4 protein-coding genes are annotated in these 41,114 nt (G+C 45.8%); 2 read left to right on the top strand and 2 right to left on the bottom strand.

The genetic code is table 11. The annotated features are described in order from the left end of the window. Positions 1 to 38,267 (bottom strand): LEPR-XLL domain-containing protein (locus LG368_RS13140; RefSeq protein WP_226755187.1); only part of this gene is annotated, 38,267 nt, incomplete at its 3' end. Between the two features lie 412 nt (positions 38,268 to 38,679). Between LG368_RS13140 and LG368_RS13135 the strand changes: the two genes are divergently transcribed. Next, entirely contained in the window at positions 38,680 to 39,432 is a 753-nt protein-coding gene (locus tag LG368_RS13135) for a SapC family protein (protein ID WP_226755186.1), read from the top strand. 120 nt (positions 39,433 to 39,552) lie between these two features. Here the strand turns inward: LG368_RS13135 and LG368_RS13130 are convergent, their stop codons facing one another. Beyond that, positions 39,553 to 40,731 carry a transposase gene (locus tag LG368_RS13130; protein ID WP_226755185.1) on the bottom strand — a complete coding sequence of 393 codons (1,179 nt, stop codon included), beginning with the start codon at positions 40,729 to 40,731 and terminating at the stop codon, positions 39,553 to 39,555. A gap of 65 nt (positions 40,732 to 40,796) precedes the next feature. On the opposite strand from LG368_RS13130, the gene tnpA reads away from it, so the two are divergent. Then, a partial coding sequence (gene tnpA / locus LG368_RS13125; protein ID WP_226755184.1) for an IS200/IS605 family transposase occupies positions 40,797 to 41,114 on the top strand: 318 nt, incomplete at its 3' end.

Genomic DNA, 41,114 nt, shown 5'->3' with positions numbered 1-41,114 from the left:
CTGCTGGTCACGTCCGCATTCAGAACCAGATCGGCCGCCTTAGTATCTAACAAGACATTGCCAGACGCCGTGATGCCGTTACCTGCATCCGTATCCACATGAACCGTTAAATCACCCGCCGTTACTGTGATCACCAAGCCACCATTATCGGTGGTAGTAAGATCTTCTTGAGTGTCGCTGGTTGCTGTATTGCTGTCCGTCGCATCGCTTGCAACACGGCTCACGGTAGTCGTTACATCACCAATGATCAGACCGTTGGTTTCAGTGACGAAGATACCGTCGGCGGCTGCGCTGGCCGCTAAGGTACCGACCGCGGTATTTAACACGTTAGTGCTGATACCAATGCCGCTGCCTGCGGTCATCATCAAGCCATCAGCGGTCATTAAGCTGCTGTTGTCGATGTCCAGGATGTCAGTGCCAGCAATGAGATTCAAACTGCCTGTACCCACGTTAACGATCTTGGTCGTGATGTTGCCTGACTTGGCTTCAAGACGCGCATCGCTGTTGTTCGTGGCGATGCTAGCGCCGTTAGACATGGTCACATTATTGGTCGCCAACACATCGACAGTTTTCGCTGTGCCTGTGGTGCTCAGCGTTGCATTGAGCAACACGTTTTGCGCCGCATTCAGACTGATGTGCCCTGCGCTGCTGGTCACGTCCGCATTCAGAACCAGATCGGCCGCCTTAGTATCTAACAAGACATTGCCAGACGCCGTGATGCCGTTACCTGCATCCGTATCCACATGAACCGTTAAATCACCCGCCGTTACTGTGATCACCAAGCCACCATTATCGGTGGTAGTAAGATCTTCTTGAGTGTCGCTGGTTGCTGTATTGCTGTCCGTCGCATCGCTTGCAACACGGCTCACGGTAGTCGTTACATCACCAATGATCAGACCGTTGGTTTCAGTGACGAAGATACCGTCGGCGGCTGCGCTGGCCGCTAAGGTACCGACCGCGGTATTTAACACGTTAGTGCTGATACCAATGCCGCTGCCTGCGGTCATCATCAAGCCATCAGCGGTCATTAAGCTGCTGTTGTCGATGTCCAGGATGTCAGTGCCAGCAATGAGATTCAAACTGCCTGTACCCACGTTAACGATCTTGGTCGTGATGTTGCCTGACTTGGCTTCAAGACGCGCATCGCTGTTGTTCGTGGTGATGGTCGCGCCGTCTGTCATCGTAATATCACGAGCCGCCAACACATCGACAGTTTTCGCTGTGCCTGTGGTGCTCAGCGTTGCATTGAGCAACACGTTTTGCGCCGCATTCAGACTGATGTGCCCTGCACTGCTGGTCACGTTGGCGTTCAACGTCAAATCAGAAGTTGCGCCGCCTGCACTTAGTAACAAGTTACCGGCAGCAGTCGTCACGCCTGTTGTTGCTGTAGTCGTGATTGAGCCCGCTGTGGTGACTAATACAAGGTTACCGGCGCTGTTTAGGTTGCTTTGTGCAACATCAGTTGTCGCAATACCGTCGGTGCCATCAGTGTCAACTTGCTGAACATTAATCGCGTTTAAAGTACCGATTTGCAAGGCGTTCGCCTCAGTGATGTACAAGCCACCTGTGCCTGTGCCTTTAACGTCTGCTGCCAGTTTCGCTACGTTCAGTTCTAGGTGATTCGTACTGGTGCCTGCGCCATTACCTGCATCAGTTCCAGTGGTCACGATGCGTAATTCATCGGCCATTAGGTTATTAGTACTTACGTCATCATTGGCTTTCGCATCGGTAATGCTGCTGGCGCTTAGGCTGATATCGCCTGCTGTGGTCAATTGACCTAAAGCTAGCGTTTTATTTGCCACATAACGAATGTTGCCACCGCTGGTTTGAGCCAGTGCGCCATTCGCCATAGTGATAGCACCTGTTAATGCCTGAACGTTAATTGTGCCATCTGTAGTGATCAGGTCTCCATCAGCATTTTGGGACACATCAACGTTTGCATAGACAGCAATATTGCCTGACGCTGTATTAACCTTGCCGTTGATAACAACATTTTGGCCAGAAGACGCCGTAGTTGATAAACGGATATCACCTGTGGTTGTTTCAAGTGCCACACCGTTTTCATCGCTATCGGTGATGGTTAAGGTGTTTGCGGTGTTTAGAACAACATCGCCAGTGGTTGTTGAGACATCATGCTGTGTCGTTTCAACACTTGTCGCGACTGCTTTAGATGAAACGGTATTGACATTGACCACTACCCTGCCTGTTTTGACATCCGTTGTATCGCTGACAAATACGCTGCCATTATCAGAGGCAAGCGATAACGTTGCTACCGTTGTTTCAAGATGGTTTGTCCCCGTCGCAATACCCGTTAATGCATTCACTGCTAAGCTATTAGCAATAATATTTGACGCATTGACACTGTCTTGAATGTCCAGTACTCGACCTGCGGTGCTGTTCAGCGCCACGTCACCTGCGCCGGCGTTGATCAAGCTTAGTTTGATGTCATTCACGGCGTCTAGGCGTACATCGCCACCAAGGGTGGAGATATTTGAGCCAGAGGTCATGGTGATTGCGTTTCCAGCTTGAGCGTAAACCGTTGTACCTGTGGTGGTAATTACATCCGCAAGACCTGACAACAAAATGTTACCTGAGTCAGCATCGCCCTCGTTTACGGTTGCGATTAGATGGATATTACCTGTTCCACCGACCACTTGACCTTGTATATCGAGGTTGCCTTCACCAGCATTCAGCAAAATAGAACCTGATCCAACTGCGTAAACCGCTCGATCATTAGATGAAGAGGCTCCTTTTTTGACTATTAAGCCATTGGATTCAATCACCACCGAACCACCAATGGTCTCCACATCTTCTTGTGCAAGATCTGTTCTCACTGAATTTGCCACGGTGCCATCGGTTTTTACTAGGTTAACGCTGATGGCTGCGACGGTATCAATGGTTAAAGCATCCGTTTCATTGATAAATACACCGTTGCCTTGTGAACTCGCGGTGAGTGTGCTTACGGTGGTGTCGATGGCATTCACAGTAGAGCCATCGTTACCGATACCCACTTTCGCTTTTAGACGTAATGTGTCGGCAATGATATTAACCGCGTCATCATTACCATCTAGAATGCTGCCAGCTACCAAACTGACATGACCAGCACCGGCATTTAAGCTAGATAGGGTGATGGTGTCACTTGCTTCATAACGAATATTGTCATTGTCTGTTGTTGTTTGAGTGCCATCTGTCATGGTGATGTTGCGATCAGCCAAGACATCAATAGTTTTGTCTTCTGCACCTGTACCAATAGTGACATTGGCGTTTTGTAACACGTCTTGACCCGCGTTCAGGCTGATGTGGCCTGCACTGCTGGTCACGTCCGCGTTCAAGGTCAAATCAGATGAGCCGCCCGCACTTAGTAATAAGTTACCGTCAACGCTGACGCCGCTGTTGTTTGCGTCGCCTTCGTTTATGGTTAAGTTACCTGCGGTGGTTTGAACTACCGCTGCCCCCTTACTGATTAGATCACTTTGCATGGCATCAGTAGAAACCGACGCTGTTACCGTACCATCGGCTTGCACGCGATTGGTGACGATGGCCGCCAATTCCGTGATGGTAATGTTGTTGGCTTCAGTGATGAACAAACCACCTGTGCCTGTGCCTTTCACGTCTGCCGCTAATTTCGCCACGTTCAGTTCTAAGTGATTAGTGCTAGTACCGGCGCCATTTCCATCAGCGGTTCCTGTGGTCACGATGCGTAATTCATCGGCCGTTAGGTTATTTGTTCCTGTAGTAACAGTGTCGTTAGCATCAGTAATACTGCTGGCACTTAGGCTGATGTCGCCCGCTGTGGTCAATTGACCCAGAGCAAGCGTCGTAATTGCCACATAACGGATGTTATTCTCACCCCTGGTCACCGCGCCATCTTTCATGTCAATGGCATTGGCTCGAACATCGATCGTGCCCGCATCCGTTTCAATAACTGTTGTCGTCATGTTAGCGTTTTGAGTGAAAGTATCACTGCTCACCACGCTGATATGACCTGAACCTGCGTTTAATCCCGCATCCAGTGTGATCTGACCGGTGACATTCAGAAGCACATTACCGCTGCCTGTCGCTGTTATGCCTACTGACTCGTTAGTGCCGTCATTGACCGTTAAACCACCACCCTTAACTGTTAGAACAATGGCGCCATCGGCTGTTAGATCTTCTTGGGCACTGTTTTGATCCGTCACAGGCGCTTTTGCGTTCACACGACTGACGTTGAAGTCAACCGTATCAACAATTAGCGTGTCGCTTTCTGTGGCAAACACACCAGCACCCGCGTTAGCGGTTAAGGTCGCGACTGCGGTATCGATGTGATTTGCACCAGAACCAATCGCAGCGCCTGCCGTCATGATCAGACCACTTGCGGTGATGTTGGCATCCGTTGTATTGGCCGCATCAACAATAGAACCTAATGCTCCAGCGATCAGCGCAACATTGCCCTCACCGGCGGTAATAGTGCGCAGCGCGATACCGTTAGTTGTCGTATCGTCAGTCGTATTGGCATTATTGGCTTCTAAACGAATATTACCGTCGTTGCTGGTGATGCTCGTTGCAGCCGCCATGGTAATGTCGTCACCGGCTTTCAGGTCAATTGTTTTGCCTTCGACCGTTGTTGCACTAATGTTCGCATTGACCAAGATATCTCGGCCTGCTTCCAAGCTAGTATGGCCAGCCGTATTGGTAACCGTACCACCCAAGGTCAAATCAGAAGTCGTACCATTGGCTTGCAATAATAGGTTACCGGTTGCAGTAACCGCGCCACCCGCTGCAAGCGTTTCTACACTACCCGCAGCGACAATAACAAGGTTACCGTCGCTGTTAAGGTTGCTTTGTGCTGCGTCAGATGTCGCAGTATCGTCGGTACCATCGGTGCTAACTTGCTGAACGTTAATATCGCTCAAGGTACCGATTTGTAGAGCATCTACTTCAGTGATGTACAAACCACCTGTGCCTGTGCCTTTCACGTCTGCTGCCAGTTTCGCCACGTTCAGTTCTAGGTGATTCGCACTGGTACCTGCGCCATTGCCTGCATCAGTGCCTGTGGTCACGATGCGTAATTCATCGGCCGTTAGGTTATTAGTGTCACCGTTAGCATCGGTGATGCTGCTGGCGCTTAGGCTGATGTCACCCGCTGTGGTCAATTGACCCAGATCAAGCGTTGTACCTGCCACATAACGGATGTTGCTTGAACCACTTATAATGCGGGTTACCGCCCCATCTTTCATGTCAATGGCATTGGCTCGCACATCGATCGTGCCGGTCGTGCTGATATCTCCAGTGTCAGCTTGAGTTAATGTGCCACTCGCTACAGCACTAATATGACCCGTTGCCGTGCTAATAGCTTGATCGATATCCAGTGCGCCAGCTTGCGCTTGCAGTAAGATGTTGCCGTTGCCTTCTACGCTCAGTGCTTGCGACAAGGTTAAGGTACCTGTTTTCGCAATCAGAACCACATCGTCGTTGGTCGCGTCGGTCGCGTCTGTTGTTACCATTGCGCCCACTAAATCGTCGCCCGCTGTGGTGCTAGCGGCGCTGCCATTAGTGGCAACACGATTAACGGTCACATCAGCCACACTGGATAGCTCTAACGCTGTACTGTCGGTGACGTAAATACCGCCGTCAGTGACAGTCAAGGCTATGGTTTGCACTTCAGTTTCAAGATGATTTTCGCCTGCACCGATGGATTCACCGGCACTCATACGCACGCTGTTCGCGAAGATATCAACGGCTGTGTCGTTATCAGCAGCCGCGTCTGTAATGGTGCCGCTTGTCGCATTGACCGCTAAAGAACCCCAAGAAGCCTGACTCGTCAAGGTGGCAGGGTTCGCATTACGATCCGCGTCGGCTCTAAGGTCTACCTTACCCAAAGCCACGCTGGTCGCGGCATCAAAGCGCGCGTTGCCGGCGTTGCTTCTTACGGTGGCGTTGTTGGCCATGGTGATCGCACCAGAGGTCGCCAGGATATCAATGGTTTGACCTGACGCTAAGGTGCTGATCAAGGAAGCATTACCCATGGCAACGGAATTTTCTGCCAGTAAGCTAATTGAGCCATTTGTTGACTGAATATTTTTGTTTAACGTGAGGTTTTTACCCGTGCCATTGGCATCAAGACGCACGTTACCAGTCGTACCAGTGGTGGTTATATCACCGGCCATTGTCAACCCACCGTCAGTCATGGTTAAGACCACATCGCCGCCGGTGCCGCTCATGGCAATGCCGCCGCTTAACACACTTAAATCGGTGCTTTCTTCGATGAACAGGCCACCATCATTGGTGTTGATTGCAGTTAAGCCACCGATTTGTGTTTTCAGTGCGGTACCAGATTCACCTATACCATTATCGGCTTTTAAGGTCACTGTGGTGGTTTCACCAGATAGGTTAAACGCACCAGAGAAGCCAGACACCGCTTGGATAGAGCCGACTTGACCATTTTCTGTGTCTTCGGTGTTGCCTGCCGTTAAGGTGATCGCGTCTTGGGCATTAACTGTACTTAGGACAATGTTTTGGCCGGCGGTGTACACCACAGAGCCGGCATTGGCGTTGGTGTTTGTACCATTCGCCATCACTATATTCGTGTCTGCCACGAAGGTAATCTCACCGCCATTACTCAACACGTTACCGTTTTGATTAATCTCGGCCGACTGCGACGTCAACGTGATGTTACCTACGCCGCTGGCGCTGATGATTCCCGCATCGCTGTTGTTAATCGCTCCATCGGCTAATAAGGTAATCGCACCAGTCGTTGTGGTAATCACCTGATTGATCGTGATGGTCTTGCCGTCGTCCACACGCTTATAAGTAGCCGATGCAGGATCTTCACCTAATTCATTTGCTGTAGAGCCAGTAACTAAAGTGACCAAGCCAGATCCAGAGCTGATTATGCCAGATCCAGCACTGGTCGAATCTAATACGGTAATATTGCCATTGTCCGTACTGATCACCATATCGCCTGAAACAGACGCACTTGTTTGATGGAGACGTTTAATGGACAAGTCACTGGTCACATCTTTTGTATCAATGTAGGTATCAAACGCTTGCGTATGCACGCGGATATCACCGTCGCCGGTGTTAACTGCATCCAAGGTGTTGATCGCGGTCCACCAAAGTGATGCACCATCTTCGGCTGTCACCGTTAAGTTATCAGCAATAATGAGTTCTTGTGATTCTGTATCAGAAGCAAGACTTGCTTGTGTGACCAAGCCAGATTCAGAGTACAGAGTAATATTGGATAACGCCGTATTGTTTGCGTTAGACGCTTCCATGGTATTGGTAATGGTGATGTTGTTCACCGCATCGAGGGTAATGTCACCCAATATCTGTAAGACATATTCCTTATTGGAGTAGTCTTCCACTGTAATATTGCTGCCGTACACTTCCAGCGTGTCTCGCAACGTGGGTTGCTGAGAGGCGTTAATGGCACCAATACGTATGTTGCCTGTGTTCTCTTTCGCATGGCCGTCAACATCCTGATGGCCAATGATGATCTTCGTGAAGCCATCGGCAAACGCTTGAATCTCAGTGTTATCAATATTGAGGGTATTTGATGTGACGCTAGAAGGTGGGGTGCCCAGCTCAATGCCATAACCAATGTTTGCTGTACGCAAGGTCACCGTGCCCGTGCCAACGATGGACTCTTGGCCGCCTTTAAGGCTAATTTCATTGCCTTCCACCAGCATATTGCCACCACCAACTAGATTGACGCCTTTCTCAAAAACGACGTTTTCAGCGCCATAGATGAGTAAACTACCACCGTTGTTCAATGTGATCGCTTGATTAAAGGTCACTGTGCCTTTGGCGTAAATCACCAAATCACCATCTACTATGACTTCTTGATCAAAAGCAACCGAGTTAGCGAACGCGCCTTCACCAAGACCTTGAATGGTCAACTTTTCTAGGGCATCGGTGTTACCGACTTTCGTAGAAACAGTAATATTCCCTGGCGCCTGAAGAATCAGTTCATCGTTGATACTATCCCCATTCCCATTTAGATCATGGGTTGAAGAAGAGCCAATTTGCATAGCTCCTGATCCGTCAGAGCCTGCCGTCATCACACGCTCAGCATCTGTAGATGAACCCACAACCTGAACTGAGTCGAAAATATCAACGTTATCTGTCGCTGTTGTATCTGCTGCTAATACGTAAGTATGCCCCGACCCATCGACCAGAAGAGATGAATCACCTTCTAATATTAGATTGGAGTTAATATATATTTTGCCACCAGAACCTGGATTACGCAGTGTCAAGCTATCTTGCACTACAACATCCGCACCGGTGCCGGTTTCATCGCCAATGTAGATAATACTACTGGAGTTATAGTCGCCTACAACAATGTCAGAGAAGCCATCTTGTAAGCGACCAATCTCTGTGTTATCGAGGTGTAACAATTCGTTCTCTGTAAAGGAACTCGTTGCAGTCAAGTCACCCAATAAAATAGCACGCTCCGTATCGACTGTTTTAACCGATAAAACAGCACCCGAGGAACGAATATCTTCGGTAATTTCTAAGGTATTCGACACAAGAGAGATATTGTCACCACCCGCATCGACTGATGCAGAGATAGTTTGACTGCCACTTAAGGAGCGAATATCGGTTGAGCCGCCTTTTGAACCTGTGGCCTTAGCATCCTTGACGACTGACACTTCACCTGTAGCAAGGATAGACACATTCTGGCGCTCGGAGCTGGACGCTGTCACTTGCGCCGCATCGATAACGATCGCCATTGGGCTATAAGTAAAACCGGACACTTTTTGGCCGATTTGATTTTGAGCGGTCATCACTAGCTGACCACCAGTCTGTAGATAAGCCCCACCAGCATTACGCAACACTTGGTTGTTCGCTAAGTGGTTAGCCACCTGATAGGCTTCAATTTTGGCTGTAGTAATAGCGCCCGTTGCCGTATCAACAACAAACTTACCATTTGACAGCGCCCACTCAATTTCAGGGTCAAAATTCGCCCCAACCATGCGCCAGTCAGTGTTCACGAGATAGCTCTGGTCATTCAAAATCGAGCCAGCAGGGGTAGACAAGCGAATGTCACCCAGACCGTCCACTCGTATGCCCGCACCCAAGGTGATGTTGCCGCCTTCTGCGGTAATCGCAATGGTGTTGTTGTCTGCAGTGGTAGTGCTGATGTCAGCTTGTAAATTCACTGTGGAGGCTTCACCCGCTGCGTATAAGGTGATTGACCCTGTGGTAGCGGTGATGCCATTTTCAAGAATTTGCATCGAGCCATTGAGCGTACTGATCTCAAGTAAACCCGCTGAACTTTGTGCCACTTGGCTGATGTCTAACGCTGAGGTATTTTCTAATTGAATGTTCCCAGCTAAGCCTGAGTTAGTAAGATCCAAGCTGGCAACGTTCATTTCAATCGTATCGCCAGAACCCACACCATCAGCCGCTGTAACGACTAAATTAGCATTGGCTGCATTGATGTCTAATTGACCATCACCACTGTCGATCACGGCACCGCCCGCATCGATGGTGAAATCGCCTGCATAAGTCGTGCTGATTTTACCCAATTTAATGTTGCTATCAGCCGTTAAGCTGACTTGACCAGTACCGGCTTCGACAATGGTTTGATCGTCCATGGTCAATTCACCCGTACCGGCATCCATGGTTAAGGCACCCGATACCGAGGTAATGTCTGCATCCGCTGACAACATCAAATCACTCGCCGCCGTCAGGCTAATCGCCCCGGCATCAGAGCTGATGGTGTTATTTAGATTGATTGCACCCGAGGTAGTGCTAAGCGTTAAGCTCGCCTCAGCTGATAAATCTAACGCGCCATTAAAGGTAATGGCACCGGTGGAATTAAGCGTGACGGCTTGACCACCGTTGGACAAGGTGTCGACGATGACTTCGCCGGTGTTGTTAAGGCTCACAACACCGGATGTGGTAGTAACACTTAAACGATCAGTATTGATAGTACCTATTACAGCACCACCCGCTTCAATGGTCATGCTTTCCATGGCCGCTGCAGTTGGGTTTGCAAATGTGACGGTACCAGTGGCTTTAATGGTGAGTTGACCTCCAGAGCCGGTAAAGCTGTTGATAGTGATATCGCCATCAACGTCAAGTAATACATCGCCACCTGCCAAGTTAAGTTTAGAGATCACTAAATCACTTGATTGAGTAACGGTGACATTACCCGAACCGGACATATCGATGGCTAGGTTTTTCACATCTGTCGTGATGGTCAAATCGTTTTTGGCTTCGATGTCTAGGCTGTTGGCCGTGACTAAACCACCAAGCGCTATCCCACCCGTGGCCTTTAGGTTCACCGCGCCATCGCCGACATTGATGGCTTCTACAACCACTAAGTCCTTATCCGCAGAAGTTGTGCCTTTATAATGACCAGCGCTTAAGTTGATTGTCTCGTTTGAAGCTGGGGTTGTCGGTAATCTCACAACAGACAGAGAACCTTTTGCTTCCAACGCAAAGTCGCCAGCAGAGCGCTCTGGTAAAATCAATATGTAATCGTTATTGATCGACGATGTCGCTAGGTTTTCCACCGTCACACTAGACGTTAAGGTGAATGGCGTATTATCGGCATTGGCGGTTAACGTTAAGGAATGGGCACTGGTGTCCATTGCCGTCACGGTAGCCACATTACTAGCATTAATTTGATTTTTAAGGCTGGTTAATATGCTGTCCCATGTTGAGCCGCTAGCGTCATAGGTAGTTGTGCCCAGCGTTACCGAATAAGTGATGTCTGTTGAAGCATTGCCACTAAAAGTGACGCTAGACACTTGTTTTTGTAGGCTGCCTGCCGTTTGTTGGGTAGAAGCTGCTACGGCGTAGGATTCGGTATTCACCACGGTACGCTCTACAGCCACATCAACGATGTTGAATGCCGTGTTAATCTGATCTGCAACCACGGTTAACACCCCCTCAACGTTAGACGCTGTTACGCTAGTATTGGCGCTAGAGGCGTTTATCGCAGTGACGAGTTTGTCAATCATTGTCGATTGGGTATCGCCCGACTCAGCCGTTACGGATATGGTGTCTAAGATCGTGTTGTCTGCATTTTGAAGCTCGAAGCTCAGTACATCGCCCGCAATAATTGGTTCGCTAGCGTTAAAGGAGAGTTCTTGTTTTTCCGTGGCACTCAAACCCGCTGCTTGTGGCGCAGAAGCTACCGCCAAACTAGGGTCAAATAATCCCGCTACCTCAATCACGAAATCTTGATTATTGCCTTTACTGATCATCAAAGTGCCAGCATCGCTGTCTGACGTCACAATAAAGTCATCTGACTCCATGGCTGTTTCTAACTGAGTAAGAATATTCGCTAATGTTGCGCTATCAGATCCAGGCGCGCTGTAAACCGTGCCGTCTATGATAACCTGATAAGTTTTTGTCGAATCAATGGTGGTATCAAAGGCCACTAAAGATACTTGAGGCTGGGATTCCGTAGCGGTTTGTAAGCTAATGCTTTGGCCATCAAAAGTGGTTTCGACTCCGCTTTGTGCACTCAAAATACCATTGAGCACAGATAAGCTGTCTCCAGCTGATAATTGCGCGTGCTTAACTGCCACATTCGACGCCGAAATAAAACTCGATTCGCCAACTTTTGTGGCAATCGTTAGGGTGCGTGCCGCCGCATCAAAACTGATGCTGTCTGTATCAAATTTATCGTTCGTGGCAATGAGAGACTTAAATTGACCTAAAACGGAACCCCAATCTGCCGTCACAGCTGGATCCCCTTCTCCTACCACAACAGAATAAGACTTACCCGCTACGTCAATTTGATACTGATAGCCAATTTTGGGTGAGACATCAGTGAAGCTAATGACATCTGTTTGAGAACTACCCGTAGATGAAGTCGCTACCGGCGTATCACCCACCGCTCCCGTAACATCGCTCGGTGTTACTCCGTTGCCATATACGATGTAAGTTGAACTATTCAACTTAACGCTATAAACAGCATCGTCGCTCACCTGACTTGGTTGTTTCACTGTGCTGGTCAAGGTAAATTCTTGGTTTTCAGTATTCGCCGTTAGCGTCAGTGTGCGAGTATCAGTATCAAACGCAACATTCGTTTCACCAAACAACGAATGCGAACTAACTAATAGTGCCTCCAAGCCATCCATAACATCAGTGAGGACATCACCACTTTGTGCTACATAGGTAACTGTTTGTGCCTGATGAAGCACTGTCTCTGTATTGTTTGTTGCCGTGACATCACTAAAGCTGAGGGAGTATTCGGTTCCTGCTGTAACGGTATGATCCGAAAAAATCACTTCAGATTGCTGCGCTTGCAGAGTGCCTGCTTCCGTTACCACTACTGGACCACTCGTCATATACTCGGCTAGATCTTGATTTTCCGTTTCAATCACACTCGGTGAAGTCAATGTGAAACTTTGGTTCAATTGACCAATAACATTGATTTCGTACGTAGTTGAGTCAACCGTCGCCGTTAGAACAGAAGTTTGAGCTTCTAGTTGATAAGCCAACGCATCCATTAAACTGGTCAACTTAGCCTCAACAACTTTGCCATTAACCGTATCACCCACGGCAACACTGATTTCTTCAACGCCAAGCATGACTGAGAATTGCGTGCCCTCCACCGGCGTATAAGCTGAGCTAAAGCGCAACGTACTCTCTTGGGAACGATCGCTTCCCGCTTCCTGAATAAGCTCTGTTGTCGTTGAACCACCTGCGCCGCCCGCATTGGCCAAGCCAGTAGTAGTTTGCGTTGTTTTCGAACTGGTAATGCTGTTACCTGAAGAGGTCGTACGCACTTCAATGAAGGTATCTGTATCCGTGCCCTTATCTGAAGCAGACACCAGTTCTGTGTAACTCTCGGACACCGTACCTTGGCGTAGTACTACCTTATAAGCAAAGGCATCCGCATCGACGTTGTCGTAGGCGAATTTATTGGCTGTGACTGTCGGTAACCCTGAATCCTGATTAACAAACGTTTCCCAATCATCCCCTGATGCTTGGTCGACACCCTCAATGGCAACAATAGCAGGCAATTCATAAATTTTAACTTTAGCATCTAGGGTAATAGTGCCTGACGATTTATCAGCACCTTCAATTGTCGCGGTTTCAACACTGTCAATATAAAGGTTTTTACCGGCTTTTAGCGTAATATCATTACCAGATGCGGTATTTTGTACATCCCGCACCCACATGTGACCACCCGAAGCAACACTAATAGCACCATCGTTAGCTTTGACCGATTGAACAAATAGAGCATCTGCTTCACTGATCGCAATATCACCCTGATTCGTGGACGCGACATCAATACTGTTAACCAGCGTGTTAGCTTGAATCGCATTACTAGCGGTAATCGATAAGTGATCCGCAGCAAATACTGAAGCACCATCTGCACTAATCGATGCCGCATTGATTCGCATGCTGCTTTGTGCACCAACAATGCCTCCGGTTACACTCAAAGTGCCACCAATGTTTAAGGTAACGTTTTGGGCTGGGTCGTAGTTATTTAAGCCGCCAATAAACCCACTCAACGCCCAGCCATCTGTCAAGCCCACGTAAATATCACGTAGTGCTCTCAATTCAAAGTTTGTCGCATTAAACGAGGTGGTATTAATGTTGATATAACCGGTATCTTGACTGGTAACAGTAAGATTTTCGTTTTCGATACCAACGCCATTCACATCCGTTACAGAAGTTAAATTCTCGCTGCCTTTAGCCCGAATAATCACGGTACCTATTTCGTCGCTGCCTGCTTTGGCAACAATATCACCACGAATAAGGACGTCTTTTTCAGAAATTAGCTCTAAATGATCTTTGACTGTGATAGTGCCATCAATCGATAACACTTCACCGGTTTGAATGATAATGGAGTCTGACGTTAAATCACCTGGCAATTGGCCTTGTTTGTTACCGTCGGTTAATTTATCACCGTTTTCAGCAAAAGTGGCTGCGGTCGTACCAAATAAGAAACGCTCGCCAGCACGATATTCCATTGATTCCGGTGCGTTGAAGAACTGATACAAATCCACCGTACCCGAAACGGCACTAAAGCCAATCCCTTTGGTATAATCAATCCCTTTATCCGCTTCTGGGTTTTCAACTTGAATGTTGCCAGCTTGACTTTCCAGACGTACATACTCACCACGAGTTAGCGCAGCGCTATCAACAATTAAGTTATTCTCAGCAATGATCTCCACACGACTGCTGTTATTAAGGCTGGTATAAGCATTCAGAACAATCAAACCCGCTGTTCTTTCAAGATTGCCATCCATTTCGGATAATAAAATATGCCCATTAGTCGTGTTTGCATCCAACTCATTGAGCGCTACTTCTAACCCTTCAATGCCCGTTGCCGCAGAAATATTGAGGCGTTTTGCAACAATATCGACCCCTTCATCGCTGGAGCCTTCGGTGATTGATCCTGTGGTAGAGGTTAAGTTAACGATACCGGCAGAAGCCGTGCTGGTTAGGTTTACTTCATCCCCATCTGAATTTTCAATCGTGCGCGTTTCGCCCGCTCCAAGGTAAATACCTGCCACCAAAGCATTCACGGCAATATTGCCATTGGCTTGGATAGTGACATCGCGACCAGATTTATTTGACTGAAGCGTCAGGCTGTCTACGGTTACCGCTCCTGTGGTGACCAGTTGGTAAGAACCGTCCATCACTTGAGTATCAAACACAGTGAGTGCTCTATTGCCTTGAGACATTTGGCCTTGGAACAAAGAAACATCGCCCGTGCGTGTCGTTTTAATACTGACTTGGTTTACATTGGTGTTCAGCACAATCGGTGCCATGGCTTCAATAATCAATTGATCAGCGAAAATATCAGCCGAATCCTCAGCGGCACGATTAACTGTACCTTGCGCATTAATGATCACGTCGCCACGACTTGCTGTGGTGATGGTATTAATAGTCACATCGGCATTAAAGGCTGCATCTGGGTTAGTATCGTAGGTGGTTAGCGTAATGTCGTTACGGTCAGATGTACCAAGAGCGATAACCGACGTTGTAATTAGCGCCCCCCTGTTCGTTACCTCGATTGCCCCATCGGCGGCTTGAATTTCGCTAAGCTCAAGCGCACCGTTGTTTTGCATGGTAATGTCGCCAGAACCCGTCAACTCTAAATTCGCTATAGACACCTTGGTGTTCAACAGCATCGCATTATCCGCTACCGCATTTAGGGTATGGGCTGTGATCAAACCCTGTTCTTCTGCCGTTATCGTTTGCTCAAAGCGCCCTTCTACCGCAGAAATAGCCACCTCTGATAAGGCACCACCCGCTGTCAGTGCAGACTGGTCAAGCGTAATATGCCCACCGTAAACGCCGGCCGTTAATTGAATGTTACTGTTATCTGCTGTAGTGGTTAATTGCGCATTAACATTTGCGGTGATACCGCCATCTTTAGACGTGCCTTGACCTGCTTTTAGCTCAATTGCATTGTCAGCCAATATATTGGCTTGCAAGGCCATATTCGCCCCTGCCGAAGCACTAACTGTCAGTGTATTTTGGGTACCCTCTTCGGCATTGGCCTCCGTGCCGATCTGTCCTCGTAGAGTCATGTCTTTTGCAGCATTTAAGTCTATATTAACGGCGGTTAAATAGGCCGCATCAGAAAACACTAAATTGTTATTCAGTGAAGTGAACGTTAAATCATTACCTGCGGTTAGGGTAACTTCTGACTCAAAATCCGCCCCAGTAGGCTTAATACCTTTTACTTGCAATTGACCTTGACTGGAAACCGTCAAATCATTATCGGCTGACATCAAACCAGTAAGGGTCGCTTTCCCGCCTGTTTGAATGGTGATATTGGCCGCTTCGATAGAGTTACCGGTAAAGCTTGCACCAACGCCAGTCACATCTTGTTCACCGACAATAGAGCTCGTTATGGTTTGATCTGCCGTAATGTCTTGCGTTTCCCACACGGTTTGATCTTCAAACGTGGTAACCATTAGATCTTGAGTTATTTCGGCATAAACCGGCATTTTTTCATAGAGTGTTGTGGCGTTATAGACCACTTGATAGCTTGTTTGAAGGCGTTGATCATAAATATCATGCCACTCAGACGTCCAATCGTAGTTATAATCTGTAAAATCTTGTTTTACGTTTGCGCTTAATTCTTTACGCATCCGTAATTCTGCGCGAATACGGTCACCCGATCCTGAGTTATCATAATCCACTTTAACTTGAATTTGGTCGTATCCAGAGTTGATATAACTATTGATATTACTCTGAGTTATCGTTGGCCCATAGTTGCCAGATTTACTCTTCGATTCGCGGTCGTGTCCATTCCCAACCATAATGGCTGTCTCAAGACGATTATCGTTTTTCCAACTGCCTTGGTCATAGACGGTTGTCCACCCGAATTCAGGTACATCTTTCTCATCACCGTATCCAGACCAGTTAGAGCCATCGTCATTATCAACACGTACCTTGCTTTTATAATTCCAGTCTGACCAGTATTTAAATTCGAAGGCAACCTCTTCATGAGTTTGCGCGTCACCATCTTGGATTAACGATGAGGTGTCGGTGTCCAACGCAGTGAGGTAATTTTCAACTGCGTACAAGTCATCAGTATAGCGTCCATTTTGATACGGATTACTCTGGTCTATATCATAAGAACTATCCTGGAAAAACCAATTAGGATCGCGATTCATAATGTTAGTGTCTGCAGCAGTACGTGCTTCTATCTCGAATTCACGTTGACCACTATTCCCAAGGTAGTGTACCTCCCACAACGCTTCGCCTTGATCTATATCGTCATGCGGTTCATTGTAGCCATCAGGATAACCATCATTTTCAAAGAGGTAGTCTGATTGTATTTGTTCGTAGAAGACATCAGCCAAGTCTTGATAGCGCCCAACATACTCACCCACTGAACCACCAACAGGGATGTCATCTATGTTCGTTGGTGCAGACCAATTACCATTGGATTCACCGTCACGTGTCGTATCGCCTGTTAAATAGAGAGGATTTCCTTGGCTAACAACTCTGGAAATATCGTCGTAAGCGCCCGTTTGCATGTACACGTACTTATCTTGCCAGCCGTCTACTTTAACGTGGAAGTAGCCAAAATCATCATCTCGCCAATCAGGTCCATACCATTCTTCACCTGTTTTGTAGTGTAATCCATCCTCTTCTTTATCTACACCATCTACTAGATCATCTACATTTTTCACCTCGAAAGCGGTTCCCTTGTAACTGCCGGATAACATGGCATTGGAGTAACTCATCTCATAAACAGGCATGTAGCCTAAATGATTTAACACCGCTTGACGCTGCGCGTCGTTAAGCTGTGAGAAAGTGCGATAAGCATCTGATGTGTAATCAGGAGTCACTTTGGTTGCTGTTCTATTGACAATGTCAGGGTTAGAACTACTAGCAATGCCTGCATTCTTCCAAACCACCTGATCATTATGGTAGTCGATGCCCTCTATAAAGAATTCACGAAATTTTTCTCCCTCTGGTGCCGATGCATTGTAATAACCTGTCTGTGTTAAGGTCACATCCATGCTCAGGTATTCGCTGCCCACCTCGACATCTTCTTCATCAATTTGCTCTATAGTGGACGTGGTATGCCAACTGACTACAGGAACTTGAATAGTTCCAACCTCTACTTCCCGAGTTCCGGTAACAACCTGAATGGTTTCACTTATCACTTGGACAATAGGACGTTTAAGCGTTGTTGCTTCAGCGTTTGCTTCAGCACCCGCTTGAAGTTTGAATTCTCCGCCTGTTTTAATGGTGATGTCGCCTTCGGCATTAACATTACCAGCACCGGTAATTTGTACTAATCCACTGCTAAGAGATGCGACGTCCATAGCACTCTCAAGTGTAAGGCGTGTCGCTTGAGTATCCACCCCCGCTTGCAAACGAATATCACCGGCAGAGATAATATTGCCCGATACACTTAATTGCGTACCGGCATTAATCAACAATAGGCCGTTGGCGTCGGTCACTTCAACCACACCAGCAATGGACATCAGAGGTGCAACCAAATGCACTAAAGCATCACCTTTTACAATAGCAGGAATATTCTGAGGCGAGGTTGTCGATGTCGCCGCGGACAAGGTCATAGACTCACTTGCCTGCATAAATACCGAAGATTGATCGGCAGTGGCGTAAGTATATCCACCTGACATTACATTGATTTGTTTACCCGTAATTTGGATATCGTTCAATACATCAACAGAACCCAATATAGTGACATTACCGGATGAAGACTTGATCAATGCAGTGCCCACGATAGACGCTTGTGCATCATCTAGCTGACCAACTTGGCCCTGAATATACACGCCATCGTTGGCTGAAATCTGGATATCACCACCAACAGCCGTATCCAACACACCGCCAGAAACAAACTCAACACCCTCTAACACCACAGGTTTTAACCAAACACCAAGTTTTGAGGTATGAGAGCCCCCTGTGATACTCAACTGATCGTTGGCATGGATTAGGTTATCGATTGATACCAGAGAGTTAGATGATAGGGTTACATCTGCACCCACATCTTCCGCTCTAACAACACCACTTAGTTGTAATTGACCCGTTGCATTCACCGTAATACTTGAGTTTGTATCACCTTGAACGTCACCAAAATCGGCATCTGATGTAATTGCGCTGGCTTTGGTCATGGACACGCCCATGCCACTGGCATCTTGCCCTGCTCGCACTTTAACTTGACCGGTAGCTTGTAAATTAGCCCCAACATCAGTCAAAGTGTAGCCATTCTCTACATCTAACCCTTTACCGCCAATGTAAATCGCTTTGTCGGCTCTTAAGTCAACAAGACCATCTGTGCCTGCCCAAGCAGAGGTATTGGCTTCAAAGTCAAAGTCGCTGCCCGCTTTTAGGGTGCCCACTAGCGAGAGCGTACTGGCTTTTAGTTTAATTTGGCTATCATTAGCCGCAGAGTACAATTGAGCATCTGCAGCGACCACGATTTGACCCGTCGCGGTCATTTCTAGTAAACGATCCGCCTCTAGAATTGCACCGTAAGATTGGCTGTCACCTGCAGTTGGATTGGTGTTCCCCAGTAAAATGTCGCGACCAGATTGCATGGTTAATCGTTGATTGGCCGCTGACACACCAATACTGACATTGAATACACTCAGATCACGGCCCGCTTTTATTAATAAAGAGCCGCCTAGGTCAAAATCACCACTTACAAGGGCATCTTGTGAAGCTTGAATCTGTACTTCGTAATCTAATAAGCTTTCTGTTGCTCGGGTACTCTTTAGCACACCCTCAATAACAACATTTTTACCTTTCAGGCTCAATTGACTGCTGGTTTCAATATTGCCTGCTTCTTTTGCAAGCGTTAGGGTGCCACTTTCAGAAATAATACCAACCTCTGAAAGACCAGTGTTGTCCTGTCCAATATTTGAATTAATGGTGACATCATTTAAGCCTGTAATCAGAATACGACCGCTGTCACCAGTGGATAACAGTCTAGAAGAGGAGTGAGTGTAGATACTCGTGACACCCTCTTCGACACCCGTACCTGCGTTAATAATAATGTTACGGTCTGCGGTTAAATCGCCTTTCACTTGGATCGAGCGGCTTGCATTAATAATGATGTCAGCATCACTGCCTGCTGCAATCAAGCTTCCTTCTAATACGGAGTCTCCCACAGGGTTAAGTTCAATATTACCGCTACGAGTTTCTAATGTTCCTAACGCTTGTAACTGTAAACCACCACCAGAACTGCCACTTAGGAAGTTAATCGCTTCGTATCCAACAATGTGGTTATTGATGATGACTTGACCACCCACAGCACCCACTTTACCAAGGTTAAGCATGGAGCCGACTTGACTTGCGTCTAAGGCATAGTTGCCATTGGAGGAAACATCACCATTATCCGCTTGAGTAAAGCCCAAACGATCCAAACCAACTGAGCCAGTTTGCTGCAAAGCAAATTCATAGAAACTGGTGAGTTTTAAGCGTCCATCTTCTAAGCGTAACTTAATGTGCGTGTCATTCAGTGTTTGTGTTGAATTTTCTTCAGGTGAGCCAGTTAATGATTCAATCACCGTAAACTGAGTGCGATAAAGTGCAGCGTTAATGTCTTCAACCAAGCTACTCGCACCCGAGTTATCTAAAGTATCTTCACGATTAACAGTCACGATACCCGCTACTTTATGAGTACCTAAATCGATCTCAAGATTGAAGCTAATATCACCACTGATGTCGCCTTCGCCAAACTCAATAAACCCATCTGCAAATATTTCATTGCTCCAAGCCGCTGCCAATACAGTAAGATTACCGGCTGCACTTAGATTAATCGTCGAGTTTTCTAAGCCCGTTTTGAGTTTACTAGAACCATAAACGACGATGCCTTGGTCTTGATAATTTTCAACTGCAGCTTGAGCACTGTATCCACCACGAACGTCAATAATACTGCCCGCATACAAATCTCGACCTAATCGAACCTGACCCTGAGTTGCTTCAATGGTAATTGTGGAAGCGCCATCACCATAGGTATTGGTTGTACCTAAATACTCACCACGTGCATCATAATGATCCTGCACCTCGCCACCGGCTAGAATTCGCCCAAACAGTTGCGCATCATCGGCCGATTTTATATAAATTTCACCAGCATCGTTATTGGTGACGACTCTTGCACCACCTGGCATCTTGATGCCAATGCCGTCGTTATCTCGGCCTGAACCGCCTTCAAGTTCAATACGCTGATTGGCACGAATTGTTCCACCAACTTCGACCGTACCGCCAGCTTGTGTATTTGCTTGACCGCCTAAATACAATTGGCCACCGGCTTTTAAGTCGATAATAGAATCTTCTGTTGACCAATCGATCCCAGGGTTTGCTCCTAGAACACTGTTGCCGCCAGACAGAAGATTACCTACTAATTCAGCGTGTCCAGTAACATCGACTTTAACCAAACCACCTGATCCGTCTGACGTCAAGCCAGCGGCCGTTAAGCCACCAGCAGAGGTCACTTTAAGCGACACATCATCATCGGCACCCATTACCGATGTGGTGGTAAGTACTACCGATTTACTGGCTGCTACTGCGCTGTTGATGTGAATGCGTTCGCCCGCTTGGATAAACACATTGGCATCACCTTGACCCGCCCAAGTAACCCCCGTGCTACCAACGTCCCCACCGGCCACAACCGTACCGGTAACAACAATATCGTAAGCACCGGTTAAGCGAATATCTGTGGCTTCTTGTGCTGTATTAAGGCTGGCGGTTTCTGCGATATAGATACTTTGACCGTCAGAATTTTGTCCTTCAGCGTTAAACGTAATGTTACCAGTAACATTGGCAAAACCTTCCCAATGTATCCAGCTATCTGTATCGAATGTTAAATTGGAATCCGCGCCGTTGAGGTTAATATTACCCCGTACAATGATGTCTTGATCACCAGAGATAGTGATATCTTGATTCGCTGCTAAGGTGGTTAATGTTCCGGTTAAAAGAAAGCCGTACCCACGCTGACCAACCAATTCATGAGGTTGTTGAATCAGTATTTTATCAACAGTGCCATCATTGTTTTCATCATCTGCAAATACTATGTATTCGTTTTCACCATCGCTGAGTAGCCAACGGTCGCTGTCATCATTACTCGCAGTATCCGCTTGGTAGTGGTAACCATCAATAAACGTCGTCATCAAATGCGACTGCCCTGCAGAAACATCAGGCTGCACTTTGTAATAAACACTTTGTTGATACCATTCGATATTCAACGCTTCTAATACAGCAAATTGTTGAGCGCTGGTCAACTTCGTTTGATTTTGTTCCAGCAATTGAGCATCGCTTAGCTCTGTACTAAATAATGCATCGGTAGCAGGCGAAGTACGCTGAGACCACACTATTTCGCTATTTCTATAATCGTAAGCGTCTAATAAGCTGTACTCTTCACCTGTTAGATCTGTTTCACCCTGAACAAAACCAAGCGTCAGATCATTCGTGTTGTCGTTGATCCATACTTGACCGTTGAATCGGACGTAACCCTCTTCTTGCAGCACTAGATTTTGCTGCTCTGTAGAGAGATCATTCCAAACAGCATCTTCTGCTGGACTTTCTAAGGAAGCAGCATCCCAATCAACTGCACTAAGCAGAAAATCCGTGCCCACTTCAAGATACGAAACAACTTGTTTTTCTCCAAGCTCAGGATCTGCGTCGTAGTTAACTAGAACTTGCTGATCGTACAGTGAGTAGCCAAGCTCTTCAGCAACCGTTTTGCGTTGCTCGAAAGTAAGCTGTTCAAAATCAGCGAAAGCACTTTCTGGTTCACCAGGACCGCCCCAATCGATTAGGTTGTAATCAACTAAATTGCCAAACGAGAAACCGTTAACCATTTTTTCGCCAACGAGTGCATCGGCGTTGTAGTAAGTAATGCCGTCGAATACTTCATAACCAAGACTTGCTGCCACATTGTGTTTCTGTGATAGCGTTAATGAACCGAATGTTGCCTGATCTGAAGGTGCTGAGCTACTCCAAACAATATCGGCGTTTTCGTAATCTGTTACGATTCCTTGGGTAAACTCCGTTAGTACTCTTTTATCTGTCTCTGCAGACAAGTTCGTGAAGTAATAACCCGTTATTTCTGTTTTATAACCCAAGTAGTTAGCGACCAGCTCTTTCTGAGCCGTGCTAAGACGCTCAAAAGTAGTATCACTATCTGGTTGGTTCAAAATATTCCAGTCGATTTCTCGTACGTCGTATTCTGGGAAATAACCAAGATACTTAGCGGCATCAATTTTTTGGTTGATGGTTAAATCTTTTAGCGTTGTTTCTGCAAGCGGAGCGCCGTCCTCACCCCAAGTTGCCTCTTCATTGAAGTAATAGGCTCCAAAAGTGCTTTTATAATCATCTAGTTCATTTTCAAGTTCTTGTCGCTCAAACTCGAATGTAGGCTCTACGGTATAACCTAATGATTGTGCCACTACAGCTTTCTGAGCACTGGTTAAACTATTAAAGCTTGCTGTGGTTTCAGGAGCGTCAACACCAAAAGCAGTCCAATCAATTTGACTGTTTGCATAATCAGCCGACTTACCTTGAACAAGATCTGTTTTATAAGTGCCCGTATTGGAGTCGAAATAAATCGAACCAGTCAGCTTGGTATAACCCAAGGAGGCCATATGCTCAGTCATTGTTTGTGAGTCAATCTCACCAACCGTTAAACTCTCATAGAAAGCCTGTGAGTCTTCTTGATAAAAACCACCATTTTCGTATGTGGTATAACCTAGTTCTTCCGCTATTTTTGCTTTTGCTTCGGCGGAAAGGCTGGCAAACGGCTGGTAATTTGCGATTGAAGTAACCGAGGCATTTTGTGAAAGTTGTAACCCTTCACTTTCTAACAAAGTTTGTAAGCTTTGTGAAATATTGCCTTGCTGTAACGCCTCTAGAAGCGTTACATCCGTTGAGGTTGCCAGTGTTTTTCCGGGCAAGGTATCAAAATAGTCTGCGTAATCACTCTGCGTATCGCCGTAATTCAGTGTCATACCCGCTGCTGTGGTAACAGACCCTGAAAGACGCAGTTCACCTTGGGTATCAATGGTTAGGTTTGCGTTATCTGCAATTTTGACAGGAATAGGCGTAGAACCTTCATAATCAAAGCGCGCTCCGGCAAGCACAGCCGACCCTGATTCGATGTACAGATATTCATTTGAAAAGAGATTAATCGCTGAGTCGTTTCCACTTGCAAGCAGCACACCGCCTTCAAGCAGGGCGAATCCAGTGCCCGCATTAATGTTCATTTGCGAACGTAACCCTGAAACCTCCATGCCAGCTGCTGATATAATGGAACCTGATGAAGTTAACTGAAGAATGCCATCCTCTTCGTAAACCTCTACAGAAGATCCTTTATCCGCTGTAATTGAGTTTGTCGCTGCGCCATAACCGACTAACCCATCTTGACCCGTAGACCCTGTAACATTAACGTCTAAATTTTCTTGTGCTCTTAACCAACCCGATATCACGATTTGCTCGGTCAAGTTGATGTCAATCGTATCAGCGGCCACACCTGAGTCAGGGGATCCCATGCCATCGTGAATGTTGTTACTTAACACCTCCATTAGACGAGCATTAAATTGGATGTTTTGTGTTGATTGAACATCACCAACAATGTTGATGGTGTCTGCAAAAAAGTAGGCTTCGTCTTCTAGGCGAGCATTAAAGTCAAAACCGCCAGCTTGCGTGCGATCTTCTATGTCTCCAACATACATCACCACACCATCACCACTATGGCCAAGTGTGATTAAATTAAAGCCATTTTTAAGTGCGGACAGGTCGGTCATACCCAAATCCATGAAACCTGTTTGCCCTGCATCTGAATAGTCATGACCATAATAGGATTGGCCGGCAGATCCGATTCGGTAATTTTGTGAGGTGGTTTTTGACTGAATTAGGATGTTGCCCGTTCCGATAACTTGATTGTTACCAGAAATAAAATCTAGATCATCGGCAATTAATCGAATGTTACCGCCGCCGACTACTTTTAAGGCACCGGTTGTTAGAGAAAGCAAGCTTTCTGCTGCGGCTAACTCCACATCTAGCTGACCTGCAGCTATATAGAGACCACCATTAGTTCTATTTCCCTCTAGCAGTGTAAGGCTATCATCTTCACGCAGGGTAAGACCGATGTAATCTCCAGCGCTAGCCAAATTGACTAAGGTAAGGGCTTCTAATTGAGAATATACGATACCTTTGATACCGTCGGCTTGAATATTAAAATGACCTTGCGGTGCAATTAAATCCGCTTCGGTTAAATCCAGCAAGCCATCCGCAGTGAGGTGAAGATCAACCGCACCCCAACTTGCAGCATTATCAGACACTATATAAGTATTTGTTGATTCATCTTTGATTTTAACTTGATCTAAAGCATCATCAAACTTAACAACACGTTGGTCGTAACTAAAACCATAATCGTGCATACGCAAAGCTTGAACCGTGGTTAAAGTGTCCATCACTAGTTGATCTAAACCGCTGCCACCCGTAATGTTCAGACTACCTAGCCAATCTGCACTAATCGTGTTTTGACCCGCTTTGATTTCAATGTCTACACTCAATCCGTTATCAATACGAATTGTATTCGTTCCGCCCAGAATAGTAAGTTCAGTTTTATTCGCATTGTTGATGATTATGGTGTCATTACCCGTACCAGCAGTAATGGTATTTTTACCCACCCCCATATCAACTACGGCACCGGCTGATCCACCACGGTAGTCATCATTTCCTATTCCACCCAGAAAGGTCATGTTCGCTACATCACCGTTAATGAATGTATCGTTACCTTTACCGCCTTGAATAACACTGCCAGCACGGCCACCAAAAATCATAAAGGTGTCGTTACCAATACCACCGTCTAGTTCAAGTTGCGCATCCACTCCTTGCCCAATTATTAGCGTATCGTTACCTTTGCCACCTATGAATATGATTTTTTCAACGCCTGTATGTTCTTTAGTTTCCCCTAAAGCCCGAACAGAAACGGCACCTGAAATGGCATTGCCTTCGTTATCAGTAATGGTATCAACGGTAAAACCTTCATGGTAAATATCCCCATACAATTTACCGCCGCTATCACCATAACGGTCCACCACATCGCCTGCATTTAAATACAACACATTACCAACTTGCGTTGTTATAACTGGAGGCGCACCCCAACTCCAAGTTTTGCTACCTGAAACCGAGATGCCTGCAACTTTTGCAGCAACATCCAAAGTTGCACTGCTCGCTGTAAGCTCAATTGCCCCACTAAACCCGGCAAGTGTTTCATTAATTTCAAAGAAGCCCATATCGATACTGATATCAAGCGAACCATATACGCTAGCAGCAAAGAGTGAATCACTAAATGTCATCGACATACCGGCACGCAATTGAATAATGGCTAAATCAACGTTGAAATCAACAGCACCAGTTATTTCAAAATGACCGTCCGATTTAATGTAACCACTCACATCCACAGTGACGAAGCCAAAAAAGTCGATGTTTGCTTGATCTAACCGAACTTCGAATACATTGTCGACAAGACTCATGCCACCTTCAAAATCAATATCGAAGGCTAGAATTTTGATTGCTCCATCCAGGTCCAGCTTAAAGGTCGTATCACCTTTAATAACATCACCGTCTAACGTGGTGTAATCGTCTGAACCTGTATTAATCTGCAGTATTGCTCCAGCACTGATTCCAATGGCCGCAATACCCAGCTCTACAGAGGTTTCTGCTCGTAACGCAAAACGGTCCTCTGTGATCGCCGCATCACCTTCGAAAGCAACAGTACCAAAAGTACCTAAATCCAGTGCCATATCCAGAGACGCTTGGAAGCCTTCGTTATCAATTAACAAATCCATGCCACCGGAGAGTGTTATCGCACCGGCAACCTCAATTTCAGCTGAACCTGAAATACGCAACATTTGCTGATCAATCGCAACGGTTTGAAACTCGCCCGCTAACACCTCTCCGTCATTATTTAACTTTAATGCTCGAACATTTTGCGAGGTGCCGGTGGTATTGATCTGCAACAGTGCATAGGCGCTAATTGAAAACACACCAGCGTCAATAATAGTCGAACCGCCAATGGCTCCCAATTGTAATGAGCCGTATAATCCAGCATCGCTACCCGTTGCAAAGCCTAAAGTACCCGCTACCGACACTGGTTCAAGTAGCGGCACAGTGCTGGTCATATTCAGGTTAACTTCGGTATTCTCGGTGCTCAATAAGATGGAGAAATCACCCTCCATAGACATAGCACCACCCAGTAAACTAAAGTCGCCTTCGCCTTCTAAAGAAACATAAAAATCGACAGGATCAGTTTGATTTGGCGGTATATTGGAGATGGCGATCGTTTCTGAGCCGATGCGGCCTTGGAACGCTTCTGGCACATCATAAACTAGGTCTTTACCTGTCGTATTAAGAAGGAACTCCATCTTATCAACATTCAGTTCAGCCACACTGCCAAAGCCAATAGAAGCATCTTCTAACAAGGCTTTTGTGGCCACACCAGAACTGTTTACCATCAGTAAAACTTGAGCACGCTCGACGTTGAGACCAAAACCTTCCGGCCCAATTTTCGCTGAAGCATCAACAAATAAATCAAGCCCTTCATCCGTAATTTTAAGCTCAAACACGCCATCAAGGTTTAATAGGTCAAAAACATTAAACTCAGCTTCCCCTTGGACTTGCAAAATACGCTCGTTGAAGTCAAGGATAATAGGGTTTGCACTGTCACCAGTTTCAATGTAGTAGCCCGCTAATTCAGGGCCATCTTCTACTAGTTGATAAGTCGATTTAGAGAAATCAATTACCGCACCATCGCCACTGATAGTTTGGTTAAGATTCAAGAAAGTTTCGGTAATCTCCGCCGTAACGCCGTCGATGCCGACCAAGCCACCTTTAGCAAGATCCGCTTGCACCGCTGCGTATACACCAGGGTCCGTTGGTGTTGTATCAAACATAAACACCGCGCCAACGTTTAAGTCTTCAATGGCCAGACCAAAGGCGCTATCATTTTTAACGGTGCCATCAACGCGACCGGTTGTGGCGTTTTCTTGCCAGTAGCCGCCTACACCCACAAAGCCATAAACATTACTCATGCCAACCGACAAAGAGTTGACGGTACGTACTTTACCGTTTGTTAACGTGACGGTTTCAGAGCCGCGTTTCGTAAACGCCATCGAGCCTGATGCTTGCATAACCCCTGCAATGTCACCAGAAAAATACTCTACCTTGGCTTGAATAATTTCTTCACCAAAGTCTAAATATACTGGGTTATCGTCGCTACCTGTGTCGATAGCCAGACCTTCTTCTCCCCAATGACCCGTCACAGAGTTGGTGTTGGCATCACTGATAAAGTCCACATACGGCATCGGTAAAAGCAAAGAAGCGGAAGGATCCACCAACTGTGTAAAGGACGTATTGATGTTGATTTCAACGCCTTCCACTTTGGCGTTTAGAATCGGGTCCATACCCACTAATTCTGCCGAGGCCACATTGGCTTTTGCAGCGATATAGGTTGGCATGGCATTTTTAACTGGTTCTGGCAATTCTAAACCGGCAAAGCCTGATGCTTTCATTACGGCAACACCAAATGTTGTGCTGTCTAATTTTAAGCCAACACCATTTTCAGGACCACCCACACCCGCGAAACCGGTTAGGTTGTACCCACCGATTGTCATTACTTCAAGGTCATGTACCAAGGTTTCTGGCGCACCAAAGTCTGCCAATACGCCTGAATTTACCCCAACCAAGTTGTAGGTTGTGCCTTTTGAGAAAGCCAGTGAACCGTCTAACTGCAAGAAGCCAGCCACATCAATGTGGGCATTCTCTACACGTGCTGCAATATCAATACGATTGTCGTAATTGATCACTACTTCACTGTCAAAGGTAGACAACACCATGCCTTTATCGCCGTAGGTTTTGGAAAAATCAACCCAAGTTGTCTGTGTTGGAGCAAGCTTACTTTTGCCTGCGTTCATACCAACGCCCACGCCCGATAAGGTCGCTTCTAATACGCCTTCTAGGCCAACTAATCCGGCTTCTTCAATATTAAGCTTTAGTGTATTAACACTGTATTGATCGTTGCTAAATCTCACAAACGCTAAGTCGACGTCATTCGCATATACACCAACAGAGTCTGTTTCGCCTTCACCAAAGTAAGGAGTGCCGACACCAACAAACGCCTTCATGTCAGTACCGACAAACGCCAGGTAATCCATCGCAACAGGCGCCGCACCACCTAATGGCCCGACACTTACAGCACCAGTACCACCGAGTACCACTTCATTTTCACGACCTATTTTAAAGGCAATATCGCCCTCTAAATGGACGAAACTCTCAATCGAGAATAAGGCATCTTTTATACTGATTTGTGACAAGGCACCTTGAGACCCGTCGATATCAATCGTGAAGGTTTCTGACGCATCACCAAATTCAATCCCCCCAACATTGCCACCAAGACCTAAAGGAACCACGAGGTTTTTGGCAGAATAATCGATCGCACGACCTTGGCTGTCAGCAGTGTTGATTTGAAACAGCGCCTGCTGAGCATTTAGTTCAAGCAATGGCATGCCGGTTAAGCCAACAAAGTCTGTTGTGCCTTGTGCGGTAATCCAATACTCAGCTGAGAAGGGGCTAAAGACCAAAGCAAAGGCCACGTCTAGGTCATCAACTTTTAGACCAACATCACCTGCACCAGCAAAAATATCAATGTCGGTATAAGCAAAGGTAAAGTAGGTCACATCTTCAATCGTGCCATCACTTAATATTAACGTGTCAAATTCGAGGTTAATTTCCATGCCTTCGTTCGTAGCTTGTACCAAACCAAAAACGTCCACATTGAAATCCGCTGCGAAGCTAAACACACTGCCTTTACCCGGAGACAACTCACCTGGTTTAAAGGCCAAATCGCCAAAGTTAATTGGGCTTACTTCTAAATTAATGCCCACCATATCAACAGGTAGACTGTAGTAAGAGAAATCTAAATCGGTGGCTTCTAGGATTAAATCGTCTACGCCAACAAATTCAAAGGTGTCGACGTTGCCTTGCATCATGGTCCACTGACGTGCAGTGTTGGTGCGGTCGGTTAAAATACCCAACCCTAAATCCACACCGGTGGCCTTAAAGCCAAACTCGTCCTCACCACCTTCATCAAACCCGACAAACGCCTTAACATCCGCGCCCATAAACATCAGACTGGACACTTGTGTTGTCGTACTATTTGCCAACGTAATGGTTTGGTAGGTTTTCTCAAACGAGAAATTACCTTGAACGCTCATCACGCCCAACAGGTTAAGAGTAAGTTCACCCTTCACACTTAACGTTTCACCCTTCATATCGAAGGTCATGACCGCTGTATCGCTACTGGTCACACCCTCGCCACCCAGTGTAATACCCACACCTTCTGTTAAGGTTAGGTTTTGTTCTGAGTAGTCAATGGCTCGGCCAGACTGATCGGCAGTATTAATCAGCACATCAAGGTCTTGTGCTGACACAGTGAAAATATCAGAGCCTTGGAAACCCACTTGACTCGATTTGGCTTTCATGGTAAGCCAGAAGTTATGGTAATCCCCAAGATCAACGGCTATTGCTAAGCCTAACTCGGCTTCTTCGACGCCAAAACCGACGCCATTATCGCCAGCGAAAAAGTCTATATTTGACTTCGCGAACGTCATCATCGCCACGGAAGTTTCTGTCAAGTTCCCATTAACATCAATAAGGGATACCGTTTGAAATTCTTGTGTAATGTCCACTTCGTATTCAAAATCTACGAAGTCGTACGCATTAAGTTTCAACGCCCCTTGGATATTAAAGGCCAAACGACTACCAAAACTCAGATCAAAAGCCACCCCTTCCATGCTCGCAGAGACGTCGTCACCCAAATCAAAGATAACGTCTAAATCATCGGTCATTGCGGTGAGCGTTGAGCCATTTTTACCAAAACCAATGTCGCCGCTGATCTGTACCACACCAAATAAATTAGCGTTAAAACCGCTTAAGCCAAAGTAACGTGCGTTGGCGTACAGACCTTCTTCAAACGTGTAATTAACGCCATCCAATCCAAATGAAGTGCCCTTAGCAATATTAGGATTGTTTTGACTATAACGAACCGTCACTGCCTCAGCAGTGATATTGTCCATACCTTCAATGGACACATCCAGAGCACCGTTTTTCATTTCGAAACCGATGCCACCAGAACCAATTGCCAACCCTAAATCTGCGTTAGTTAAACTCACATAGGCCGCATCGCCTGCGCTTAGCTTAGCGGTGACACGATTACCAATCGCAAACATATCATCACCTTGCATAGCAAATGCAAAGTCACCGGATAAACTCACGAAGTCTTCAATATTGGCTTTGAAACCTTTAACAGCAAACGCAATGGTATTAGCCGCAATGGTGTCATTAAAGGTATAACTCACGCCACCGACGCTGATCTCACGGCCTTGTGCAATCGTGGTGGTCGCGCTGGTGTATTGCACAGCAATAGAGTCAAACGGCAACAACTCAAATCCGTCGATTTCTGCATCCAAAGCCCCTTCGGTTAGCTCAAACGCCATCTCGGTATCATTCGTAATAAAACCAAAATTCGCGCCACTTAAACTAAGCGATGCTACGCCTTCTACGCCTAATGACGCACCGACGTTGTTACCCACAGCAATAATATTGTCACCTGACTTCTCAAAGCCAAGATCACCGCTTAAAGTAACAAAATTAGACACCTCAGCACTGAAACCTTGAACAGCAAAAGCCATTGTTTCTTCGGCAATATCTTCACTAAAAACGTATTCTACCTGTCCGACCGACAATTTACGGCCGGAAGCGATGGCGGTATTCGCCGACGTATATTGAACAAATACACGATCGGCTGATACGCTGGCTAATGCAGCAATATTGGCCGCAAAGGCGCCGTCAGACAGTTCAAACACAGTTTCTGTCCCTTTGCTTACTAGACCAAAAGTGGCACCTGTAACCGATACTGAAGCCACAGAGCCAGCAGACAGTTTCGCCGATACATTGTTACCAACGGCTACTAACTCATCATTAACCTGTTTAAAGCCAACATCACCCTCTAAAGTGATGAAGTCAGAAACATTGGCTTGTAAACCAACAACAGAGAAAGCAACGGTGTTTGCCACTAATGCACTTTCAAATGTGTAACTGATGTTGCCAACAGAAACTTCAGTACCTGCCGCAATGGATGTCGTTGCATCCGTGTATTGAATAAATACGCTATCTGCCGTGACTGAGGCTAAAGACGCAATATTAGCGGCGAATGAGCCTTCGGATAATTCAAACGCACTTTGACCTTGACCTGAAATCAGACCGAAGGATGCGTTTGTCAAACTAACGCCCGCTACGTCACCTGCTTTTAAAGAAGCACTGACATTGTTACCTACCGCTATGATTTTTCCATCTTGTTTCGCAAAGCCTACGTCGCCGTTTAGACTCACAAAATCATCTATGCTGGTACTGAAACCCTGAACACCAAATGCCACCGTGTTACTAACGATCGCTTGGCCAAATGTGTAACTGATCGCACCAACACCAATGGTCGTATTGGCTGCCACTAAACCTGTGGCATTTGCATACTGAATGATCACACTGTCAGCTGTAATCAGCTCCAGTCCCGCAATTGCCGAGCCAAATGCACCGTCGCTCATTTCAAAAACAGTACTTTGGCTACCAGTAATAAGACCAAAGCGTGCGCCACTCAAAGACAAGTAGTTGTTTTCATCTGCCGCTAAGCGTGCATCGATATTATTGCCGACAGCAATTAAATCCGCACCGACTTTTTTAAAGCCAAAATCGCCACTTAAGCTGACAAAATCCGCTACATTGGCGCTGAAGCCCTCTACACCAAAGCCTACTGTCTCAGCATCAATGGCTGTTGAAAAAGTGTATTCGGCTTCAGCAATGTTTAAGGTTGTATTCGCTTCAATTGACGTGGTTGCATTGGTGTATTGGATAATAGTGCTGTCTGCACCAAAGCCACCTAAACCATCAATGCCAGCAGCAAAAGCACCGTTTTGCAATTCAAATGCTAGAGTACCTTGATCATCCGCGATGAGACCAAAATCTGCGCCAGAAACACCTACATAGGCCGATCCAGCTTCTAAACGTGCCGTTGCATCTTGTCCAATCACGAGCAACTGCGTTTGATCATCGGTTGTTACTTGTGAAAACGCAAAATCACCCGATACTCCGACAAATCCCGCCACATCCATTTCAATAGTGGAAGTAACTTCTAAGAGCGCCCCTTTATTACCCGCTAAATCAAGATCAACCTCAATCCCTGGAACAATCTCTGCTGTAATAGCGTTTTCACCAGAAAAGTCCAGAACAGAGCCATCGACAGCACTACTACGGTTTACATTCACCGCAATATTGCTACCCGCCATGGTAATAGGATCAATCCCCTCCAGGCTCAGTGACCCTGCACTGGCTTGTAGAGCCGTCCACTGACGTGTCTCGCCCTCTGCATTACGCTCAGAAAACAGACCTAAAACAAAGTCTGTCTCTGTCAGCTGCAAGCCAATTTGATCATCTGATCCGCCATTGACACCCGCGAAGGCATCTACAGAACCGCCTGCTATAACTAATTGGTCGACACCGATATCATTGCCATCCGCATCTTTTACGGTACTGATGGCTTTGTCTATGTAGAAACCACCGGCTACTTGGACGAAGCCAAATACATCGAGGGTCAGGTTGGCCGCGATCGTCGTCATTTCGCCACGAGAACCATCCAAATCAAGCGTGTAGCTCGCATCAATGCCGGTGATCACTTCCAGTTCAGAGATGGCAAAATCCACTACTAAATTAGGATCAACATCGCCAATCAAATCGTCTTGAGCGACAACAGCACCCTGTTGAGTAACAACAAGCTCAGTGCTGACGGCTTGGTAAGCATAACTCACACTTAACAGATCTAAATCAACGCCACTGAGTGTTCCACCAAAGGTAATATCCCAAACACCATCGTCGTGTTTTTCCACACCGATTGCTGCACCGGTAATATCGGACAATGCAGTTTCTAAAGCGGTTGTGATCGTGTCAGAGTTAGCATCAGCGAATGATAAATCTGCCGTAGTGTAAGTCGTTCCGGCATGGGTCAAACTTAACGTAAACGTACCGTTTGCTTGCGTTTCTACGGTCAATCGTTGTGTTTCAGACACCGCAGGCGCAGTCGATGTTATAGCCACATCGCGAACTAAGCCTTCTTGCTGTAGATCAAGTTCAACGGAACCTGACAACGGCGCAACATGGGTCGTAATAGAAGAAACATCTTTACCACTCAAATCACCAGCAAAGGTCACTTGCCAGTTGCCATCCGTGACAACAACTTGCACATCAGCGGATGGAAAGTCTGCATTAAAAGCACTTTCTATGGCACTCTCTAAATCGGTTGCCGTGGCTGAAAAATCAAGACTCTTTGTCGTGTATGACTTGCCATCAACACTCATAGACAGTGTTAACTGCCCCTTAGCATCATCGGCAAACTGTACATTTTGCACTTCATTCACGTTTTCAGTCGTCATCGTGGTGGTTTTCGCTGACCCTTTTGTCGATGAACTGATAGTGACATTAACGCCATTTGTAGCTGTTACTTCTACTAAAGAGAGCTCCTGAAACGCGTATTCACCACCGAAACGAAGGAAATAAGCAGGGTCTTTTGAGGTAGATTTTTTATCAAAAGACACATAAACCGCATTTTTACCCAACGCACTATCAAACGCTTCTTGTAATTTAAGCGCGTTGTTACTGATATTGCTTGGTGTGAAAATCAAACTGCCTAAAGAAGTGCCATCCATGGATAACGTATAGGTTCTAAAACTGCCTGTTGAGCCTGAGAACTGCAGCTTTTGCACTTCACGCACATTACTGCCGGTGGACGTCGTGCCCGTTACGACAACACCACCTGAAGTGACTGTCTGTGTCGTTGTCGTGTAGCTTGGCACAACGAGTTTGGCGGTTAGGCCGCTCACAGCTTTACCTTGCAAATCGCCAACAAACTCAACCACGAACCCAGCAGCACGCGTACCAGAAACCGTCACATTGCCATTACCGATTGCATCAAAGGAGGCAATTTTTTGAGTAAGTTCGGACACCCATCCAGCGTCTGTCATGGCAGTCGTTATTTCAATATCAACGGACTGTTGACCATACACAAGAGTGAGGGTTCCTTCGCTTGCTTCTATGCTCAGCTTGTACTGCGCATTTTGAGATACCGCATCAAAAGTAACATCTTCATAGGCCTCTTGACCCTGTGTTACTTCAGTCACATTCGTAATCACATCGGGAAGTCTATTACTAACCAACAACCCAGAATAATCCACTCCCGACAGCTCGCCACCAAAAGTGATGATAAAGCCTGCATCCTGAGTGCCCGTTACTCGGATGTTGCCATCAACATCCGCCACACCCGCTTGTGTTAGTAAGGCTTCCAATTTGTTTTTGATGTCATTACGAATAACACTGTTTGAACGGTTTGCTGCAACGACAACGAACGCTTGCTGAGCCAAGTATTCAAAGACTAATTCGCCACTAGTAAGGTCTGTATTCAGCGTTAAAATAGTATCCAAGACTAAATCTGGCTGAGCGACAGGTTCACCTTGTGAACTCAAATTACGGTTAATAGCAACAGACAAGCTGTCTGCTGAAACCATCAAACCATCAACACCGACGAATGCCGCACTGGTCACACTAGATTGCAATGCCATCCACTGACGTTGATCGTTGCTGGCGTCCGTCATTAGCGCTAACGCCATGTCTGCACCGGTTAAGTCAAACCCTAATGCATCACTGGTATTATTATTTAACCCAACAAACGCTGAAACGTTCGATGTACCCAGTGTTAGCAGCTCTACTTCAACCTCTTGACCGTCTGACAAGGTCACATTCGTTGTTTTGCTTTCGATCGCAAACCCCCCTTGCACCGCAAAAAAGTCTGCAACACTGACGTCAAGATCACTGGATCGTAAAGAGGTGTAGTCACTGCTTGTGCCGTAATCAATTACACCAATTACATTACCAAAGTCGACTGTTTGTAACCCTGTTCGATTGTAGTAGAGCTCAAAAGTACCACTTAATGTCACATCCGTAACGCCAACCAGTGTGGCCACACCAGAAGCATACAGAGCATAGGTAGTGGATGTTTCACTGGCTTCAAAAATCACCATAGCCAAATCAGCGTCTGAAACACGAGCATTAACGTCACTGGTACCAAGATAGGCGGTTACGTTGCTACCTGTCATCATCATAGCGTTCGTACTATTGATCACTTGACGAGTGAAACTGAAATCACCTGATAAGCCGACTGCTCCCTCAATATTGGCACGGAAACCTGTCACATTAAGTGCCATGAAAGGCGAACCAATGGCACCGGCGGCCATGGTTAGGTTGGAGGTTAAATCACCAACGGTTAGCTCACGGTTGGTTTCGCTGTAATCTGTAAGGCTGGTATTGTATTGAAAACGAGCAGAATCCGCCCAAACTGTATCGGTAATAAAACCGGCACCTTCGAGTACAAGGTTACCTGAAACATCCAAAGCGATGGTTGAGTCGCTTTTTAGCAGTAAGGCAAGGTCTCCATCGGTGACACCGGCATAAAAGTCACCTAAACCAAACAAAGCTAATACATCTTCACCAAGAACAATGATTTCTTCGCCTAATTTGGAGAAGCCTACTTCGCCATTAAATTCAAAGGTGTCAGCGATACTAAAGCCAACATCACCATAAATAGAAAAGCCTTGGTTTGAAAGATCAAAATCAAGAGAAAGATCTTGAAGGTCTATATTTGGGAAAACAAAATTATCCATTTCAGTCGAAATAGATAAATTGGGATCTAGATCAAAAAGGTTAAAATTGAAAGGTAAGCTTAATGGCAACACGCTCATACCTGCCACTAATGGCGTTACACCATCGGCTTTTGTTAGGCTAATATCACCTACTTTCATACTACCGACAGCACCGAACTCACCGGTAATATTAGTGATTAAAGCAGCACCCTCTAACCCAGAAAAACGCACCATAGCGCCAGCAGAATCATCGCCGGCGGTTAAAGACGTTTCGCCCTCTGTAAGAGATAACAGCAAGACATCTTGAACACCTTGACCTTCAACGATTTCCAATTGGCTTTGTGTAAAGCCAAACTGTCCAGAAAGGCGATAAGCTGCACTACCTTGGGACAAGCTAAGCGCTAAATCTGCCTCTACTGCAAAAAAGTCATGATACATAGAGTCAGAGAAGTCTAAGGAGAAATCACCTATGGTCTCTTTGACTGACTCTCCCATCGTATTAAATCTTAAGTCAACCTCGTTCACTTCATCGATCAGAATACCTGGTAAGGCAGTACCATCAAGCTTCGCCAAATCAAGTGTATTGACTGTCAAAGCACCTGCTAAGCCTCGATTGTCAATAAGTAAAGCACCTTCGATTCCATCTAAAGACAATGACAGACCAGAAGACCCTTCACCAACGGCCATGTCAATGTCACCATTTTGGATGGCGACTTGAACTTCATCTCGCAATATTGGATTAATCGACATCAAAGCATCGGCGGTTAATGTCTGCTCGGCCACATCGATACTTGCATGACCATCCAACGTTAAAAAGGCTTCTTTCTCGCTGTAATTTTGTGTGAAACCACCCACAGAAATAGGGTTACCACTTAAATCCAACAGATCATCATTGCCATCATGAATAGCCTGCCCATAGGACACACTTAAGCCATCAAAGCTCACACTGACTTCATCAGCCACACTCGATTTAGCCGTAGCTGCAGTCGCATCCGCATAAAACCAGCTGCGATTGTCTGCCAAATCTGACGTCGTTAAGTAGCTAATTCCTAAATCAAAGTCTTCAATATCCAATGTGAACATATCATCCACAGCAAAGCTTGCGCTGCCGCCATCTATGTTTAAGTTCCAAATATCGAATGAAGTAGAAATATTTTGAGGATCTAGAAGGGAGAGATTGGTTGTGCGGCTTATTGAAATATCGCCGTTTATATCAAATCCAGAGAAGGATAAATCACCAGTGAAAGAGTAGGAAGCCGAAGAGTTAAAATAATCGATGTTAAGCAGTTCGCCATAGGTGTTTTGCTGCTCAGTTCCTAAAATCTCACTTAAAAAAGTAGAGCCTGTATCAATGGCTTTTGTTACAAGTTTTAGTTCAGTTGCAGTCTGCTCAACATCAAAGTACAAGTCCGTTCCAGCAACCGCCAACCCCTCTATAGTATCGAAAGCACCTGAAGAGGTGCCGTATGTCATGATAGTGAACTCATCACCAACAGAGGGTTTATAGCCATTTAACAATTCAATGGACATTTTCCCATCAAACACTAAGTTATTCGCCACATTGATCTGATCGTATTCACTGCCAGCTAAAAGACCGGCGAGCTCAATCGTAATCGCTGAATCATCGGTGTTAGTTAAACTATCAAAGCTTTGTGTGCCAGGGGAATAACCTGGAGACAACTCACCCGAATTAATCACATTAAGGTTGGCGGCGCCACTGCCACCCAAGACCTCATTCTGCCCTATAACAAAGTCACCACCACTTATGTACATATCCGTTGTGATGTTAGCCATATTAAATGGCGTCTCACCTACTTGGAAATCAGAATCTGCTTCTGGTTGTTCGTATATAGAGGCTTGCTGTGACGCTGACTGATTCAGTTGTTGGAAGCTTGCCAAGGTATACTGCTCAGAGAAAGCATCGAGTGGACTATTAGGCTCTAGTAATCTCGTGCTTGCTACTTGCATGGCACCAAATACTGGGTCACCCGATAAAAGAATGCGCGACTCAAGCGCTTCGACTTTAAAAGCATTCTTCACAAATTGAGCTAATAACTTTGGCTTGGCAAACATATGGCAACCTTCCTAGTGTAGATTTCTTTCAAGTTTGATATCGAACAACTGGCTAACGTTCAACCATCACTCTTTTGTTCAAAGAGTGATGTTGCAGACAAAGGCAGTGGCTAAATAACTCAAATCTTTCAAAGAAACTGTATAAAATTAGAATAAATATAATCCATTATAGCTCCTTATTTACACTAGGAGATATACCATTAATGTCTCTTTTACCACATGCAATGTTAATTTTTGTAAGTAATGTAAAAAGCGTGCTAAGCCGCAAAAATACTGACTTTAGAGTGTCGCATTTCCAAAAATAGTGGCATATTATTGGTTTAACAACGCATTCAAAACACAAAAAATAACGTGTTAAATACGATTGTAAATTGTAGTATTCGTCAAAATTTTCATGAATTAAGGAAAAAATATGTTCAGCAAATTAACACCTATAAACAAAGAGCAACACGCTAATTTCAAAGTCAAACCTATCGAAAATTTTGGCTTTGCTAGCAATTTTCACATTGCCTCTGTCATGGTTCACGAATTTGTACGTGCGGCATCGGTTTACCCTATTGTTTTCTTGGAAGACAAAGCACAAGACGAATTCCGCCCTGTGACTTTGCTTAGTCTTGATGCTGGTGAAAACCTGTTCGTTGGTGAAGATGGAAAATGGCAAGCGTCATACGTTCCTGCGATCATTCGTCGCTATCCTTTTGCACTGGCAAAGAATCCAGACCAAGATAGCTTCACAGTCTGTGTAGACGAAGACAGTGAGTATGTTGGAACGGAAGAAGGTCAACCTTTGTTTAACGAAGAAGGTCAACCAACAGAAGTCATTGAAAATGTAAAACGCTACCTTGGCGAGTTACAACAAATGGAAGCGTTCACTAAAGCTTTTTGTCACTTCCTAGCCGAAAACAACTTGTTTACTCCTCTGAACATGCGTGTTCGTGCAGCAGATCAAATCAAAAATGTAACGGGTTGTTACGTTATCAATGAAGAGCGCTTGAATAATTTATCAGACAAGAAATTCCTTGATATCAAAGAAAAACGCTATTTGGCTCCAATTTTTTCTCACCTAACATCATTGTCACAGATTGAGCGTCTAGCTCTTCTTAAACAAGGTGTTAACGCGATTGAAAGCCCAGCAAGTGCTGAAGCGGAAACTAACCTTCAGTAAGTGGATATAATCGACTTAGAGTTATGAATTTCTTTCGTAGCATGATCAGTGCGTCATGCTACGAATTCTTTTACTCTTACGTGACTGCTCCCCTACATAAATGTAGGGGCTTCCAAGTTCTCAGGCAGCCGCTAGCCTTACACTAGACTTACGCTTGCCTCCCTTAGCAGAGACGGACAGCCCTTCCGCCTTCATTTTCAAAACGCCTTGGGCGCGAATGTTGATCGCTGCGTTTATATCTCGATCTATGTCTTTCTCGTGGCAATTAGGGCAATCCCATTTGCGCACCGATAACGGCATTTCTTTTACCTTATAACCACAGCAATGACAGGTTTTAGAACTGGCATACCATTGATCAATTTTGATCAAATGGCAGCCGGATCGTTTGGCCTTGTATTCCAGTTTTGCAAAGAATGATGACCAGCCTGCATCCGATATATTCTTTGCTAACTTGTGGTTCTTTAGCATGTTTTTCACTTTCAGTGTCTCAACAACTACCGCTTGGTTTTTGTCAATAATCTGTTTGGACAATTTGTGCTGAAAATCATTTCGAGCATTGGCCACGCACTCATGCGCCTTGGCAACCAGTAAACGCGCTTTCACTCTGCTTCTGGAGCCCTTCTTCGCTCTCGATAAGGCTTTTTGCTTCCGTCTTAGGTTGGCTTCTGATTTTTTCAGATGCCTTGGGTTGGTAATTTTCTCTCCGCTATCGAGTATGGCGAAGTTCGTTAAACCTATGTCTATTCCAGTAATTCTGCTCGATTCGATCTCTTGCGGTGTTGCGGTATGTTCTTGCTTATCTTCCACCAAGATGGATGCAAAATACTTACCCGTTGCTGTGCGAGTCAATGTGATCGACTTAATCCTACCTTCAATGGGGCGATGAACCTTGGCTTTAATGGGGCGGCATTTTGGCACCTTAATCCAGTTTTCACCTACCGCAACGCTGGTACAGTGATAACTAGATTGTTTGCCATGCTTGGATTTAAAGCGGGGGAATCGTGTCGCCAGCTTTGGGTCAAAGAAATTTTTAAAGGCTTTATCGAGGTTGATCACAGCTTGCTGTAAGGCAATGGCATCATACTGCTTGAGCCACACATACTTACGACTTTTTTTGCCTACTGCTAAAAGCGGCTTGAGGTCTTTGAGTGGTGATAAATTCTGATGTCTTACCCGATAGAAATGGTTTTTCAGGCTTAGAGCTTTATTCCACGCGAAACGCACCGCGCCAAACTGCTGATTTAAAAAATCAGCCTGCTCAGTCGTTGGATAGATGCGTACTTTTGTGGCTTTAAGCAATTGGCGTATTACTAAAAAACGCTATAATATTAGCTAATTATAGACAATTATCATATTGGTGTAAAATGCAAATACGTAAAGGTAGACATTGCGCGTTTGATCTTCACGCGCACTTGGTGTTCTCAACAAAGTACAGAGGAAAGGTGTTTTCAGGGGCTCATTTGACTACCCTAGAGGGGATTTTTAGAAGCGTTTGCAATGATTTTGAGGTTGAACTGAAAGAGTTTAACGGCGAGTCAGATCACGTTCATATTTTGATAAATTACCCACCAAAAGTTCAGCTTACGAAGTTAGTGAACAGCTTAAAAGGTGTAAGCAGCAGAAAAATGAAGCAGTATCACCCAGAGCTTGAGCCACCCGCTTATTTGAAAAATGCACTCTGG

The sequence above is a fragment of the Marinomonas algarum genome, assembly GCF_020532605.1.
GTDB lineage: Bacteria > Pseudomonadota > Gammaproteobacteria > Pseudomonadales > Marinomonadaceae > Marinomonas > Marinomonas algarum.
Note: the sequence above shows the minus strand (reverse complement) of the source record. Positions and strands in the feature narration are given on the sequence as shown.

Bases quoted from the DNA above. Each gene is read 5' to 3' on its own strand.
- LG368_RS13135 (WP_226755186.1), top strand. From the start codon at position 38,680: ATGTTCAGCAAATTAACACCTATAAACAAAGAGCAACACGCTAATTTC.